The 49041-nt window shown below is 68.4% G+C and carries 47 protein-coding genes (1 of these 47 cut by a window edge); 29 read left to right on the forward strand and 18 right to left on the reverse strand.

Translation table 11 applies throughout. The features are described 5' to 3' along the window. Together AB0I81_RS16955 and AB0I81_RS16960 are read right to left on the reverse strand one after the other, a co-directional pair. On the reverse strand, positions 1-466 hold the 5' end (the start) of the coding sequence (locus tag AB0I81_RS16955; RefSeq protein ID WP_360657039.1) for a protein kinase. Its footprint begins 644 nt before the window's first position; only the first 466 of its 1110 coding nucleotides appear in the window; the start codon lies at positions 464-466; its stop codon lies off the left edge, out of view. 70 nt (positions 467-536) lie between these two features. After that, entirely contained in the window at positions 537-1145 is a 609-nt protein-coding gene (locus AB0I81_RS16960) for a superoxide dismutase (RefSeq protein WP_360657041.1), read from the reverse strand. A 627-nt stretch (positions 1146-1772) separates the two neighbouring features. Here AB0I81_RS16960 and AB0I81_RS16965 point away from each other — a divergent pair. From AB0I81_RS16965 to AB0I81_RS16995, 7 genes are all read left to right on the forward strand, one after another. Continuing rightward, positions 1773-1961 carry a DUF5999 family protein gene (locus AB0I81_RS16965; protein ID WP_360657044.1) on the forward strand — a complete coding sequence of 63 codons (189 nt, stop codon included), beginning with the start codon at positions 1773-1775 and terminating at the stop codon, positions 1959-1961. 223 nt (positions 1962-2184) lie between these two features. Continuing rightward, positions 2185-3828 (forward strand): recombinase family protein, encoded by a 1644-nt coding sequence (locus AB0I81_RS16970; RefSeq protein WP_360657047.1) that lies wholly within the window; start codon positions 2185-2187, stop codon positions 3826-3828. A 116-nt stretch (positions 3829-3944) separates the two neighbouring features. Then, entirely contained in the window at positions 3945-5039 is a 1095-nt protein-coding gene (locus AB0I81_RS16975; protein ID WP_360657050.1) for a hypothetical protein, read from the forward strand. A 655-nt stretch (positions 5040-5694) separates the two neighbouring features. Further along, positions 5695-5853, forward strand: coding sequence for a hypothetical protein (locus AB0I81_RS16980; protein ID WP_360657053.1), 159 nt, complete (start codon positions 5695-5697; stop codon positions 5851-5853). A 49-nt stretch (positions 5854-5902) separates the two neighbouring features. Next, positions 5903-6388, forward strand: a complete 486-nt coding sequence (locus AB0I81_RS16985; protein ID WP_360657056.1) for a hypothetical protein — start codon at positions 5903-5905, stop codon at positions 6386-6388. Between the two features lie 78 nt (positions 6389-6466). After that, a complete protein-coding gene (locus AB0I81_RS16990; protein ID WP_360657059.1) occupies positions 6467-7339 on the forward strand; it encodes a hypothetical protein in 873 nt (290 codons plus the stop codon). A gap of 476 nt (positions 7340-7815) precedes the next feature. Then, positions 7816-9552 carry a hypothetical protein gene (locus tag AB0I81_RS16995; RefSeq protein WP_360657062.1) on the forward strand — a complete coding sequence of 579 codons (1737 nt, stop codon included), beginning with the start codon at positions 7816-7818 and terminating at the stop codon, positions 9550-9552. A gap of 620 nt (positions 9553-10172) precedes the next feature. Here AB0I81_RS16995 and AB0I81_RS17000 read toward each other — a convergent pair. From AB0I81_RS17000 to AB0I81_RS17030, 7 genes are all read right to left on the reverse strand, one after another. Next, the gene (locus tag AB0I81_RS17000) at positions 10173-10538 is read right to left on the reverse strand and encodes a hypothetical protein (RefSeq protein ID WP_360657065.1); all 366 of its coding nucleotides are present in this window, start codon (positions 10536-10538) and stop codon (positions 10173-10175) included. Next, positions 10535-10939, reverse strand: a complete 405-nt coding sequence (locus tag AB0I81_RS17005) for a hypothetical protein (protein ID WP_360657067.1) — start codon at positions 10937-10939, stop codon at positions 10535-10537. Before AB0I81_RS17005 ends, AB0I81_RS17000 begins: the two co-directional genes overlap by 4 nt. A gap of 60 nt (positions 10940-10999) precedes the next feature. Then, positions 11000-11839 carry a helix-turn-helix transcriptional regulator gene (locus tag AB0I81_RS17010; protein WP_360657070.1) on the reverse strand — a complete coding sequence of 280 codons (840 nt, stop codon included), beginning with the start codon at positions 11837-11839 and terminating at the stop codon, positions 11000-11002. Then, the gene (locus tag AB0I81_RS17015) at positions 11829-12344 is read right to left on the reverse strand and encodes a DUF6879 family protein (RefSeq protein ID WP_360657073.1); all 516 of its coding nucleotides are present in this window, start codon (positions 12342-12344) and stop codon (positions 11829-11831) included. Before AB0I81_RS17015 ends, AB0I81_RS17010 begins: the two co-directional genes overlap by 11 nt. Further along, positions 12328-12528 carry a hypothetical protein gene (locus AB0I81_RS17020; RefSeq protein WP_360657076.1) on the reverse strand — a complete coding sequence of 67 codons (201 nt, stop codon included), beginning with the start codon at positions 12526-12528 and terminating at the stop codon, positions 12328-12330. Before AB0I81_RS17020 ends, AB0I81_RS17015 begins: the two co-directional genes overlap by 17 nt. A 414-nt stretch (positions 12529-12942) precedes the next feature. After that, positions 12943-14619: a fumarate hydratase gene (locus AB0I81_RS17025; RefSeq protein ID WP_360657079.1), complete on the reverse strand. Its 1677-nt coding sequence runs from the start codon at positions 14617-14619 to the stop codon at positions 12943-12945. A 59-nt stretch (positions 14620-14678) separates the two neighbouring features. Further along, positions 14679-15554, reverse strand: a complete 876-nt coding sequence (locus AB0I81_RS17030; protein WP_360657082.1) for a DMT family transporter — start codon at positions 15552-15554, stop codon at positions 14679-14681. Between the two features lie 68 nt (positions 15555-15622). Here AB0I81_RS17030 and AB0I81_RS17035 point away from each other — a divergent pair, with 68 nt between their 5' ends. Beyond that, positions 15623-17224 carry a PLP-dependent aminotransferase family protein gene (locus AB0I81_RS17035; RefSeq protein ID WP_360657085.1) on the forward strand — a complete coding sequence of 534 codons (1602 nt, stop codon included), beginning with the start codon at positions 15623-15625 and terminating at the stop codon, positions 17222-17224. Between the two features lie 31 nt (positions 17225-17255). Then, a complete protein-coding gene (locus tag AB0I81_RS17040) occupies positions 17256-18197 on the forward strand; it encodes a Gfo/Idh/MocA family oxidoreductase (protein WP_360657088.1) in 942 nt (313 codons plus the stop codon). A gap of 53 nt (positions 18198-18250) precedes the next feature. Here the strand turns inward: AB0I81_RS17040 and AB0I81_RS17045 are convergent, their stop codons facing one another. After that, the gene (locus AB0I81_RS17045) at positions 18251-19402 is read right to left on the reverse strand and encodes an MFS transporter (RefSeq protein ID WP_360657090.1); all 1152 of its coding nucleotides are present in this window, start codon (positions 19400-19402) and stop codon (positions 18251-18253) included. Positions 19403-19484: 82 nt separating this feature from the next. On the opposite strand from AB0I81_RS17045, the gene AB0I81_RS17050 reads away from it, so the two are divergent. Then, entirely contained in the window at positions 19485-20075 is a 591-nt protein-coding gene (locus AB0I81_RS17050; protein ID WP_360657093.1) for a TetR/AcrR family transcriptional regulator, read from the forward strand. Here AB0I81_RS17050 and AB0I81_RS17055 read toward each other — a convergent pair. Continuing rightward, the gene (locus tag AB0I81_RS17055; protein ID WP_360657096.1) at positions 20039-20713 is read right to left on the reverse strand and encodes a DUF998 domain-containing protein; all 675 of its coding nucleotides are present in this window, start codon (positions 20711-20713) and stop codon (positions 20039-20041) included. The two genes, AB0I81_RS17050 and AB0I81_RS17055, sit on opposite strands and share 37 nt — an antisense overlap. A gap of 204 nt (positions 20714-20917) precedes the next feature. Here AB0I81_RS17055 and AB0I81_RS17060 point away from each other — a divergent pair, with 204 nt between their 5' ends. Further along, positions 20918-21571 carry a DUF1707 domain-containing protein gene (locus tag AB0I81_RS17060; protein ID WP_360657099.1) on the forward strand — a complete coding sequence of 218 codons (654 nt, stop codon included), beginning with the start codon at positions 20918-20920 and terminating at the stop codon, positions 21569-21571. 100 nt (positions 21572-21671) lie between these two features. On the opposite strand, the gene glpX is transcribed toward AB0I81_RS17060, so the two are convergent. Then, positions 21672-22706: a class II fructose-bisphosphatase gene (gene glpX / locus AB0I81_RS17065; RefSeq protein WP_360657211.1), complete on the reverse strand. Its 1035-nt coding sequence runs from the start codon at positions 22704-22706 to the stop codon at positions 21672-21674. A gap of 171 nt (positions 22707-22877) precedes the next feature. Between glpX and AB0I81_RS17070 the strand changes: the two genes are divergently transcribed. From AB0I81_RS17070 to AB0I81_RS17080, 3 genes are all read left to right on the forward strand, one after another. Further along, positions 22878-23486 carry a TetR/AcrR family transcriptional regulator gene (locus AB0I81_RS17070; protein ID WP_360657101.1) on the forward strand — a complete coding sequence of 203 codons (609 nt, stop codon included), beginning with the start codon at positions 22878-22880 and terminating at the stop codon, positions 23484-23486. Between the two features lie 11 nt (positions 23487-23497). After that, positions 23498-24025, forward strand: coding sequence for a DUF4245 domain-containing protein (locus tag AB0I81_RS17075; protein ID WP_360657104.1), 528 nt, complete (start codon positions 23498-23500; stop codon positions 24023-24025). 151 nt (positions 24026-24176) lie between these two features. Then, positions 24177-24431, forward strand: a complete 255-nt coding sequence (locus AB0I81_RS17080; RefSeq protein WP_360657106.1) for an exodeoxyribonuclease VII small subunit — start codon at positions 24177-24179, stop codon at positions 24429-24431. 61 nt (positions 24432-24492) lie between these two features. Here the strand turns inward: AB0I81_RS17080 and AB0I81_RS17085 are convergent, their stop codons facing one another. Continuing rightward, positions 24493-24906 carry a nitroreductase family deazaflavin-dependent oxidoreductase gene (locus tag AB0I81_RS17085; RefSeq protein ID WP_360657109.1) on the reverse strand — a complete coding sequence of 138 codons (414 nt, stop codon included), beginning with the start codon at positions 24904-24906 and terminating at the stop codon, positions 24493-24495. 82 nt (positions 24907-24988) lie between these two features. On the opposite strand from AB0I81_RS17085, the gene AB0I81_RS17090 reads away from it, so the two are divergent. After that, complete coding sequence (locus AB0I81_RS17090) at positions 24989-25594, forward strand: helix-turn-helix domain-containing protein (RefSeq protein WP_360657112.1); 606 nt, start codon at positions 24989-24991, stop codon at positions 25592-25594. Positions 25595-25840: 246 nt separating this feature from the next. Here the strand turns inward: AB0I81_RS17090 and xseA are convergent, their stop codons facing one another. After that, on the reverse strand, positions 25841-27160 hold the full coding sequence (xseA, locus tag AB0I81_RS17095) for an exodeoxyribonuclease VII large subunit (RefSeq protein WP_360657115.1): 1320 nt from the start codon (positions 27158-27160) through the stop codon (positions 25841-25843). A 27-nt stretch (positions 27161-27187) separates the two neighbouring features. Beyond that, positions 27188-28192, reverse strand: a complete 1005-nt coding sequence (locus AB0I81_RS17100) for a hypothetical protein (protein ID WP_360657118.1) — start codon at positions 28190-28192, stop codon at positions 27188-27190. Between the two features lie 101 nt (positions 28193-28293). Here AB0I81_RS17100 and AB0I81_RS17105 point away from each other — a divergent pair, with 101 nt between their 5' ends. Further along, the gene (locus AB0I81_RS17105; RefSeq protein WP_360657121.1) at positions 28294-29259 is read left to right on the forward strand and encodes a 4-hydroxy-3-methylbut-2-enyl diphosphate reductase; all 966 of its coding nucleotides are present in this window, start codon (positions 28294-28296) and stop codon (positions 29257-29259) included. Positions 29260-29313: 54 nt separating this feature from the next. On the opposite strand, the gene AB0I81_RS17110 is transcribed toward AB0I81_RS17105, so the two are convergent. Together AB0I81_RS17110 and rmuC are read right to left on the reverse strand one after the other, a co-directional pair. After that, the gene (locus tag AB0I81_RS17110; RefSeq protein ID WP_360657124.1) at positions 29314-29826 is read right to left on the reverse strand and encodes a DUF6542 domain-containing protein; all 513 of its coding nucleotides are present in this window, start codon (positions 29824-29826) and stop codon (positions 29314-29316) included. A 14-nt stretch (positions 29827-29840) separates the two neighbouring features. Next, positions 29841-31109: a DNA recombination protein RmuC gene (rmuC, locus tag AB0I81_RS17115; RefSeq protein WP_360657127.1), complete on the reverse strand. Its 1269-nt coding sequence runs from the start codon at positions 31107-31109 to the stop codon at positions 29841-29843. 83 nt (positions 31110-31192) lie between these two features. Here rmuC and AB0I81_RS17120 point away from each other — a divergent pair, with 83 nt between their 5' ends. The 12 genes from AB0I81_RS17120 (at position 31193) to AB0I81_RS17175 (ending at position 45602) form a co-directional block, all read left to right on the forward strand. After that, positions 31193-31909 carry a hypothetical protein gene (locus tag AB0I81_RS17120; RefSeq protein WP_360657130.1) on the forward strand — a complete coding sequence of 239 codons (717 nt, stop codon included), beginning with the start codon at positions 31193-31195 and terminating at the stop codon, positions 31907-31909. 11 nt (positions 31910-31920) lie between these two features. After that, positions 31921-32997 (forward strand): redox-regulated ATPase YchF, encoded by a 1077-nt coding sequence (gene ychF, locus AB0I81_RS17125; RefSeq protein ID WP_360657133.1) that lies wholly within the window; start codon positions 31921-31923, stop codon positions 32995-32997. Positions 32998-33072: 75 nt separating this feature from the next. After that, entirely contained in the window at positions 33073-33276 is a 204-nt protein-coding gene (locus AB0I81_RS17130) for a hypothetical protein (RefSeq protein WP_360657136.1), read from the forward strand. Between the two features lie 246 nt (positions 33277-33522). Further along, positions 33523-33834 carry a hypothetical protein gene (locus AB0I81_RS17135; RefSeq protein WP_360657139.1) on the forward strand — a complete coding sequence of 104 codons (312 nt, stop codon included), beginning with the start codon at positions 33523-33525 and terminating at the stop codon, positions 33832-33834. Positions 33835-34495: 661 nt separating this feature from the next. Next, entirely contained in the window at positions 34496-35215 is a 720-nt protein-coding gene (locus AB0I81_RS17140) for a conjugal transfer protein (protein WP_360657142.1), read from the forward strand. An 81-nt stretch (positions 35216-35296) separates the two neighbouring features. Next, entirely contained in the window at positions 35297-35542 is a 246-nt protein-coding gene (locus AB0I81_RS17145; protein ID WP_360657214.1) for a hypothetical protein, read from the forward strand. A 54-nt stretch (positions 35543-35596) separates the two neighbouring features. Beyond that, positions 35597-38563, forward strand: a complete 2967-nt coding sequence (locus AB0I81_RS17150; RefSeq protein WP_360657145.1) for a TcpE family conjugal transfer membrane protein — start codon at positions 35597-35599, stop codon at positions 38561-38563. 47 nt (positions 38564-38610) lie between these two features. Next, a complete protein-coding gene (locus AB0I81_RS17155) occupies positions 38611-41088 on the forward strand; it encodes an ATP-binding protein (protein ID WP_360657148.1) in 2478 nt (825 codons plus the stop codon). Beyond that, positions 41085-43469: a type IV secretion system protein gene (locus AB0I81_RS17160; RefSeq protein ID WP_360657151.1), complete on the forward strand. Its 2385-nt coding sequence runs from the start codon at positions 41085-41087 to the stop codon at positions 43467-43469. The genes AB0I81_RS17155 and AB0I81_RS17160 overlap by 4 nt, the downstream gene beginning before the upstream one ends. A 3-nt stretch (positions 43470-43472) precedes the next feature. Next, positions 43473-44102, forward strand: coding sequence for a hypothetical protein (locus AB0I81_RS17165; protein ID WP_360657153.1), 630 nt, complete (start codon positions 43473-43475; stop codon positions 44100-44102). Beyond that, positions 44099-45193, forward strand: a complete 1095-nt coding sequence (locus tag AB0I81_RS17170; RefSeq protein WP_360657156.1) for an NlpC/P60 family protein — start codon at positions 44099-44101, stop codon at positions 45191-45193. The genes AB0I81_RS17165 and AB0I81_RS17170 overlap by 4 nt, the downstream gene beginning before the upstream one ends. A 13-nt stretch (positions 45194-45206) precedes the next feature. Further along, positions 45207-45602 (forward strand): (deoxy)nucleoside triphosphate pyrophosphohydrolase, encoded by a 396-nt coding sequence (locus AB0I81_RS17175; RefSeq protein WP_360657158.1) that lies wholly within the window; start codon positions 45207-45209, stop codon positions 45600-45602. Here AB0I81_RS17175 and AB0I81_RS17180 read toward each other — a convergent pair. Next, positions 45599-46444 carry a hypothetical protein gene (locus AB0I81_RS17180; protein WP_360657161.1) on the reverse strand — a complete coding sequence of 282 codons (846 nt, stop codon included), beginning with the start codon at positions 46442-46444 and terminating at the stop codon, positions 45599-45601. The genes AB0I81_RS17175 and AB0I81_RS17180 overlap by 4 nt on opposite strands. 1092 nt (positions 46445-47536) lie before the next feature. Here AB0I81_RS17180 and AB0I81_RS17185 point away from each other — a divergent pair. Further along, positions 47537-48901 (forward strand): hypothetical protein, encoded by a 1365-nt coding sequence (locus tag AB0I81_RS17185; protein WP_360657164.1) that lies wholly within the window; start codon positions 47537-47539, stop codon positions 48899-48901. Positions 48902-49041 lie beyond the last annotated feature (140 nt).

The raw sequence follows: 49041 nt of genomic DNA on the forward strand, positions 1-49041 counted from the left end.
TCAGCACCGCCCGGTCCTCGGTCACCAGCACGTTGCTCGGCTTGACGTCGCGGTGCAGGATCCCCTTGGCGTGCACGGCGCGCAGCGCGCCCAGGATCTGCCGGCCGATCTCGGCGGCCCTGCGGGGGTGGAGCGGTCCCTGGTCCTGGATGAGCTGCTCCAGGGATCTGGCCCGGAGCAGCTCCATCACGATCCACGGCCGGTCGTCCTCGGTGACCACGTCGAAGACGGTGATGACCGAGGGGTGCGTGACCATCGCGGTGGCCCGGCCCTCGCGCTCGGTGCGCGCGCACAGCTCGGCACGCAGGTCCTCGTCCAGGACCGTGGGCAGCCGCACTTCCTTGACCGCCACGTCCCGGTCGAGCAGTTCGTCATGTGCCCGCCAAACGGTGCCCATGCCGCCACGACCAACCGGCTCCATGAGCCGGTAGCGCGCGGCGAGTAGGTAACCGGAGGGCGCACGCATGCCAGGCAGCTTACCTATTTGTGTAAACCGACCAGTAGAGGCGGGGCCGATAATTTGTTGCGAACTTAAGTCAACCCGCCTGACTCGTCACGTCAGCAAACCTCCGGCCCACATCGTCCCAGTTGATGAGGCCCCACAGTTTCTCGACGTAGTCCGGACGGACGTTGCGATACTGAAGATAGTACGCATGCTCCCACGCGTCGAACACGAGCAGCGGGGTGGTGTTCAGCCCCACGTTGCCGTGGTGGTCGTAGATCTGCTCGACGACGAGCCTGCGGCTGAGCGGCTCCCAGGCCAGCACACCCCAGCCGGAGCCCTGCACGCCCGCGGTGGCGGTGGTGAGCTGCTTCTGGAAGGCCTCGAACGTGCCGAAGTGCTCGTCGATCGCGTCCCTGAGTGCCCCGTCCGGACGGTCGCCGCCGTCCGGTGACAGGTTCTCCCAGAAGATCGAGTGCAGTACGTGCCCGGACAGGTTGAAGGCGAACGTCTTCTCCAGGCCCACCAGGCCCGAGAACTCGCCCTTGTCGCGGGCCTCGGCGAGGCGTTCGAGCGTGTCGTTGGCGCCCTTGACGTAGGCCGCGTGGTGCTTGGCGTGGTGCAGCTCCAGGATCTCGCCGGTGATGGCGGGTTCGAGCGCGGCGTAGTCGTAGGGCATGTCGGGAAGGGTGTAGTCCCCCATGTGTCCTCCTGTTCGATCTCTGGAAGGACACTATTGCAAGTAATTTGCAGGTGCATCGGACTTGCGACCTAGGTCCTCCTCTTGGCAGGCTGTCCAGGGTCAGGTTGGTCCAGCCGCGCGGGCGGGGTAGCCCCCGCCCGCGTGAGCCATTTCTCCCGGCTTTCTTGGAGCGTTTCCGCAGCTCGCCGGGCTGATGTGACAGCGGACGTGACGACATGCCGGACAGGTGTAACGGCCAGCACAACGATTCGCCGGAAATTTGTGCATGATGCCTGTAGGGGAACTTTCAGGCGGTCGTACGGCCGGCTGACAGAAACCACGGGCCCGGCGTTAGCGAGCTGTAAGGGTGCCGTAAGGGTGCGGGGGCATGGTTGAGCCATGAAAGAAGGCAAGCCCTCAGAAGACGGCGGGAAACTGTCGTACCCGAACGTCACACTGAAGGTGCACGCCGAGGTCCGACCACTGAAGACAGACCATTGAAGGACGTGATGGGGATGCGTCAGACACAGGTTCGCCGCCGGTCGAAGAAGCCGGCCAGAGCTGCTGCTCTTGACCTTCGCACTCCGTCAGGGCGCACGCTGCCCTTTTGAAGCCCCGTTATTCACAGCGCAGTCTGAGAGGTGCGCGATGTGCAGTCACTACCCCGCTTGCCCAAGTGCCGACTCCCTCGACCGTGAGAGGTCGCACGTCATCTCGGCCCACCCCGACCAGGGCTGGAGCCTTCTCTGCAACGGCGTCGTGCTGTTCGACGACACCGGCCTGCTGCTGCCCGACGGCTCCGTCGTGGCGCCGCACCGGGCCGCGGTGGCCGCGTGAGCATCTCTTGACCGCGCTGGTCCCGTGACCGGCGCGGGGCGGGTGCCGAGCAGCCCTGGCGACTGCCCGGCCCCATCCGGGGGCGCCTGACCTGCCGGTCAGGCGGATGAAAAAGCAGCAGGAGCCTCAGCGGCGACGGCCGATCGTGAGTGCCGGGCCCGTCTTGTCGGTGAAGAAGTCGTCTCACTTGTTTGTCTAACGGCAACTCTCTACGATCACATGCATGATCGAGACCCCCCGCGTGCTTGGCGTGATCCGACTCAGTGTCACCACCGATGCCAGCACAGCCCCCGAACGCCAGCGAGACGCGATCCAGCACTGGGCCAGCGCTCCACATGTCAGCGGAACAGTGATCGGGTGGGCTGAGGACCTGGACGTGTCCGGCGGCCTCGACCCGTTCAAGCGACCGAAGCTCGGCCCCTGGCTCACGGAGCGGGAGAACGAGTTCGACGTCATCGCCGTTCTCAAGATCGACAGGCTTACCCGGCGCTCGAAGCACTTCGCGGAACTTGTGGAGTGGTGCGAGCAGCGCGGCAAGACCATCGTCTCTGTAACTGAGGGCATCGACATGTCCACCCCCATGGGGAAGATGTTCGCTCAGATCATCGCGGCGTTCGCGGAGGGGGAGCTGAACACGATCCGCGCCCGCATCCAAGCAAGCGCACAGACTCGCCTGGAGATGGGCGTTTGGACCGGGGGCGTGCTCCCGTTCGGGTATCAGTTCACGGACAGCACGGCGGGCAAGGGCAAGAAGCTGGCCCAAGATCCGGAGTACGCGGCTCTCCTGAGGGAGATCGTGGAGAGGGTCAAGACCGATTGGTCGGCCTACCGGATCGCCGTGGACCTCAACAAGCGCAAGGTGCCGACATGGCGGGACTACCTACGCATCAAGTCGGGAAAGTCGTCGCGGGGAATCCAGTGGACTTCAGCCACAATCGTCGCCATCGTCACCAACCCCACCGCTGCAGGCTTCTTCACCTACAAGGGTGAGCAAGTGGAGGACGATGAGGGCAACCCGGTCATGATCTCGTCCGACCCCATCATGACGCCGGAGGAGTGGAACCGGATGGTCGTTCGCTTCACCACCGACGAGCGGAAGGCGGTCAGGTCTACCCCCTCACGGTCGATGCTCGGGGGAGTAGCCACCTGCGGGGTCTGCGGTGCCAACATGTCGTCCGCCAAGAAGTCGAAGAACAACGCCAGGGGAGCGGTGTACTTCTACTACACCTGCAACAACCTCCAGACGGGTACGTGCCAGTTCCCTGCCCGAAGCACGCGGGAACGCCTTGACGAGTACGTGAACGATGCCGTTGGCAGGGCTCTCGGCCAGGCACCCGTGTTCGAGAAGTCCTCCGTGGACTCCGGCCCCATCCGTACCGAGCTTGAAGCCGTGAAGAAGCGACTTGATCGACTCGAAACGGACTACATGGCCGGTAGGTACGACGAAGAAGGACAGCAAGAGTCGTACTGGAAGATGCACAAGAGCCTCTCGGCGAAGATCTCTCGGCTTCGCTCGGAAGTGGAAGTGCTGGACAGCGCTCCGAAGTACGTGAACATCGGCAGGACCTACGCGGAGGTATGGGCAGAGAAAGACGACGAGCAGAAGCGAGCCTTTCTCAAGAAGCACAACATACGCGTTGTAGTCTTCCGGGACCTCGTTGAATGGTCCAAAGAGAGTGTGGTGGTCGAGTTCTTGGACCTAAAGGAAGTCATTCAGGACAATAATCTTCAACTGGATGATCTGGACTACTATAGGACCGACTTCAATACCCCGTCTGCAGATGATGGGAGCGTCATCCCGTTGGAGCGGCTTACCGAGATGGCGAAGACTCGGATCATCTTAAGGAAGGAAACTCTGGCCCTGTAGTCCTCGGTCGAAATCGCCCCGCTACGGCGGGGCGTGTTTATTTGTATGTTAAGGGATTGCCAGGCTTGACCATACGGCAAGCCCGGCATCCTTTTTGAAAATTTCACGAGGAACTCATGATTGCTACTAGTTATGACATCAACACCCTGACGGCCAATACTAGAAATCTTCTCCTCAACGGTTCTGTGGATGAGTCGTGGGACGTGGCCAGAGACGTCGCGAACGGTTGCGTTCGCGCGGGCTGGACGTTCGAGCAATACAGGGCTGCAATGCGTGACCCGAACAATCTGGGCGGCGAGTTCGCTTGGGGTTCAACAAAGCAGATGCAGGTGGACCGCCGATTAGGAAAGCTTTGGGAGAATGCCGAAGACTTCGCTGCCGACTGGGCCGACACGGGACCTGAGGCAATCCGGCAGCGACTCGCGGTTGTTTGGTCCGCTGTGGAGCGGACCACGTGGACCGGCCGAGCCGGGGGCACCGACCGAAAAGTGATGCTCGGCATATTGTCGATATGCGACGAACATGGAATCTATACCCCAACCGTTTCCCTTCGGCGGTTGGCCGAGTACACCAGCGTCCCACATCGAACCGTTTCCAGGAGCCTGGCTCGACTGGTCGAAGCGGGTTGGCTCGCTCCGATCGACAAGACCAACGCTCATGGAACACGGACCTATGAAGTGGTCCGCCAACGCAACGACACATATGACTACTCCCCCCTGTATATAAATAAGAACAGTTATATGTGTCATTGTGTCGGTGGCCACCAAGCCACACTGCTAGGGCCGGTGCCGGTGTGCCCTACTCACGGGATCGTCCCCAACCTTGGCCAGCACCCGATGTTCGTGGCCCCCGGCGGATTGGGCGACTCGGCTGAGCGTGTGTGGGCGTGTATGAAGTTCGGGGAGTTGGTCACGGCAAAGGACCTGGCCGACAGGACGGGCCGCAACGTGGAGACGGTGCGCAGGGCGCTGAAGCGGCTCTGTGGGGCGGGACTCGCGGGCAAGGTCCCGGGACACAAAGGCGAGTACCTGAAGGTCGGTTTGGCCTTCAACGGACATGCCGGTTTGCTTGCACGGCAATTTGGAGTAGACACCTACCTTGCTTCGATGAAGCAGAAGCATAAGGACCAGCGTTTGTGGTGGGACAGCTACAAGACCACCATGGCACGTATGCGCAAGGCAGAAGCCAAACAAGAGCTGTTGATTCGTTAGTTTGTTAGTGGCCACAGGAAGTGCAGTAGGTTGCGATCTCAGCTCATCCAGCAGAACGGAGTATCTCCGTTCACCTCTCTGCTGTGGCAGAGGCTCAGGTGAGTTTGAAATCCCAACTCACCACAGCGAACTACAAGGTGTTCATAGGTTGAACATCCTCTACCGAAGAGGGAAATAGACATGTCGTGGCATTCTCAAGGTGGCTACCTCACACAGGTCTTCAGGTGCGGCCATTGCGACAAGCTATGCAGGGAGACCCGGAAGCCGGGCTCAGGCCGCCGTGGTGCCTGGCGTGCTTACTGCTTCGTCGAGTGTCGCCAGGCCGCCAAGCGGCTGAGGGACCGTGAGCATGCTCAGCGCAGCTACCGCCGCCGCAAGGGCCTGTGTGTGGAGTGCGGAGCCAGAGTTGACGACGAGCGGCACATGCCGAACTGCGCAGGTGGGCGTGACGGTTTAGAGCTATACAGAATCGTTACAGGGGAATCTCGCAACATTAACTTTCCGACCCCTCTAACTACTTATGCCTGAGGGACTCTTCCCGTCTCTCGCGTTCGTGAAGGCCCTCGGTGACCTCGTGCCGGGGGCCTTCTTCATACTCACGCTCACAGCACTTTGGAGAACAAGACCGATGATTGCCTTTGCCCAGCTTGAAGACATGACCGCTCAGGAGATCCTGGGCGCCTGGCGTGACGGCGACTTGGACCCAGCCGTTCGTATCGTGTCCGTGGACGGCGACCTGGACAACCCGAGGTCGCTTACCTACGCCTGGCAGGCGACGCCCGATCGCGACGAGTTCCGTATGCGCACTCGGTAGGTAAGCCCTCGACACGCAACCCGTATCCACACCCCAAGGGAGCACCGAAATGGATGACTCGCTGAACACTCCGGCCACCCTCGAAATGAATCAGGTGACCGAAACAGCCACAGAAAGCCCTCAGATCGATTCTGAGGCGGATAAGTGGAAGAGCCTGAGCCGGACCAACGAAGCTCGATGGAAGGCGGCCAGCGCCGAACTGGAGGCCGCAACGGCCAAGAATGCGGAACTGGAACAGGCCATCGCCGACATGCAGGCCGAGCACGTGCATCAACTTGCCGCCATCCAGCTCGACCATGCGGCCAAGGACCACGGCCTGGAGCTTGGACCCGACGCCATCGGCCGACTCAACGTGTCGTCGTTCATCGACGCGGCCGGGCAGGTTGATCCGGCCGCCATCGCTGACTTTGTTAGTTCCTTCACACCGGCCCAGAAGCAGCCCAAGTTTCCTCAGAACGTGGGTGTCGGCCCGCAGGGTGGCGGGCCGCCCGCAAGCCCCGAGCCGCTGCCCTTGGACGCACGGGCACGCCGGTAGACCCTCTACGAAAGGTTTGTTAGTTACTTGGCTATTACTCCCATCCCTCCGTACGCGCATGCGGGGACTCATACTTTTGTGCCCACGGAGTGGAGTGACCATCTGCTCCTGCAGTTCGATCCGCTCCTGGTCTGGGCGTCGCCCCTCGTGGTGAACCACGACTATGAGGGCGACATCGCCGCTCAGGGCGACCGCATGGTCATCAATGGCCTCATCCGGCCCAACGTCGGCAAGTACAACGACGTGGCCGGGATGACGATCGAGGACCTGGAGACCGTTGAGCAGTACCTCGACATCTCCGAGGCCGATTACGTGGCCTTCTACGTGCGCGACATCGAGCGCGTCCAAGTGGCCGGCGCCTTGGCGGCCCCCGCCTCCCTGGAGTCCATCCGCGCCCTTGCCGCCTCCACTGACACCTTCGTCGGTACGACCATTGCGGCCTCGGCCACGGCACTGCCTCAGGTGGACGTGAGCGGCCTGTCCGACAACGTCGCCAAGGGTGAGGCACTGCTGGAAGCCATCTTCGACATGATGGAGAAGCTGGACACGGGCAAGGTGCCCGCAGACCGGTACGTAGTCGTCTCGCCCAAGGCCAAGCGCTACCTGTTGCGCGCCCCGGACGTGGCCAACGCCGCCGCCCTGGGCGAGCCTGGCGCGACGGCCAACGGCGTGGTCGCCCGCCTGGCCGGGTTCACGGTGGTGTCCACTACGGCCATGCCGACCGGTGTGGACATCGTGGCTGGGCACAGGGTGTACACCACATTTGCCAGTCAGTTCACGAGCTTCCGGTCTCAGCCGGTCGAGAAGTACCGGCGCGATCAGATTGACGCCCTGCACCTGTACGGCGCTCGGGTGCTTTCTTTCCCCGGCGGCAAGCAACCCACCGCACCAAACGTTGCCGTCCAGAATTCCGAGGGCCTTGTGAAGGCCACCGTGAAGTGGGCTGCGTAAGTTAGTTTCCAGATATCCCCGAGTCCCTTGTTGGGTTTGGGGATTTTCTTTGGTTGTAAAGCTGTGGACTAGTAAGTTCCTTCGTCATTGCCGGTGAGTGATGCTGCAGGTCAGGGTATGCGTGATGCCTTATCCGAAAAGTTCCAGACTCGTACTTGGTCGGAGGAAGGTACCCCCTGTCGGGGTCCATGGCCTCACGAAAAATGCATACCCCCAGAGTGCTGCTCTAACTAACTTTCCCCAGCGCCCACTAGCCATTGAGCTGCCCTAACTAATATTCTTGGAGTTAATTCGAGCGGAAGTATTGACATGAGATTCGCGTCCATGGCACTTTGCTGATCGCTGGACTTGATCAACCGAATAACGAACGAACTTACTCGGGATCGAGAAACCAGCGTCAGACATAAGACAGCCCCAGAGCGACAGAGATTGGTCGTCGTTTGCGCTCTGGGGCCACCAGCCAAGGAGCGTAGCTCATGCAGTCCAACACCATCGCTGCCCGTCCGCAGGTCTCTCCCGTGGTCTACTCGGGTCTGCTGGGCAGGATCGTGCAGACCATCACCCCACACAGTGAGGCCGACCCCGTGGGCATCCTGGGCGCTCTGCTGAGCGCCTTCAGCTCAGCGGCCACCAACCTGCCTCAGGTGGTCTACGGCACGCAGTCACAGACCCTGAGCACGTGGATCGTGCTGATCGGCAACACCGGCATGGGCCGAAAGGGCACGGCCACCCGTGCCGCTCTTCAGGTGGTCAAGGGCGCGCTGCCCGACTGGGCCAAGGCCGCGATCCTGGAAGGGTGCCCGCAGTCCGGGCCTGCCTACGTCTCGACCCTGGCGGACATGAACGGCACCGCCTTCATGATCGAGGAGGAGTTCGCCGACCTGCTCAAGGTGTCCGCGCGCTACAAGTCCTTCGGCAAGGCCATCCGGCGTAGCTGGGAAGGGGCATCGATCAGCAACCGCACCAAGGAAGCCGTGATCCACGTGGACGCCCCGCACGTCTCGATCATCGGCAACGTGACCCCGGCTGAATTCTCGGCCAGCATCGGCAAGGCCGACCGCGCCGGGGGCACCCTCAACCGCTTCCTGTGCCTGTACGTCGAGCGCTCCAAGAAGATCAAGCTCTCGGAACAGATCAGCGTCAACGCCTGGTCCGAACTGATGCGCCCCCTGGTCCGGGAATTCCGCAACGCCGTCGCCTACGCCAGGGACGTGGAGGAGGTCACCGTCACGGCAAGCGCCATGGCGCTGTGGGATGACAAGCTCTCCGAAATGATCGACGCCCTCACCCTGGGGCGTGAGGCCATGGAACAGTTCGCCGCACGAGCGGCTGACCACGTGTGGCGAGTCAGCGCCCTGTACGCACTCGCCGACCGCAGAGACGAGATCACCACACGCGACCTGGAGGCCGCCGTGGGCCTGATCTCCTACATGTGTGACTCCGTGACCTACCTCTCACCCGAGGTGGCCAACGCCGGAGCATCGGCAGAGGACACGATCGCCACGCGCGTGGAGCAGTTCGTTAAGGCCGCCGGTCCCGAGGGCGTCAACAGCACAGCCCTGTTCCGCAAGTTCGGCCGCAAGGCCGCCGAAATGAACGCCATCATCTCCGAACTCCCCTACGTCACCATGACCAAGGTCCAACCGCAGGGCGGCGGCAGGCCCGCCCTGGTCTACCGCTACGACACCCCGGAAGAGATCACAGACCGCTCGAACGAACTTAATGAACTGGACCAGGAGGAGGAGCTTCCCGAGATCCTCATGGAGGAGAACCACAAGCTTGAGCCAACCGTTGCGCAGAGCCCAACGGTTGAGACTGTTGAGAAGGCCAACGTGGAGGAGACCACTCCAAAGGAGGAGAGCGCACCCGTGCAAGAAGCTCCCGCCGTCTCGACGTTCTACCTGTCAGAAGACGAGTGGGACGAGATCGACGCCGCCCAGAGCGTCACGCCCGAGCCCGAGACCGCTCCCGAACCCGAGCCGGTAGAGCAGGCCACCGAAGAGCCCGCCGTCTCGCCGGAAGCGGTCAAGGCGTTCCTGTCCTCCGAGGCCGGGGCCGAGATGCTTCAGGAGATCCTCATGTCGATGATGGCCAAGCAGGCTGCCGCCAGCCTCCCTCAGGCGGGTACCGCAACCAAGGCCAAGACTCCCCGCAGGAGCCGGGCCAAGAGCACCCCCGATGCGCTGTTCCAGGCTCCTGAGGTAGCTGCCTGATCATCACCTTGCATACCGTAGGGAGACGGACAACTTGTCCGTCTCCCCACGAGGCCGGTACGTGTACGTGACCCTCGTCAGCCTTGTACGCAAAACCGGAGACGTACGCCGCCCCCGGCCGGGCTCGTTTCTCGGTGCTCGGGAGTCCTGGCCGCTCAAGCGCGGGCGGCGAAAGGACGGCCAGGACCCCAACCCCGGACAGAAATCCGTCCGGGGAGCCTGCACCCCGGACTGGGAAGGACCATCAACCTCATCCGGGGCTGTCTTCAGGGACGCTCTTCGCTCTTCCACGGACGCCAGCCGTCCCGCCACTACACCTTCCGTTACGGCCGGCTGAACCCTGCGTGATCAGCGACCGGGAGCCTCTCTGTGCCTGAGGGGGCTGTTGAGCCCCCGCCGTCAGCCTCTTCCAGACCGGCGGCGGGGGCTTCCGCCATGCCGGGGATGCATCCATGTCGCTTCCCCTGAACGCCGTCCCTCCGAGGCGACGACATAGCGGCCTGGTGACCCCCGGCCAGAACGGAAATCGCGTTCCGGACGATGGCCGCGATCCTTCAGGCAGGAAACCCGACGGGTATGGGTGCGTCTACCTGTCTGGCCGGGGATCGTCGGCACCCCGGCTAAGAGGCGGCAGCGTCTTCAGCCGGGGGCGTCTCTGCTGCTTCCTCAGTGGCCTTCTTCCCGTTCACCAGACTGGCGAGGAACCGCTTGAGATTCTCGTCGGCGTACCGCTTGGCCTGGGCTCGTTCAGGAAACTGCTCCTCTCCAACGGGCTTGCCGTCTCCCGTGGGCAGGTAGGAACGAACGGCGGTCTTGCGACCCTTGGTGATGAGGGCAAACGCTCTGATCCCGCCGACATAGCCGTAAGAGATCTCGCTGAGGGGCATGCCCGTCTGCGCGAACGGCGAGCCCTTCCAGTCGATCCTGATCGCGTCAATGTTGACGGTGCGACCCTGGGGCGCGGTCGCTGTGGCCCTGGCGCTCATGCGGCTACCCTCGCGTGCTCGGCCACGAGCAGGGCAACGCGGCTCGGCAGGGTTGACGGCACCAGTTCGGTCCGGGTGCCGATCGGCTCGTTGTCGGGGCCGACGCGGGGCAGCTCGACGAGGAAACTGCCGGAGCGCTCCCCAACCGTCACGGTGGCGACCAGCCACCCGCCATCCGCCTGGATGGTCATCTCCGGCTGATGCCAGAGATCCTCACGGGTGCCATAGACCGAGATCGCGCACGGCTGAGGGTCCGACCTCATGATCAGGAGTTCGTGAACGCCCTTGGCCTTCAGGTGCGGCACAACTTGGTCAAGAGCGTCCGCTTGCTGACGCGCAGTGGCCAGCGTAACCGGATCGCAGAGCAGAACACCGCTCGCGCATGTGGGGTGCGTCTCCATAGTTCGACCGTAGAATAAGCGGAACCGCCCTTGAAGGGCTTTCTTGTTGCGGAATAAATTTTACTCGCGCTCGCGAAACTCCGTTGCAATCGAAGATATAAAACTGCGGCCGGGCTCATCGAACAGCGCGAACCGGCCGAAGAAGTCAAATAGCCTTAGATGCTCGTTCACATCCTTGGGGTCGCGCATGATGATAGCTCCGCCGAAGGTCTCCGCCGTTGCCAGCCGATCATCGTACAACGTGAAGGTGTTCAGCGGTCCCGCTCCCACGTATGCGGCAAGGGGAATGACTCCGATATGCACATTGCCAAGCATCGAAAGAGAGACGAGCCTGTCGAGCTGCACGGCCATAGCGGGTGGCGGAACCAGCGCCCATCTCAGTGCGGCTTCCGAAAGCAGGAAGGTGAACGTCTTGCTCTGCTCGTAGAGTACGCTCTGTCGCTCAAGTTTTCTGGTCAACATTCTGGAGTGGTCGCCGGGTACGAGGCTCATGGTTGCCTTGGCGTATTCCGGCGTGTTCAGTAGGCCGGTTATCATCAAGGGTAGGAAAAAGCGGATGTGGCTGGCTGTCTTCTCCAATGCGGCAAGTTCACGTTGCTTCTTCTCAAGCCCTTTCCGTAGCGCCGCCCTTAGCTCCTGAAACTCGGTGTTCGCCATTCGGGCAAGAGCTACAACCTCATTGGCGATATCTCGCGGCGTGCCGAGAGCGGCGAGAAGGCGTTCCACGTCCAGCGTGGACGGCTGGACGCGGCCCGTCTCTATCTTCGAGAGCTTCGCCTGGCTCATCCCGGCACGTGTGGCGACACTCTCACCAGTGAGGCCGGTGTTCTTCCTCAGAGTACGCAGCGTTTCTGCAAGGTTCGGACGATCCTCGCCTTGCCGCTCGGGTTCAATCTGCAACGTACTCCACAAACGGAACAGATGAACTTACAGCGATGTCGCGATAGCGGATGTAGTCGCCGGGATCGACATTCTCCAGCAGTTCACGGCCAATCTGAGTGCCGTCTGGCCGGTACATCATTCGGACTATGTGCAAGTCGTCGAACAACCAGAAATCATAGTCCGGCACGCCGGGGTTGGCCTTATCGGTGAGATCCAGTATTCGGATGTCTTCACCCGCTGCTGCGTTGAACCTGTACCACCACTCGAATTCGTAACGCAGGTACTCTGACAGCGGACACGTGACGACATGAACGCGTCCGATCGTACGGCCCGTTTCCCTGTAGTGGCGGACTTTCTCTACCCATTGTGCAGCGTGGTCTCCCGTCGGCTCCTCTCCGCTCAGGTAGCGTTGATATGTGTCCCGTTCGCCAGGCATCGTGTAGACGGGATGCGTTTCCAGCCGAAAAGCTGAGCGCTTGAAGCTGTCGAAGTATCCTTGCCAGGCATCACCTTCCAAGAGCACGCGCGGCCTCCAGAATCAATTGTTCGGGTACCTCGACAACCCATTCGCCCTCGGGTGTGCGTACTGCCCTCATCGCGTACCCCTGTACGGCGACGGTGCCGGGCTTGTTCGTACGGAACACGGTGGGGCAGTCGTTGGAGCCGCAATTGCCGCCCGCGATGACCTCGTTCACCTGTACGTCCATGTTGCCTCCTGCTGATCGGAAGGACCTACCAGGAAAGCTAAACAGGCCATCTCGCTGGGTCAACGCTATGTCCGTTATTCCTGAACATGAATAACGGCAGGGGCTGGGGGAGGCGACTGCCGAGCAACCTCGCAGGCTCCAACGCCAGGCGCGACGTTGCCCCACGCGGCGGGCGCTGTACGGCTCTCTGTGTGGCCCTGGAGTGCGCCGAAGGGGTCTCGTGCCCCCGCGGGCTTCGTAAGCCCTCAGTACGTGACCAGCCGTGCGCGTGGGGACCCTATCGGTCCGGGGGGAAGCCTCTGGGGCAGCACAAGATCAACGCTGTGCTGACAACAACTATGTGCAACGCGAGACCCCAGAACCCAAGCTCTATGGCTGTGATCTGGGGCCCTTCGGGTTTGTCGCGGAAGAGTGCTACAACCTGGGCGAACGTGTCGGGATGCCTACGAAGGTAGCTCCGCCGTCAAGTTGCCGTTGATCAAAGAAGTCGTCACCCTTGTCGTCCACGACGATGAACGCGGGGAAGTCCACGACCTCGATCTTCCAGACCGCCTCCATCCCCAGCTCCGGATACTCCAGCACCTCCACCTTCTTGATGCAGTCCTGGGCCAGGCGCGCCGCCGGGCCGCCGATGGAGCCGAGGTAGAAGCCGCCGTACTGCTCGCACGCCTGCGTGACCTGCTTGGAGCGGTTGCCCTTGGCCAGCATCACCATCGAGCCGCCCGCCGCCTGGAACCGTTCGACGTAGGAGTCCATGCGACCGGCGGTCGTCGGGCCGAACGAGCCAGACGCGTATCCCGTCGGGGTCTTGGCCGGGCCGGCGTAGTAGACGGCGTGGTCCTTCAGGTACTGCGGCATCTCGCCGCCGTCGTCCAGCAGCTCGGCTATCTTGGCGTGCGCGATGTCCCGGGCGACCACCAGCGGACCCGTGAGGGACAGCCGGGTCTTGACGGGGTACTTGGTGAGCTCGGCGAGGATCTCCGGCATGGGGCGGTTGAGGTCTACCTGGATGACGTCGTCCGAGAGGTGCTCGTCGGTGGTCTCCGGCAGGAAGCGGGCCGGGTCGGTCTCCAGCTTCTCCAGGAAGACGCCCTCCGGCGTGATCTTGGCCAGCGCCTGGCGGTCGGCCGAGCAGGAGACGGCGATGGCCACCGGGCAGGAGGCGCCGTGGCGGGGCAGGCGGATGACGCGTACGTCATGGCAGAAGTACTTGCCGCCGAACTGCGCGCCGATGCCCAGCTTCTGCGTCAGCTCGAAGACCTTGGCCTCCATCTCCAGGTCCCTGAACCCGTGCCCGGACGGCGAGCCCTCGGTGGGGATCGAGTCGAGGTAGCGGGCGCTGGCGTACTTGGCGGTCTTGAGCGCGTACTCGGCGGAGGTGCCGCCGACGACCACGGCCAGATGGTACGGCGGGCAGGCCGCGGTGCCCAGCGAGCGGATCTTCTCCTCCAGGAAGGCCATCATGCGCTTCTCGTTGAGCACGGCCTTGGTCTCCTGGTACAGGAACGACTTGTTCGCCGAGCCGCCGCCCTTGGCCATGAACAGCAGCTTGTACTCGTCGGGATGCCCGTGCGGGTCCTCGGCGTACAGCTCGACCTGGGCCGGGAGGTTGTCGCCCGTGTTCTTCTCCTCCCACATGGTGAGCGGAGCCATCTGCGAGTAACGCAGGTTGAGCTTGGTGTAGGCGTCGTAGACGCCGCGCGAGATGGCCTCGGCGTCGCGCCCGTCGGTCAGCACGTGCCGGCCGCGCTTGCCCATGACGATGGCGGTGCCGGTGTCCTGGCACATGGGCAGCACGCCGCCGGCCGAGATGGAGGCGTTCTTGAGCAGGTCGAGTGCGACGAAGCGGTCGTTGCCGCTGGACTCGGGGTCATCGACGATCTTCCTGAGCTGGGCGAGGTGCGAGGCGCGCAGGTAGTGGGAGATGTCGTGCACGGCCGTCTCGGTCAGCAGGCGCAGCGCCTCGGGCTCGACTTCGAGGAACGTACGCCCGGCGGCCTCGACCTTCCGCACCCCCTCCGAGGTGATCAGCCGGTACTCCGTCTCGTCGGCTCCCAGCGGCAGCAGGTCGGTGTAGTCGAACTCGCCCATGTCCATCCTTTCGGTCGCTCCAAGAGATTACGCGCCCTTGGAGCGGCCGGTGGACCGGATCAGGCCTCGGACGGCCGAACGACGGCGGGCGCGCCCGGCCGTTCTGCGGTCAGGCCCACCAGGATGCCCGCGATGACGAGTGCCGCGCCCAGCAGGTCGTACGCCGACGGCAAGGCCACCCCGAGCACCGCCCCCGTGACGATGGCCGCCACCGGGATGAGCCCGGCGAACAGTCCCGCCCGGCCGGGGCCCAGCTTGGGCAGCGAGGTGTACCAGAGGAAGAACGCGACCACCGTCACCACGATCGCCAGATAGGCGAACCCCAGCGCCTCGGGCAACGTCGGCACCCTGAGCATGCCCGTCCCGGTGTCGGCCAGGCCCACCACGACCAGCATGGGCACGGCCAGCGTGGTCGAGTACGCCGACGTCCTGATCGCGCCCAGCCTCGGCAGCAGGGGGATGGCCAGCAGGGAGAAGCAGATCTCGCCCACGAGCGCGCCCAGCGCCCACAACAGGCCGGTCAGGTTGCCGCTGCCGAGCCCCGTGGCCAGCGTCGCGCCGGCCACCACCACGACGGCCCCGATCAGCAGCCGGGGCGCCGGCCGGCCGCCGGCCAGGGCCAGCGCGAGCGGCACGGTGCCCAGCACGGTGCCGACCAGCGCGGGCCCCGACGCGAGGGTGGACTGGACCACGCAGACGTTGAAGAGCACCAGGCCGAACAGCGTCAGCCCGGCCAGGCAGAGCATCTCGCGCCGCGTCATGCGGACGAACCGCAGGCCGATCACCCGCGTGATCACGAGCAGAATGACCGCGGCCACGAGATACCGAATGGCCTGTCCGCCGTATATGGGATACGAGCCGACCAGGCCCGAGACGCCGGCCAGCGTGCCGACCAGGAACATGGCCGCGGCGGCCCCCAAGATGCCGTTTCTCATGCGAGGGATGTTAGGAAGACAATGGTTCGCGTAAACAGTCCAATGTCCCGCCGAAAGACAGGACCAATATGGCTGACCTCCACATCCAGATAGATCGCGGGAAGGGGGGAATCGCCGGACAGATCGCGTCTGAGCTGCGCGAATCCATCCGGGGCGGGCGGCTCACCCCGGGCACCCGCCTGCCCGCCACCCGGGATCTCGCGGTCGATCTGCAGGTGTCCAGGGGTGTGGTCGTCGAGGCGTACGAGCAACTGGTCGCCGAGGGCTTCCTGGTCTCCAGGGTGGGCGTCGGCACCCAGGTCACGCCCAAGAACGGCAACCGGCCGGGCCCCGGACAGCGCGCCCTGCCGCCACAGAGCCCCGGACAGCGCGCCCTGCCGCCGCAGGGCTCCGGACAGCGCGCCCCGTCCGCGCGGAACGGCGGGCGGCCGGGCTCCGGGCAGCGTGGCCCGTTTCCGCACAACAGCGGGCGGCCGGCCCCCGGGCAACGCGACCCGGCCACGCCGGCGCGGCCCTCGCCGGTCGGTCAGGCCCGGCAGAAGCCCGCTTCTCGCCGGGCTTCGGGCACCGCCGTGGGTCCTCCGTACTACGGTCATCGCCCCACCTCTCCGGACCTGGGCCACTTCCCCCGCGAGCGCTGGCTGGCCGCCGTCAGGCACGTCCTGACCACCGTACCTTCGGGCGCCTTCGATTACGGGGACCCTGGCGGCGTGCCTGAGCTGCGAGAAGAGCTGGCCGCCTACCTCAGGCGGGTCAGGGCGGCCGACGTGCGCCCGGAGAACCTGATCATCGTGGGCGGCGTGGCGCAGGGGCTGAGCCTGGTCCTGCACGTGCTGGGCCGGCAGCGGGGGTTGCGGCTGGCCGTGGAGGACCCGACCAGCCACCGCCAGGTGCCGCTGTTGCGGCGGGCGGGCGCGCACCTGGTGCCGGTGCCGGTGGACGGGCAGGGGCTCGACGTGCGTCAGTTGAAGGGGGACGCCGGGGACGCGGTTCTGGTGACGCCCGCGCATCAGTATCCGACGGGGGTGGTGTTGTCCCCGGCGCGCCGGGCGGCGCTGATGGAGTGGGCGTACGCGGGCAACCGGATGATCCTGGAGGACGACTACGACGCCGAGTTCCGCTTCGACCGCGACCCCGTCGGCTGCCTGCAGGGACTGGCGCCCGACCGGGTGGTCCTGTCGGGCAGCGTGAGCAAGGCGCTGGCCCCCGGGCTGCGGCTGGGCTGGGTGGCCGCGCCGGCCGCCCTGGCCGAGGCGATCCGCAGGGTGCGGGGCGAGCAGGACCTGGGCTCGCCGGTCATCGAGCAGTACGCGCTGGCGCACTTCCTGCGTACCGGGGGCTATGACAAGCACCTGCGCCGCATGCGCAGGGAGTACCGGCGCCGCCGGGATGCCCTGGTCGCGGCGCTGGCGGCGGAGTTGCCCGGGATGCGGGTGCGGGGGATCGAGGCGGGGCTGCACGTGTACCTGGAGCTGCCGGGCGGCTGGGACGAGGCGCGTACGGTGCGGGCCGCGCGCGAGCTGGGCCTGTACGTCGAGGCGGTGGGGCAGATGCGCGAGTCGCCGGGGCCGCCGGCCGTGGTGGTGGGGTTCGCGCGGCTGCCCGCGCACAAGGCGGCCGAAGCGGTCGCGGGATTGAAAGTCCGAATGTCCGGACAAATCATGAACTGAAGGGTTTTGCTGGGATCAATCGGGAGGCGTCATGCGTGTGGGACTGCTGGGTCTGGGCCGGATCGGAGCCTTCCACGCCGCGACCCTGGCCGCGCATCCCCTGGTGACCGAGCTGATCGTGGCCGATCCCGTACGCACGTCGCCGTACGGCGGGCAGGGGGACCCGTTCGAGGCGGACGTCGTGGTCATCGCGACCCCGACCGGCACCCACGCCGAGCTGATCATCAAGGCGTGTGAGCGGGGCATCCCGGTCTTCTGCGAGAAACCGGTGGCGAGCACGGTGGCCGACACCGTCAAGGTGCTGGAGGCCGCTGCGGGCAACCGGGTGCAGATCGGCTTCCAGCGCAGGTTCGACCCCGGATACGTAGCCGCGGCGCACGCGCTGCGCGCGGGTGAGCTGGGCGAACTGCACCGCGTGCACCTGGTCACGGCCGACGCCGCGCCGCCGCCCGCCGCGTACATCCCGCTGTCCGGCGGCATCTACCGCGACTGCCACATCCACGACTTCGACGCCCTGCGCTGGGTGACCGGCCTGGAGGTGGTGTCCGTCTACGCGAAGGGGGCCAACCGGGGCGCCGCGTTCTTCGCCGAGGCGGGCGACGTGGACAACAGCGCGGCGCTGCTCACCCTGAGCGACGGCACGCTGGCCACCCTGCAGGGCTCGCGTTACAACGGCGGCGGGTACGACGTGCGCATGGAACTGGCGGGCACCAGGCGCACGCATGCCGTCGGCCTCAGTCCACGGGCCCCGCTGCGCACCACGGAGGGCCTGCCGGGCCTGGGGCAGGAGTCCTGGCCGGACTTCGTCGCCCGCTTCGAGGCCGCCTACCGTGCCGAGATCGACGCGTTCCTGCGCAGCGACCGCAGCCCCTGCTCGATCGAGGACGCGCTGGAGGCGCTCTACGTCGCCGAGGCCGCCGACCTGTCGCTGCGCGAGGGCCGTCCTGTGGAGGTTGCGGAGGTGCGGCGATGAGTACTCGCGCGAGGTCACGGGCGGTGGCGGCTCTCTCGGCGCGGGCGTAGGCGTCAGGTCGTGGCGGGGGTGGCTCGTTTCGGTTCAAAGCCCGGCGCCAGGGCGATGATGACGGCGGACAGGAACAGCGGCGCGATGAACGCCATGCGCATGCCCGCGCTGTCCGCGATGCCGCCCACCAGGGCCGCCCCCACGATGTAGCCGACGTAGTTGAAGAGGTTCACCCGGGCGATGGCCACGCCCGTCCCCGCCGGGTCGAGCTTGCCGGCCGCCGAGAACGACTGCGGCGCCACCACCGCCAGGCCCACCCCGATCAGGCCGAACGCGACCAGGGCCGACCACTGGCCAGTGGCCAGCAGGACACCCAGGAAGCCCAGCGTGGCGATCACGCCGCCGATCCTGACGATGGCGGCGGGGCCGTACCGTCTGGCCGCGAAGTCGCCGCCGAGCCGGACGATCAGCGTGGTGGCCTGGTACGCGGCGTAGGCCAGCGGGATCACCCACGGCTCGGCCGTCAGCTCGGTCATGTAGACGGTGTTGAAGTTGGAGACGGCGGCGTCGCCGACGTACAGGAAGGCCATGGCCAGGCAGAGGGGGATGATCGGCCGCCACGGGGAGCCGCCCAGGGACGCGCTCTCGGGCTTCTCCTCCGCCGGGGCGTAGAGGTGGCGGCCGGCGTAGAGGGAGCCGGCCACGGCCAGGAGCATCGGGAGCGCCATGATGAGCTCCAGCGGAAGGCCGGCCGCCGCCGACGCCCACAGGGCCCCGGCCATGCTGAGCGCGCTCCACACGCAGTGGAACCCGTTCAGCACCTGCAGGCCGTACCTGCGCTCGACCGTCACGCCCTGCATGTTCATGCCCGCGTCCACCGCGCCCACGGCCAGCCCGTACAGCAGCAGCGCCGGCACCAGCAGGACCAGGTCGGGTGCGAGGCCGGTGAGCACCACGGCGGCGGCCACCGCCGGCTGGGCGATCCGCAGCAGCAGCCTGCTCCCGCGCCGGTTGGCGAACGCCCCGGCCACCATGCTGCCGACCCCGGCGAACACGGGCACGATGAGCAGCAGCAGCGTGAGCGTGCCCTCGTCGAGTTCGTGCTTGGCCTGCAGGTTCGCGATCTGGACGAGCAACGAGGCGAGGGACAGGCCCTGTACGGCGAACACGACGTACGTGGCGACGCGGGCCTGGCGATCACGCGAGGACGGCACAGGGCCTCCAGATTGGGGGGAAATCTAACGTGAGGCGCGGTCAGGTTAGCGGCTGTTGAGGCCCTCCGGATAGGCTCCCGGAGTGAAACGGGGCTACGCGTCCGGCACGGCGCGCAGGGAGCGCATCCTGGCCACCGCGCTGCTGGAGTTCGCCGAGCACGGCTACCGCGGCACGTCGCTGGCCCGCATCGCGGAGCGCGCCGAGTTGTCCCAGGCCGGGCTGCTGCACCACTTCAAGAACAAGGAGCTGCTGCTGCTCGCGGTCCTGGACTATCGGGACGAACTGGACACGCGCAGGTTCGACCTCGGCCCGACCGGCGGGATCGCCGCGCTGCGCGCCCTGGCCGGGGTGGTCGAGCACAACTCCCGGGTGCCGGGCCTGGTGCAGCTCTTCTCCGTGATCGGCGGCGAGGCCGTGACCCCCGGGCATCCGGGCCACGACTGGGCCAGGCGACGCTACCGGCGGCTGCGCGCGAACGTCGCGGCCGCGCTGCGCAGGGGCGCCGAGCTGGGTGAGTTCAGGGCGGGCCTCGACGCGGAGGCGCACGCCGACCGGCTGATCGCGATGATGGACGGCCTGCAGACGCAGTGGCTGATCGACCCCGAGCGCATCGACATGGTGACCGTCTTCAACGGCTACGTGGACGACCTCATCGCCACGCTCCGCCCCTGATCCTCCTCCGCCTCCTCCACGGTGAGGCTCTTGGCCGCGGCCCACACGCCCAGCGCCATCAGCGCCGCGACCTCGGTGACGGCCATGCCGCGCTCCACCAGCCCCAGTGGCATGACCCGCCACCACGGCAGCCCGTTGCTGGTCGCGAAGAGCATCATCGCGCCGATGCCCGCCACCCACAACACCGAGCAGATCCCGAGCGCGAACGCCACCAGCGTGGCTTTGGAACGGGTCCTGTGCCGCCAGGGCCGGGCGATGACGACGGCCGCCAGCGGCAGGCAGAGGAAGGCCACGAAGCTGCCCACCCGGTGGATGCTGCCGCTCGTGCTCGGCCCGACCGACCAGTCGTGCTTCTCGAACCAGGCCGTCATGAACAGCCCGACGCTCCAGCCCATGAGCGCGATGGTGCCGAAGATTCCGGCCAGCCTCTTGCGGGCCAGTGACACGCCGATGGCCACCGAGCCCGCCGCCAGCAGGCCCACGCCGAGCCCGAAGATCCAGCCGTCGGGGCCCAGGCCGTGCTCGCTGATGGTCCGTCTGAGGGGGTTCATCTCGTCGAAGCTGGTCAGCTCCAGAGCCAGGATCACCGTTACGCCCGCGCCTGCCGCGCCGAGGCCCCACCGCGCCGGTTGATGCACGACACCCTCCCTTTGTCGGGGACAACGGCCGTACACTCCGGGAGATTCCTAAGAAATTCCTGAGAAACAGGGACTTGCGGGGGCGGCGCGCCGGAGGGAACGGGAACTTCGCGAAGGGGGATTGCCGGACCACCGGCCGGAATCCGCTGACACCCGTTCAATTGGGGCGAGCGAACGAGGCGAGCGCCAGTTATCGTCAGAAGTGTGAACGAACGTGCGGGATCGTGGTTGCCCAAGCTGCAGGAAGTCGGCGAGCGGCTGGCCGAGGAATGGGCGTCCGCTCGCCGTCCGCAAGGGTCGGGCGACGACGTGCCGCAGCCACACGAGCTGCGCGCGTCCGACGCCGACCGCGAACGCATCGCCCAGGTGCTCCAGGACGCGCACGCCGACGGGCGGCTCACGCTGGATGAGCTGGAGGAACGGCTCGGCGTGCTCTACGCCGCGCGCACGCTCGGCGAACTGGCGGCGCTCACCACCGACCTGCTGCCCGCCGACGAACAGCCGCTCAACCTGGACGGCCGGCCGGTCGCGGCCATCTTCAAGAAGGAGCAGCGCGGCGGGCGCTGGGTGGTGCCGGCCGAGCTGGGCGTGACTACCATGTTCGGCACGACGAAGCTCGACTTCCGTGACGCGATCCTGCAGAACCGGCTGATCGTCATCAACGCCACCCTCGTCTTCGGCGGGCTGGAGATCCACGTGCCGGAAGGGCTGGAGGTGATCAGGGTGGCCAAGGACAAGACGGTCCGCCTGACCAAGCAGCCCACCGAGCCCGGCGCGCCCGTGGTTGAGGTGCGCACGACGAACTTCGCGGGCGAGGTCAAGGTCAAGGAACCACCCCGCCGCAAGCGCCGCCGCTGACCCTCCTCCGTTCGGTTCAGTCCGCGGTGTCGAAGTTTCGGTCCGCGGTGTCGAAGTCTCAGCCCGTGGTGCCGAAGTTTCGGCCCGCGGTGTCGAAGTCTCAGCCCGCGGTGTCGAAGTTGATCGAGCTGTACGCGCGCAACTTCCAGAGCTGGTGCTCGCTGTCGATCTTGCGGATGGTGCCCGACCGGCCGCGCATCACCAGCGACTGCGTGTGCGCGGAGCCGGCGCGGAACCGTACGCCCTCCATGAGCTCGCCGTGCGTGATGCCGGTGGCCGCGAAGAACACGTCGTCGGACCTGACCAGGTCGTTCGTGGTGAGAACCTGGCTGAGGTCGTGCCCGGCGTCGACGGCCTTGGCGCGCTCGGCGTCGTCGCGCGGCCACAGCCTGCCCTGGATCACGCCACCCAGGCACTTGAGCGCGCACGCGGCCACGATGCCCTCGGGCGTGCCGCCGATGCCCAGCATCAGGTCGATGCCGGTGCCCGCGCGGGCCGCCATGATCGCGCCGGCCACGTCGCCGTCCACGATGAACTTGATCCGCGCGCCCGTCTCCCTGATCTCCTTGACCAGCCGCTCGTGCCTGGGCCGGTCGAGCACGACCACGGTCACGTCGGACGGCGAGCAGTGCTTGGCCCTGGCCACCGCCTGGATGTTGGCGGCCACGGGCGCCTCGATGTCCACCACGTCGGCCGCCTCGGGGCCGGTGACCAGCTTCTCCATGTAGAACACGGCCGACGGGTCGTACATCGAGCCGCGCTCGCTGACCGCGATCACCGACACCGCGTCCGGCATGCCGAGAGCCGTCAGCCTGGTGCCGTCGATCGGGTCGACCGCCACGTCGCAGTCGGGGCCGCCGCCGTCGCCGACCTGCTCGCCGTTGAACAACATCGGGGCCTGGTCCTTCTCGCCCTCGCCGATGACGACCACGCCGTTCATCGACACCGTGCTGATGAGCTGGCGCATGGCGTTCACGGCCGCGCCGTCCGCGCCGTTCTTGTCGCCTCTGCCGACCCACCGGGCCGCCGCCATCGCGGCCGCCTCCGTGACGCGGACGAGCTCCAGGGCCAGGTTGCGGTCGGGGGCGTGCTCGCTGGTGGCGAGCGACGGTGGCACGGACGTCTGGTCGGACATGATGATCGGGCCCTCCTTGTGGGACATCTACCTCGATCGTAGTTGCCGGTCTATTCCCGGCCAGAGGGGGATAATCTGCTAGCGGAGAACGGATTTTGCGCCATACGCAGTGCGCACCAAGGATCTTGCCTCCAACATGGAGCGTGGCGTCCGCCGTGGAGGGGATCCGTAATGAGCGATGTGGAGAATGTGGCTGCCCAGCCGCGTACGTCCGAGCGTGGCGCTGCCACGCGCAGCTCGCTGCTGGCCGCCGCCAGGGAGGTCTTCGTCTCCAAGGGCTTCGCCGAGGCGGGCGTGACGGACGTGGTGGCCAGGGCCGACGCCAGCGTGGGCAGCCTCTACCACCACTTCTCCGGCAAGGCCGACCTGTACCTCACGTTGTGGGAGGAGTTCCAGGCCAGGCAGACGCAGCGGACCAAGCGCGCCGCCCGTGACGCCAGAGCCGCGGGGGAGAGCGACCCCATGCGGGTGTTCGTCAGCGCCGCCCGCGCCTACCTGGACGGCTGCCTGGAGGAACGCGAGCTGGCCGCGCTGTTCCTGCGTGGCGACGGCCCGCCCGGCTTCGAGGTGGTCATGCGCGACCGGCTGCGCAAGTGGGCCAAGCGCAACGCGGCCCTGTTCGAGGACGAGCACGCCCTCGTCGTGGTCGTCACGGGTGCGCTGGCGGCGGCCGTGTCGGAGGTCGTGCACTCGGGTGATCGCGGTCTGGCGGAGGAGGTCCTGGCCATCATCGGCCAGATCCGCCCGGCCACTTCGGCGACCGCCGCCTCCAGCGGGTAACCTCGCCAACTGTGCGGTTCACCCAAGGTTTGTACGGCTACGTGGTAGCCCTGTTCATCTGCCTCGCGGGGGCCGGGCTGTTCCTGCTGATCACCCCGCAGAGCCGGGAGGAGCACATCCCGCGGCTCGACTACTCCATCACCGTGGCGAACTTCGGCCATTCGGTGCCGTACGGCGTGTGGGCCCCGCCGCGCGACCCCGCGAACTGGGTGCCCAACAGCAACAAGATCGCCAAGGGCGAGAACGGCGCCCAGGTCCTCCACCTCGGGTACGCCACGGCCGCCCGGCAGCACGTGATGTTCGCGCAGAGCAACGAGCAGCCGGCCGTGGGGTTCGCCAACCGCATGGCCAACTCCAACAAGGTCCTGGGCACGCAGCAGGTCGGCGGGGTGGCCTGGGAGAAGCGTTTCCGTGAGGACAAGAACCAGCGCACGCTCGTACGGGTGCTGCCCGACGTGACCCTTGTCATCACCGGTACGGCCGACTGGGCCGAACTGGGCGAACTCGCCGCGATCCTCCAACAACGCCCCAAGGGCTGACCGGCTCCCCAAGGGCTAACCGGCTCCAAGGGCTGACCGGCTCTCCGGAGGATGCCCGCGCGTGCCCGTGCAGCGGCTGTCACCGCAGCTCGCGGCGGCGTTCCCGGTCCAGGAGGCCGAGGTTGTCGGCCGGTCCCTCTAGGGTGGTGACGTGGCAGACGAGAAGGCGCCCTCAGGCGAGCAGACACCCTCCTACGAGCAGGCCCGCGAGGAGCTGACCGAGGTGGTGCGCCGCCTGGAGACCGGCGGGCTCACGCTTGAGCAGTCGATCGAGCTGTGGGAACGAGGGGAGAGGCTGGCGGCCGTCTGCGAGGAGTGGCTCCAGGGGGCCAGGGTCAAACTCGCCGCCGCCATGGCCCGCCGCTCCGACCCTTCCACGGCCCACTCCAGCGACGCCCCCTTCTGAACGAACCACCGATCAGGTGCCGGCGCGGCCCCCGTCGTGAGCGCGCCGGCCTGGCGAGGGGTCAGGAGGCGTTCTTGAGCAGGGCCACCACCGGGATGCGGCGGGTGGTCTTGGCCTCGTAGTCGGCGAATCCCGGCGCGATCGCCACCATGCGGGCATAGAGCCGGTCGCGCTCCGCACCCTCGACGAACTCGGCCGTGGCCCCGAACTTGTCCGTTCCGACCTCCACCGTCGCCTCCGGTGTGCCGCGCAGGTTGTGGTACCAGGCGGGGTGGTTGTCCGCGCCGGCGTTGGAGGCGATGACGACGTAACGTTCGCCGTCCTCCAGATACATCACCGGCGTGGTGACGGACCTGCCACTCTTGGCCCCCGTAGTGGTGAGCAGCACCAGTGGCGCGCCGTCGAACATGCCGCCGACCCGGCCCTCGTTGGCCCTGAACTCGTCGATGATCTGCTGGTTGAACTCGTTAGGCATTCCCGGCTCCCTCTAATCGGAGAATCCTCCGGTTGAAGATTAACCGGAGAGATCTCCGTTTACAACCCGGTATGCTGCGCCCGTGTGCGAACGCCGATCACTGCCCATCGTCGGGCAGCCCCAGCAGGAGCGGGCCGACGCCGCGCGCAATCGGCGCAAGATCATCGAGGTGGCGGCGCAGATGATCGCCGAGCAGGGGGCCGAGGAGCTCTCACTCGATGAGGTGGCGCGTGCGGCGTGCGTCGGCGTCGGCACGGTCTATCGCCGCTTCGGCGACCGCGCGGGGCTGGTGCTGGCGCTGATCGACGACCGGGAGCGGCGCTTCCAGTCGGAGTTCCTGTCCGGGCCGCCACCGCTCGGCCCGGGAGCCCCCGCGGATCGGCGGGTCGTGGCGTTCCTGCACGCGCTGGTGGATCGGGTCGTCGCCCAGCAGGGGCTGCTCCTGCTGCTGGAGAAGGAGATGACGAAGCGGACGAGCGGGCCGTACCAGGTGTATCACGTGCACCTGACCGCGCTGCTCGGGCAGGCGTGCCCGCACGCCGACGCCGCCTACCTCGCCGACGCCCTGCTCGCGCCGATCAACGCCCGCCTGATCGCCTTCCAGCGCGAGGAGCGCGGCATGACGATCGAGGAGATCAAGTCCGGCCTGGCACACCTGGCCCGCGCCGTCACGTGCGCCGGACCATAGCCGTCACCTGCGCCAGACCATAAGGGCGTCGCTGAGCCATCAGCCGGCGCTCGGCCATGTCGGCGCTCGGCCATGAGCGCACGCCCGGCCATGAGCGCACGCCCGGCCGCCACACGGCGTCAGGCGGCCACACCGCCGTCCCTGTCTCGCCTCAGGCGGTCACACCGCCGTCCTCCTCTTGCCTCAGGCAGTCCTGCCGCCGTCCGCTTCCTGCTCAGGCGGTCACACCGTCGTCGGCTTCCTGCCTCAGGTGGTCTCGCCGTCGTCCGGTTTCTTGCTTCGGGAGGTTGTGGTGCCGTCCGCCTTCTTGCTCCGGGCGGTTGAGGTCTTGGCGCGTGCGGGGCGGGCGGGTGCGGCGCCGTCCGGGTCCTCGGTGCGTACGGTCAGGCGGTCGTCACTCAGCCGGATCGTCAGCGGCGAGCCCGGCGCGACGTCCTTGGCCAGGCGCACCACCTCGCCGGACGGATGTTGCACGATGGCGTAGCCCCGTTCCAGCGTGGCCGCCGGGGACAGGGCGACGAGGCGGGCGCGCAGGTGGGTCAGATCGTCGGCGGCGCGGTCGAGCGAGCCCGACAGGGACCGCCTGGCCCGGTCGCGCAGCGCCTCGGCCTGCTCGGCGCGGCGCTCCAGCTCACGTACGGGATCGGCCAGCGAGGGCCGTGAGCGTACGGACGTCAGCCAGGACATCTCCCGGTCGAGCCAGCCGCCCATCACCCGCCGGCCCCGGTCGCGGAGCTGGCGGACCAGCGTGAGCTGCTCGCCCACGTCGGGCACGACCTTCTTGGCGGCGTCGGTGGGCGTGGAGGCGCGCACGTCGGCCACCAGGTCGAGCAGCGGGCTGTCCTGCTCGTGGCCGATCGCGCTCACCACGGGCGTGCGGCAGGCGGACACGGCGCGTACGAGCGTCTCGTCGGAGAACGGCAGCAGGTCCTCCAGCGAACCACCGCCACGCGCGACGACGATCACGTCCACCTCGGCGTCGGCGTCCAGCTTGCGCAGGGCCTCGGTGACCTCGCCCACCGCGTACGGCCCCTGGACGGCGACCTCCTCGACCTTGAACCGCACGGCGGGCCAGCGCCGGCGGGAGTTCTCCAGCACGTCGCGCTCGGCCGCCGAGTCACGCCCGCAGACGAGCCCGACCGTGCCCGGCAGGAACGGCAGCCGCCGCTTCCTGTCCGCGTTGAACAGGCCCTCGGCGGCCAGCAACTTGCGCAGCCTTTCGAGCCTGACCAGCATCTCGCCCACGCCGACCGGGCGCATCTCCAGCGCGGTGAACGCGAACGAGCCCCTGTTGACCCAGAAGTCGGGCTTGACGTGCAGCACCACCCTGGCGCCGTTGGACGGGCGCGGCTCCGTCGCCTCGTAGACGCCACGCGGGGCGGTGACCCTGGCGGACACGTTGGCGACCGGGTCGCGCAGGGTCAGGAACACCGTGCCGCCACGCGCACTCAGGTCGGTGATCTCACCTTCGACCCAGATCGTGCCAAGTCTGCCGATCCAGCCGCCCACCATCTGCAGGACCGTGCGGATCGGCAGGGGAGACTCGGGCGTGGTCTTCGAGGTCATGGCGGAAGACTACGGGTTCGGTACGACCTATTCCCCGGCCGCGAGCTTGGCGAGGCGGTTCTCGAACATCCGGATGACCTCGGGCCGCGCCGTCGTGGCCTGCTCGTAGGCGAGGTAGTCGCCGATCTGCTCCGCCGTCTTGCCGCGCATCCTGGCGCGCAGGGAGGCGACGGTGAGCTCGGAGAAGCCGGGCAGCGGCTCGGTCAGGTTCACGGCGACGGAGGTGGTCGGCTCGGGGGCGGCTGCGGGCTCCGCGGTGGCGGCGGCGGGTTCGGGCGCGGGAGCGGGCTCGGATGCGGGCGCGGGCTCCGCCACCTTGGACTTCGCAGCCTTCGGCTTGGCGGCCTTGGGCTCCGCGACCTTGCTCTCCGCGGGCTTGGATTCCGCGACCTTGGGCTCTGCGGTGTTGGGCTGGGCGGCGTTGGGCTGGGCGGAGGTGGGTTCCGCCGTCTTGGGCTCCTCGGCCTTGGGCTGGGCGGCCTTCGGCTCGGCGGCGGGCGGCTCCGTGGCGGGAACCTCCGACTCGGTGGGCTTGGGGGCCACGCCGGTCGTGGTCGCGGACGCCGTCCTGGGGGTGGCCTCGGCCTCCGGCTCGGGGGCGGTCGCCGGCTCCGGCTTGCTCGCCGGCGCGAAGATCACCGGGTCCGGCTTGGTCCTGGCGACACCGTTGGGCTCGGCCGAGCTGGGCCGTGGCGCGAAGATGACCGGCTCCCTGCGCGCCGGCTTGTCCTGCGCCGAAGCAGCCGAAGCAGCCGAAGCGGGGGAAGTGTCGGACGTCTTGGCGGACTCGGCAGGGGCGGCGGCCACCTGCTCGGCGGCGGTGGGACGGGAGTCGTACTCCTCCTCGCGCTCCTCCTTGCCGCCAAGCCCCTTGATGGAGTTCTTCACGCGGTCCACGAGCAGCAGCGCCTGTCCGGCGGCGCTCAACGTGGTCTGGACGACGAACAGCGGCAGGTCTCGGGCCTTCTCCTTGAGTTCGTCCTTGTTGGTGACGGTTCTGGTGATGTTGCGTATCACGTCGCTGAGGGACATGAACGTCTCCCTGGGAGGTCAGTATTGGACGGCTAGTCTGGCAAACCGTGGGCAACCACGCACGCGCGGGCCAGATGGCCGCTCCACGTAGCATAGAAAGTATGGAGCCCCAGACCCCCACTTCCCGCCGAGTCCTCGTAGCCAAGCCACGCGGCTACTGTGCCGGAGTCGATCGAGCCGTGGTAGCGGTCGAGAAGGCGCTGGAGCAGTACGGCGCCCCGATCTACGTCCGTAAGCAGATCGTCCACAACACTCACGTCGTCAAGACGCTCGAGGCCAGGGGCGCCATCTTCGTCGAAGAGACCGAGGAGGTGCCGGAGGGCGCCATCGTGGTGTTCTCCGCGCACGGCGTCTCGCCGGTGGTGCACGAGGAGGCCAGGCAGCGCAACCTGCGTACCATCGACGCCACCTGCCCGCTGGTGACGAAGGTGCACAACGAGGCCAAGCGGTTCGCCGCCCAGGACTACGACATCCTGCTGATCGGGCATGAGGGCCACGAGGAGGTCGAGGGCACCTCCGGTGAGGCCCCCGACCACATCCAGCTCGTGGACGGGCTCGACGCGGTGGACCAGGTGCAGGTCAAGGACCCCAGCAAGCTGGTGTGGCTGTCGCAGACCACGCTGTCGGTGGATGAGACCACCGAGGCCGTGGCCCGGCTCAAGCAGCGCTTTCCCACGCTGATCGACCCGCCGAGCGACGACATCTGCTACGCCACCCAGAACCGGCAGGTGGCGGTCAAGGAGATCGCCGCCGACTCGCAGCTCGTCATCGTGGTCGGCTCCGAGAACTCCTCCAACTCCAAGCGGCTGGTCGAGGTGGCCAAGGACTACGGGGCGCAGGCGTCGTACCTGGTGGACAACGCCGGCTTCATCCGCGACGAGTGGCTCGAAGGCGTCACCACGGTCGGCCTGACCAGCGGCGCCTCGGTGCCGGAAGAGCTGGTGGACGAGGTGCTCGCGCACCTGGCCGCGCGCGGCTTCGGCGACGTCACCGAGGTCGAGCCGGTGCAGGAGAGCATGCGCTTCGCCCTGCCCCACGAACTGCGCAAGGACCTGCGCGCATCCTGAGCTCGGCTGCCAGGCTGCGTAAGAACCTGCGCGCATCCTGAGCTCGGCTGCTTGTCAGTCCTCGCCGCGCGGGGAGCCGTACATCTTGGGCTCGAAGTAACCCTCGGGCTCGGGTGCGAACGTCGGCTGGCGCGGGCGCGGCATCTCCGCGCCCGCCTTCAGCTCTTCGCGAAGCTCGCGTACGTTGTCACGGAGCCCGCGCCGCCACGTGATGCCGAGCACCAGCGCCGAGCCCGCGAACAACCACGGCGCGCCCCTCGTCATCGAGGTGTAGAGCCCCAGCGCCAGCGACTGCACGATCGACACCGACCCGAAAGCCCGCCCGAGCTCGACGAACAGCGTGGCGCAGAAGAACACCAGCGGCGGCGTCACCACCAGCGACAGCAGCTCACGCCGGTTGACCAGCAGCGCGCCGAGCACGCTCGCGATCACGAACGCCGCGCCCACGATGTGCTGGACGTTCAGCAGGGCCGTCAGCACGTAGCCCGCCATGGTGGCCACCAGGGCGAGCGCGATGGCGCCGCGTGCCGTCAACCTGACGGCAGAACGCCTGCCCTTCTCACCCACCGGCCCACCCCCATTTACTGCGACCCGTTGGCCAACTTACCGTTCGCGTGGGAAATCAGAGATGAGGTTTCGAGCAGTTCTGGGGAGGCCAGCGGCCTGGGCAGCCCGTCGAGCATCTCCGGAGCGTCGAGATCGCCGTCAACGACGCCCAGATCATTGAGTTTGCGTGCGGTGACCAGAACGCGGCTTTCGAGCGATCCGACCGACTTGTTGTACGCCTCCACGGTCCGCGTCAGAGCCCTGCCCAGCGACTCGACGTTCCTGCCCAGTGACGACAGCCGCTCGTACAACTCCTTGCCCAGCTCGAACACCGCCCGCGCGTTCTCGCTCAGCGCGGCCTGCTGCCAGGCATAGTGCGCGGTGCGCAACATCGTGATCAGCGTCGTGGGGGTGGCGATGTGCACCCGCCGTGTCATGGCGTACTCCAGCATCCCGGGATCGCGTTCGAGCGCCGGAGCCAGGAACGCCTCCCCGGGGATGAACAGCACCACGAACTCCGGCGACGGGTTGAAGCCCTGCCAGTACGCCTTGGCCGCCAGCCGGTCGATGTGCTCGCGCACGTGCCTGGCGTGCGCGTCGAGCCGTACGGAGGCCAGCGACTCGTCCGACGCCTCAGCGGCCTCCAGATAGGCCGCCAGCGAGACCTTGGAGTCGACCACGATGTTCTTGCCCCCGGCCAGCCTGATGACCATGTCGGGCCGCATGGGGCCCTCGGTCACCTGCTCCTCGAAGTCGCAGAAACGCTGCATCCCGGCGATCTCGGCGACCCTGCGCAGTTGCAGCTCGCCCCACCGCCCCCGGGCCTCGGGCCGCTGGAGGGCTCTGACCAGGGCGGTGGTCTGGGAGCGGAGCTGCTCGTGGCTCTGGCGGACGAACTCCATCTGCTTGGCCAGCTCCGCCCGCGCCGCCCGCTGCCCCGACTCGGTGTCGCGAAGTTGCGCCTCGACCCGCGTCAGGGCGTCCTTCAGCGGCTCCACCAGGTGTTCGACGGCCTGCTTGCGCTGCTCCAGATCGCCTGTGGCCTCCGCGCGGCTGGCCGCGAGCCTGGTCTCTGCCAGCTCCAGGAAGCGGAGGTTGTTGACGTCGAGCGCGCGGGTGGACAGCGCCTGGAAACGTTCCGCGAGCTGCTCCTCGACGTAGACGAGCTTGTCCGCGGCCGACTTGGCGCGGGCGTCGGCCTCGGCCACCCGTACGGCCGCCCTGGTCCTGGCCACCAGGAACCCGATGAGCAGCCCGACGGCGAGACCGATGAGAAGCGACACGACGTCCACTCCATCGATCATTGCAGGCCCCCGGTCGTGTTTCTTCCCGACACGCTTGGGCGTTTCGCTTGTGCGCCACATCTCCCGTCACCCACAGTACTGGGATGGACACGCTACCGAAGCTGGCCGCCGCGGGCGCCGCCCTGGCGATCGCCCTGGTGGCGCTGGCCGGGGCCGTCATCGCGGGCTCCGGGGACGGTGCGCGTACCCGGCCGGTGCTGCGCTGGTCGCCCGGCGCGTGCGTCACGGGCGAGTACGCGCTGACCGAGTGCAACGGCGGCGACTCGGAAGTGGTGGCCCTGGCTCCCGACCCGCCGGGGCCGGGCGACTGCCCGGTGGACACCGACGACGTGCTGAGGGTCGGCTCGGGCCGTACGGCCTGCGTACGCAACTTCCTGGAGCCCCACCCCGGCGCCCCGGGAGGAGGCGGCGGCGTGCTGCGGCCCGGCGACTGCGTCACGCTGGAGGGCCGCGAACGGGCGTGCGCAGAATCGGGCTGGTACGGCAAGGCCCTGGCCCTCGCCCCCGAAACCACCGCGTGCCCCGGCGGTACCTTGGACACCCTGGACGCCGACACCCGGGTGATCTGCCTGGGCGCGGGCGGACAGGTCCTGGACAGGGGCGCGTGCGTGGCCGAGCCCGCCACCGACGTGATCGCCAGATCGGCCGTCTCCAGGGTGCCCTGCGACTCCCCGCACGCCTGGGCCAGGGTCCTGTCGTTCGAGACCGCCCCCGCCGCCTGCCCTCCGACCTCTCGGCGCTATCTGCGGGCCGACCAGGGATATCGTCCGGTGACCTGTCTGTCCATCATCAGCCAGTAAACTCACTGACCGTGAGTCTCTCGATTGGCATTGTCGGCCTGCCCAACGTCGGTAAGTCCACGCTCTTCAACGCGTTGACCAAGACCGGCAACGCGCTCGCGGCGAACTACCCGTTCGCCACCATCGAGCCCAACGTGGGCATCGTCGGCGTGCCCGACGACCGGCTCCCCGTGCTGGCCGAGATCTTCTCCTCGGCCCGCATCCTGCCCGCCAAGGTGGAGTTCGTCGACATCGCGGGCCTGGTCAAGGGGGCGTCCGAGGGGCAGGGCAGGGGCAACCAGTTCCTCGCCAACATCCGCGACACCGACGCGATCTGCCAGGTCATCCGGGTCTTCAACGACCCCGACGTGACGCACGTGGACGGCGAGATCTCGCCGAAGCGCGACATCGAGACGATCAACACCGAGTTGATCATGGCCGACCTGCAGACGGTCGAGAAGGCCATTCCGCGCCTGCAGAAGGAGGCGCGGATGCAAAAGGACAAGAAGGTCGCGCTGGAGGCCGCCGAGGCCGCGCTGGCGGTCCTGGAGACCGGCAAGACCGTCTTCGAGAGCGGCCTGGACCGCGACGAGCTGCGCGAGCTGCACCTGCTCACGGCCAAGCCGTTTCTGTACGTGTTCAACCTCGACGCCGACGAGCTGACCGACGCCGCGCTCAGGGAGCAGCTGTCCACGCTGGTAGCCCCGGCCGAGGCGGTGTTCCTCGACGCCAAGATCGAGTCCGAGCTGGTGGAGCTCGACGAGGAGGAGGCGCTGGAGCTGCTGCAGTCGGTGGGCCAGGAGGAGTCCGGCCTGCGTCAGCTCGCCAGGGTCGGCTTCGAGACGCTGGGGTTGCAGACGTACCTGACGGCCGGGCCGAAGGAGACCAGGGCCTGGACGATCCCCAAGGGCGCCACGGCGCCCGAGGCGGCCGGCGTCATCCACACCGACTTCCAGCGCGGCTTCATCAAGGCCGAGGTCATCTCCTTCGAGGAGCTGGTGGAGGCCGGTTCGATCGCCAGCGCCCGCTCGGCCGGCAAGGCCCGAGTCGAGGGCAAGGACTACGTCATGCGCGACGGTGACGTGGTGGAGTTCCGCTTCAACGTCTAACCGGTCCTCTTGCGGCTGCCGTCCTGCGGATTCATACTCACCACCGTAGGTAGTCGGTCAACTGCAAGGAGTGCCGTGAAGAGAATCGCCGCAGGTCTCGCCACCGCCTTCGCGACAGGAGCGCTGGCCGTCGCGGTGTCCGCCTCCCCGGCGGCCGCCCAGGGGTTCGTCACGTACGGCGAGTGCATCAGAGGGGGCGGCATACCCGTCGACTACGGCACGGCCCTCATCTGCCGGCTCGGGATCTACGACGGTTACTGGATCAGCGGCATCGGCTGATAGGTAACCATTCAGGCGGCCGGGAGGGCTTCCTCCTGGCCGCTCTTTCGTGTTCCGTGTCAAACACGCAGCGCGAACCCCGGCTACGGTAGGTTACCGGCGGCGGGTGGCGGCCAAGCTCCCTTGGACGTCTGCGTTCAGCGGTGACCGATCCGACGTTTGTTACCGGGACAACTGATGCGTCAACCACTTTGGGCCCCCGCGCGTCGAATCGTCACGGCGTTCACGCTGACTCGGGAGGCCCTCATGTTCCGTCGCATCATCCGGAAACGACGCTCGGCGCCCACGCTCGCGGGCATCAGCCTCGAGGAGGAGTTGGCTCTGATCAGGGTTGAGCTCATGTACGGCCTGCGGGTCAACCGCGAGGCGTACCTCCGCAGGAAGGTGGACGAGCGCAACGAGATGGCCAGCCGCATGCGTGAGCGCGAGCCCGCGGAGATGCTGGCCGACCTTCGCGGCTCCCTGGACCGGGCGGTGCGGCCGACGATGGTGGAGACGGTGGTGGATCTGCACAGCAGACGTCAGGCGCGTACCACGCAGGACCCTGAGCCGGCCTGAGGGCCACTCTGGCACACGACACTTGCCCGACTCGCACATGACACTTGCCCGCAACCCTCCGGCGAACCCGCAGGTCACGGCAGTCCATGCCTATTTTGGACAGGAATCCGTGGCCGCCGCGCTATGCGATTTTAGGCGTCTGGCCTGGTCAAAAGCTGTTTCCAACGGGAAGTGACAGGAATCGGCACTGTGGCCTGTCATGCGGGCCCAGTTTGCCGGTGGGGACCGTCATGCCGCAGCATGGGCGTGGCTTTCCTGGAAGAATGGCGGAGACCGGATAGGGTGACTACTTCACCGCGGATGATGGGGATCGGCAACGGACGACACCGCGCCGGCCGGGGGGATTGGCGCGAGCGGAGGCGTGATGGCTCGTAGGTCTACCGTCCAGCACGATCCTCGGATCGCTGACGGGCCCGGGCTTCCCGCGACCCTCGACTCGGCAGACTACGACGCGTCACCACCGCGCCGGCCGCGACGCGGCGGCTGGTCGGGCGGCGGCGGAAGATGGCTGGTGTGGACCGGCCGTGTCATTCTCTGGGCGCTTATTGTGGTTATCGTGGTGAATGGGATTCGCGCCCCATTTGAGCGGTTTGTCCAGGATGCGCCTGCCGCGCCCAATGGCACCGCGCAGACCGACAAGGGATTCCCCAGCGACCGTGGCATGGCATTCGCCGCCCAGTTCGCGGGGGTCTATCTGAATTTCAGCCCGGAAGACGCTGCGAGCAGGTCGAACAAGCTCGCGGCGTTCCTGGCGGAAGGCATGGACGCGCAGCTCGGCTGGGACGGTTACGGGAAGCTGGCGGCGGTCGCCGTCCAGCCGTACGACATCGAGGCGAGCGACGCCAGCAACGCCGTGGTCAGCGTGGCCTTCCAGTCGGGCCCGCGCCGGATGTTGTTGTCGGTGCCGATCTACTACTCCGGCGACGACGCGGGCAGGCGGTTCGTCGTGTCGGGCCGTCCGGCGATCCTGCCGGCCCCCGCTCCGGCGGACCTCCCCCAGGTGGCCGCCCCGGAGACCGACGACGCCGCCGCGGCCGAACTCAAACCGCAGTTGGAGGGCTTCTTCAAGAACTACGCGTCCGGCGACACCTCCGGCCTGCAGCGTTACGTCGCCGCGGGCAAGAGCCTGCCCAGCTTCGGCAGTGTGTTCGCCTTCTCGCAGCTCAAGGAAATCGTGGTGCCTGTGGGGGGTGCCACCAGGGAGATCCAGGCGGTGGTGGTGTGGGCCGTGCCCAGCGGCGACGCACCGCCTACTCCCAACGCCACCGACCCGGCTGCGGTCGGCGGCACGTTGGAGCAGGTCTATCGCCTGACCGTCGAAAAGCAGGGCGACAAGTGGTTCGTCGCCGACATCCGTGGTGGCGGCCGGTTCGTTGGATAGACGCGACGCCGCTCCGCGGATCGGTACCCCCCGGGAGGACAAGAAGTGATCTTGAAGACCGTAGTGCTCACCTTGATCGAGATGACGCCGACACCCACCCCCACCGGCATCGACACCGGAGGGCTGGCCAACTTCCTGCGTGAGTTCTTCGCCCCGTTGTTCCTCGTCGTCGTCTCCGTGGTCGCGCTGTTCTTCCTCTTCACCCGCGAGATCACGCGTTTCGTGCAGTTTCTGATACTCGCCGTGGCCATCGGAGTGATCTTCTACGTTCCCAACATCATCGAGGTGACGGCGAAGGCAATCGCGGGCGCACTGGGCATCAAGTAAGGGTTGAGACCGCTCCGCGGCGGTCATGAACGAGCGGGTGGAGAGGAGGACCGCGTGGACCTGCCCACGTATACGAACATCTGGCGAATAGAGAAGCGGCTCTACAAGCTGTACGACCTACGGCTGCCGATGCCACTCCCCATCGTCTGGATCGGCGTGTTCGTCGGGGTCTTCGTCCCGTGGTCGCTTCTGCTGATCCTGGTGGGCGTGCCGGTGAAGATGCCCTGGCACGTGCTGTTCCTCGTGCCGCCGGGCATCGTGACCTGGTTGTCCACCCGTCCCGTCATCGAGGGCAAGCGGCTCACAGAACTGCTGGAGTCCCAGCTCCGCTACCTGGGCCAGCCGAAGGCGTGGTACCGCCTGGCGCCCACCGCCGAGCCCGAGACCGTCACCTTCTCCGGCCGCGTGTGGCGCACGGCGCCGGTCCGGGCCAAGTCGAAGAAGGCGCCGCGCAAGGCCCGCCAGCCGCTGCGCGGGCGCGAGGGCCAGCGGATCACCGGCCCCCGGCAGGTCCGCCCCGCCGTCGCCGCCGCGGCTGCCGCGGCCGCACAGGCGCCCGTCGCCGAGCCACCCACCGGCCGCACCGGCTGGGGCACCCGGCGCGGCACCGCACCGGCTCTCAGATCCCGGGTGCGCCAGGCGGCCGGGGGTTCGGTGCCGGAGGGCTCGGCGGGTCCGGTACGGCGCGAGGAAGGGCTTTCAGGCGGTTCTGGGCGGGTTCAGGAACTTCCGGTGGTGGCACCACCCACAGACGACACCTCCCGTACGGCCCCGGCACCGGCTGAACGCGAGCCTGCTTCCACGTCGGCCGAACGCGAGCCTGCGAGTGCCGATGAGATCGTCGCCAGGGAAGCCGTCTCCGCCCGGGGAAGCGCCGGTGCGGGCCGGAGGGGTGCCGGGCGCGAGCGGCGGGCTGCAGGCCGGGACGCCGTCGATGGGGATGCCGCCGAGCAGGGCTCGCCAGTTGTTGGCGAAACCGCAAACGAACGAGGCGCTGGTGCCGGGGGCGCGACGGCCGCCGTTGAATCGCGGCGCGCGCCGGATCCTGAGTACGCCGTCGAGCCTGGGCAGGCTCATGAATCCGGGCACGCTCACGAGCCCGTACAGACGCGTGGCGAGTCCGTACAGGCGCATGGTGAGGCCGGGGCTGAGGAGTTGGCCGCGCGTGAGGTGGGTGAGCCGATCAGGACGGCGGAGAGTCGCAAGGCCGCCGCGGGCAAGCCGATCGACACCGAGGCGTTGCGGCGGTTGCGGCGGCTCGCGGCCAGTGCGGACGCCCCAGCCGGTGCGCCGGAGGAGGCCGAGGCCGGTTCGCGTCGTGAGGCCGGGAGAGGTTCGGGTCCTGAGGCCGGGAGCGGTGCTCGCCGCGAGGGGGCAGGGCACGAGGACGAGGCCGCCAGGGATCAGCACAGGAAGGGGCAGCCGCCGAGGCTCGCTCCACGGCTGGTGCTCTCCGGTACGCAGACGCTGTGGCCACCGCTCAACCCCGACGCCAAGCCACTGCCCCGTCCGGGCACCCGCAAGACTCGGGAGCAGGAGCAGCCGCATGAGGCCGAGCAGTCGCATGAGGCCGAGCGGCAAGTACCCGCAGAGGCCGCACGAGAGGCATCTCCGGAGGCGGCACGGGAGGCAACTCCCGAGGTGACGCTGGACGCGGCCCCGGAGGCCGCGCGGGGTGCGGCCCCGGAGGTTGCGCGGGAAACGGCTCGGGAGGAGGCGGGAGATGCGTCCGCCGAGGCGGTGACGCAGGGGGCCGCCGAAGTTGAGGCGGAGGTGACCGGTGAGGCACCCGCACCTGATCTCGCGACGGACGACCGCGACGCTGTGACGGGCGACCGCGACGCTGTGACGGACGACCGCGACGCTGTGACGGGCGACCGTGGTGCTGCGCCGGGACGTGACCCGAAGGCGCCCGCGCGTGGCTCCAAGGCGCCGGCCCGTGATCGGCCGGTTCCGGTCAGCCGGTTCGAGGCGTCGGCGGGGGATGAGACGGGCGCGGCCGGCGAGCGCGAGGCCGCTGAGGAGCTTGTGGCTCCGGTGCCCGTGCCCAGGCCCGGTGAGGGCAGGGTGCGCAGGGTCGAGTCCGTGGTCGGGCGGGACTCCGGCGGCTGGCGGCGGATCGCGCAGGTCGTCGTCGGCGGGGGCGGGGTGCGTACCGACGGGTCCGAGATCGACGAGGCCAGGGCGAGGGCCGTGTTCGGCGGCGGGCGCAGGATCGTCGTGCTGGGCTGCACCGGCGGCGCGGGCCAGAGCACCACGGCGCTCATGCTGGGGCACACCTTCGCCCAATACCGGGACGACAGGATCGTGGCCGTGGACGCCAACACCGGCGGCGGCACGCTGACCAGCAAGATCGAGCCGGAGACCCCCGAGACCCTGACGTCGCTGCTGTCGGGGCTCGACCGGGTGAGCGGCTATCTCACGATGCGGGGTTACACCACGCGGACCGCCTCCGGGCTAGAGGTGATCAGCGCGGACACCGACGCGGGCGCGGAACAGCGGCTCGCGGACCGGTCCTTCTTCTCCGACCATCGGCTCGGCGAATCCATGCGCCTGCTCGACCGCCACTACAAGCTGGCCGTCATCGACCCGGCCGCCGCGCTGGCGGCCAGGTTGTTGCCGTACGCGGACCAGCTCGTCCTGGTGGTTCCGGCGAGCGAGGAGGCGTCGGAGGCGGTGGCCATGACGTACGAGTGGCTCGACGGGCACGGCTGCGCGGAGCTGCGCAGGCGGGCCGTGATGGTGGTCAACGGCGTGAGCAGGCGTTCGATGACCGACGTCGAGCAGGCGGAGTCGGTGGCCAGAGGCAGGTGCAGGGCCATCGTCAGGGTCCCCTGGGAGGACGACCTGGCGCCCGGTGGCGCGGAGGTCGTCGATCCCGGGCAACTGCGCGCGGCCGGGCGGCGGGCCTATCTCGCCCTCGCCGGTGTCGTGGTCGCGGGCTTCGCGGCGCAGAGCGTACGACCGAGCGAGGAGGAGTGGGCGAGTGACCCCCCGGGCACGAGAATCGGTGAGCGATAAGTGAACAAGCGAGCAGGTCTGGCCCGTTCATGCGCCGAGGGGGCGGCATGAGCAGGGCGTCCCGTACGCACCAGCGCCTCGCGGTCCGCTACTTCGACGATCGCATCCTGCTCACGGACACCTGCGCATGGGCGTACTTCCGGCTTCCGACGGTCAGCTACGAGTTCGTCACGCCAGAGGAGCGCGAGGCGCTGGCCACCAACATCACGATCGCGCTGGCCGCGATCAGGATGCCCGACGCCGAGGTGCACCTGAGGGTCGCGCACCGCACGTATCCGGCCGCGGAGTGGGCCATGGCGCTCAACGCCACCTCCGACGAGGGGTCGGGGTGGCGCGACTACCTGGAGGAGATGTACCGGCACGTCTGGGCCAAGGACTTCTGGACCAAGGAGGTCTACCTGGGCGTGCGGCTCGGACCGCGCGGCAAGCAACTCGGCAGCGGGGTGCTGGCCCAGCTACTCGGCTTCTACCAGAAGACGGAGAAGGCGCTGGGGATGGAGGACGGCCACGTACCCGACAGTGAGATCGGGCGGTGGACCGAGCAGGCCGAACGGCTCGGCCGGGCGCTCTCGTCGAGCGCTCTCTACGCCCGTCACGCCACCTCGGTCGAGGTGGCGTGGTTGTTCCAGCACTCGGCGGCGGGCGCGCTCGGCGACGCCCAGCAGTCGGCCAGCCCGCGCCGGCGCTGGGGCAGGGGCGAGATCGAGGCGCTGGTCGAGGGCGAGATCCACAACGGCAGGTCGCTGCTGCGGATTGTGCAGCCGCAGGGCGACTCGTACGTGGCCCACCTGTCGTTCGCGCGTTTCCCCGACCTGATGCCCTTCCCCGACGGCGAGCCGTGGCTGCACTTCGCCGACCAGTTGCCGTTCCCGGTGGAGATCTCCTCGCGGATGCGGCTGATCCCGCCGGTCAAGGCGTCCAGGGACGTGGCGCGCAAGCTCGCGCACGCCCGCGACATGGACCACCACATCCGCGAGGCGGGCGCGGAGGCGCCGCTGGCGCTGGCCGAGCAGATCGACGCGGCCCGCATCCTGGAGCACGGCATCACCAAGGAACGCCTGCCCTTCGTGTACGGCTGGCACCGGCTGATCGTCGCGGCCCCGACCGAGGAGATCTGCGTGCAGCGGGTGGAGGCGGTGGTCGAGCACTACCGCGACATGGGCATCGACGTGGTCAACTCCACCGGCGACCAGTTCTCGCTGTTCTGCGAGGCGCTGCCGGGCGAGAAGGTGCGCATCAACGCCTACGCCCAGCGTCAGCCCCTGCGTACGATCGCCGGCGGCATGGCCACGGCCACCGTGGACCTCGGCGACCGGCTGGATGAGGGCAGCGAGGGCTGGCTCGGGCCGTACATCGGCGAGACCGTCGGCAGGGCGCGCAGCATCGTGCACTTCGACCCGCTGGTGGCGGCCACCCGCAACCGGCCGACCGCCATCGCGATCACCGGCGAGCCGGGCGGCGGCAAGACCACGCTCGCGCTGCTGATGATCTACCAGATGGCGTTGCGCGGCGTCACGGTCGCGGTGATCGACCCGAAGGGCGACGCGGAGTCGCTGGTGCAACTGCTGGAGAAGCGGGACCGCAAGGCGCGCGTCATCCCGCTCGGCTCGGCCGCGCCCGGGTTGCTGGACCCGTTCTCGTTCGGCGACGACATCGCGGCGAAGAAGACCATGGCCACCGAGACACTGCGGCTGCTGCTGCCCCGCATGTCGGAGGAGCGCGAGTCGGCGATGATCCAGGCGGTGGCCGCGGTGTCCAACGGCGAGGACCCTTCGCTCGGCAAGGTCGTGGACTACCTGGAGCAGGCCGAGGACCCGGCCTCGAAGAACCTGGGCGCGGTGTTGCGCTCGATGTCGGAGATGCACCTGGCCACGCTCTGCTTCGACCCCTCCGGCGGTGACCAGATCGACACCGAGGGGTGGACGACCGTGTTCACGCTGGGCGGGCTGACACTGCCCGACGTGGCCACGAGCAGGGAGGACTACTCCTACGAGCAGCGGCTGTCGGTGGCCCTGCTCTACCTGGTCTCCCAGTTCGCGCGCAGGCTGATGAACGGCCTGGACCGGCGCGCCCCCAAGGCGATCTTCCTGGACGAGGCGTGGGCGATCACCTCCACGCCCGAGGGCGCCAAGCTGGTGCCCGAGGTGAGCCGGATGGGCCGCTCCCGCAACACCGCCCTGGTGCTGGTCTCGCAGAACGCGGGAGACCTGCTGAACGAACAGGTGACCAACTGCCTGTCGTCCGTCTTCGCGTTCAGGTCCACGGAACGGGTGGAAGTGGATCACGTCATGTCCCTGCTCGGGGTGGAGCCGTCGGAGGAGCACAAGGCCGTGCTGCGCTCGCTGGGCAATGGTGAATGCGTATTCCGGGATCTGGATGGCAGAGCGGGCCGCATCGGAGTAGACCTGATCTCCGAAGAGTTGCTCCGCTGGCTCGACACGAACCCGACACACGACAAACCCGGCGGCGCCGGGCATGATGATCATCAAGGGGGCGTGGGCAGGGCGCAGGAGGTACGGTCATGAAAGTCCGGCTATCCCGACGACTGGCGCTGACTCTCGCGCTCGTCAGCACAGTCCTCGCGGTGCCGCTCGTGCTGGGCGCCGTGACCACACCGGCCGCCGCGGCCCCCTGCGACCTGTCGGGACCGATCTGGCCCGAGCCGGTCGGCAGCGGCGTTGACGGCCTGATCCAGCCGCCGCCCCCGGCGGGTGCCCCGCAGGCGCCGACGACGAACTACGCCGAGTTCGGCATGAGCGGACAGTTCTGGCACACGCACGAGCTGGGCTGCTCCGACTACGTGGCCGTGCTCGGCAACATGTGGGCCAACGGCATCTTCACCGCGGCCAAGGCCGTGGACCGGCTGACGATCACCACGTACCAGGCGGCGGCGACGGAAGGGCCGCTGCAGTCCATCAAGGACGTGGTGGACGACATCGTCACGAACCTGTCCAACGCCATGTACTGGCCCTACCTGCGCCCGATCGTGATACTCGGCGCGATCTGGCTGGCCTGGTACGGCCTGATCCGCAAGCGGGCCACCACGACCGCCGAGGGCGTGATCTGGATGGTCCTGGCGGTCACCGTGGCCACCTGGTTCTTCAGCCGCCCCGGCGACTTCACCGGCCTGGGCAAGGTCGTCACCGACAAGACCGGCGAGGTGGTCAACTCCGCCTTCTCCGGCCTGCCGGGTGCGGGCGGCGCGTCCTGTCTGCCGCCGCCGGGCGCGACCGGCGCGCAGACCAAGGCGGGCGGGTACGCCCAGTCGGGCACGCCGGGGGTGGAGCAGAACGCCGACGCCCTGTGGTCCACGCTGGTCTGCAAGCCGTGGCTGGTCGGCCAGTTCGGCACCTCCGACCCGCAGCAGCCCATCGTGCGCGACTGGGGCCGCAAGGTGCTGGAGATGCAGGCGGTCCCCGCGCTGGTGCCCGGCCAACCGGCCCCCGACGTGGGGGCCCGTCAGGCCCAGTACGCCGATTTGGCCGACAAGCTCAGGAACGACCCGCGCTACGCCACGTTCTCCGGCAGGGACTGGTCCAACCGGCTCGGCGTGGCGGTCGGAGCGTTCATCGCGGCCCTGGTGGCGGGGTTGCTCATCTTCCTGGTGGCGGTCTCGCTGCTGGTGTTGAAGGTGGGCTTCCTGCTGTTGCTCATCCTGGGGCCGATCTTCCTGCTGATCGGCGTGCATCCGGGCAGCGGGCGGATCATCGCCATGCGCTGGGTGGAGATGCTCATCGGCACGCTGCTGCGGCAGGCGGTGCTGACGATCGTGCTGAGCGTGCTGGTGTACGGGTACGCCCTGATCATCTCCACCGCCATGCCCTGGGGCATGCAGGTGTTGTTCATGGCCCTGCTGACGCTCGCGGTGTTCTTCTACCGACGACCGTTCCAGCACTTGTTCGCCTCCATGAGCGGCCACACGGTCGCCACCCGCATGCTCGGCGAGGCCGCGAGTTCGTCGGTGCTCGAACGGTCGGCGGGCGCGTTGCCGCCGGTCGCCTCGGCCCGGATCGGCCGCTGGGGCCTGCGTAAGGCCGAACCGCTCATCAGGGCGGCGAGCGTGGCCAATCCGGCGGGCGCGGCGGCGTCGGCCGCGGCCGGTCAGGTTCGCGCGCGCGGCGAGGAAGGTGAGGGCGGCGCCTCCGGCACCCGGATTCCGGCCACCGCGGCGCCGCTGGACACCGATCAGGCCGGCAAGGCGGCCGGACGGGGCACGCTCGAACCGCGCAGGGGCACCGCGCCCCCGCTCAACCTGGGAGCCCGTGGCCGCGGCGCGGCGGCGGGCGGCCCCAGGACCGGTGCTCCCGGTGCCCTCGGTGGCGCCGCGAGCGGTGTCTCAGGCGCTGCGGGCCCTGCCGGTGGTTCCGGTAGTTCCGGTGGTTCCGTGTCGTCGTCCGGCGGCTGGTTCGGCGGGGCGTCCGGTGGCGGCTGGGCCCGGCGCGGCGGCTCTGGCGGCTCGGGCGGCTCGCGTGGCTCGTCGGGGTCGCGCTTCGGTGGTTCCGGCGGCTCGGGCGGTTCCCGGTTCGGTGGGTCGGGTGGCTCACGTTCGGGCGGGACGCGTTCGCGCGGGTCCGGTGGCGGGCTGTTCGGCGGGTCCGGTGGGTCTGGTGGGTCCGGCGGCGGCCTGTTCGGCGGCTCCTCGCGCTCGAACGGCGGCTCGGGCGGGGGCTCCCGCTCGGGCGGCGGCTCGAATGGCGGCTCGGGTGGCGGCGGCTCGCGGTCCGGTGGCGGTTCCCGGTCGGGCGGTGGCTCGTCCGGCTCCCGGATCTTCGGCTCCGACGAGCCCTCCCGTTCTTCCGAAGCGCCCCCGCTCTGGCTGCGCAGCAGCCGGAACGGCAACGGCTCCGGAGACGACAGCCCCTCCGTCCCCTTCTGGCTCAAAGCGAGCAATCCCGACAAGGACTAGAACATGGCGCAGCCAGGTGACAGGCGGGGGGTGGCCTTCGCCGCCATCGTCGTGGTCATCGCAGCGGTCGGCATCTACCTGACGATGTGGCCGGACTCCTCCGACGAGGCCGAGCCCGAGCCGGCGGCGACGGCCCGCGTCACCAGCTCCGCCGTGGCGTCGAACACGCCGGTGGCGACCGCGAGCGCCGCCCCGTTCGACGTCTACTCCTATCTGCCGATGAGCAAGGAACAACTGTCCGCGGCGGCGGACGTGGCCGAACGGTTCACCGCCGCGTACGGCACCTTCCGGTTCGACGAGGACCCGGTGGCGTACGCCGGGCGGCTGAAGGCGTACACCACGCCTGAACTCGGCAACAACCTGACCAGGACGATGACCTCGGCGGGCACCGTCGAGAAGAACCGCGCCGACGAGATCGTCTCCGCGGCCACGGCGGAACTGAAGGAGATCAGGCAGGTCGACAGGACCTCCATCGTCTTCGTGGTCACCGCGAACCGGCAGGTCACCAGCAAGAGCGGCAACGACCAGGTGGCCGAGGAGTTCGCGGTCACGGTCAGTCAGCTCGGCGACGACTGGCGGATCTACGACATCCTGCCCGCCAACACCGGCCAAGAAGGGGACGAACTCGGGTGAAAGTCTCGCGAGGGCGCCTCGCGCTGATCATCGGCCTGGCCGGGGTGTTGCTCCTGGTCGCGGTCCTCGTCTCACCGTTGTTGCTGATGTCGATGCCGTCGTTCCTCAGCAACGGCGGCACCACCGTCGACTGCGAGGACGAGACGCAGGTGGAGGAGGTCTCCGACTCCGCCGCCTCCGACATTCCCGCCGAGTACCTGGAGTTGTACGAGGAGCACGGCAAGAAGATCGGCGTCCAGTGGAACATCCTGGCCGCCGTGGGCAAGCGCGAGACCGACCACGGGCGCTCCGACCTGCCGGGTGTCAAGAGCGGCACCAACTCCGCCGGCGCGGCGGGGCCGATGCAGTTCCTGATCTCCACGTGGGGCGGCAAGGCCAGGATCCCGACGTCGGACCAGGTCAACGGGTACGCCTCCGACGGTGACGGCGACGGCGTGTCCGATGTGTACAACCCGGCCGACGCCATCCTGGGCGCCGCCAAGATGCTCAAGCGCAACGGCGCCCCCGAGAACGTGCGGCAGGCGCTGTTCGTCTACAACCGGGCCTGGTGGTACGTCGATCAGGTTCAGGAGATCGCCAGGAAGTACGGCAAGTCCGGCACGGTCAAGGTGCCGCCCCAGACGACGGAGGACTGCGACGACCCGCTGATCGAGGCCGCGCCGAGCGACCTGGTGGCCAAGATTCTGCGGTTCGCCCTGGACCAGCGCGGCAAGCCGTACCTGTGGGGCGGGGTCGGGCCCGACGCGTTCGACTGCTCGGGGGTGATCTACGCGGCCTACAAGGAGGCGGGGCTGTCGATCCCGCGTACGACGTTCGGGCAGTGGCCTTTCGGGGTGAAGGTGTTAGACGGCGAGGAGCAGCCGGGAGACCTGGTGTTCTTCAACGCGGGACCGGGCACCTCGGCCAACAACCCCGGCCACGTGGGACTGGTCGTCTCGAAGGGCAAGATGCTGGAGGCCAGGTGCCGGTTGTGCGGGCCCATCAAGGTCACGAGTTACCAGGCGCGCGACACCCGCATCGGCTTCACCCGCCCGCTGCAGAACCCCGATGTGCTGGAGCAGATCAAGAAGTTGCAGAATCCATTCCTATGAGGACTGTCACCATATGAGCGAAGTCGTGGTCGTGGCCGCGGTGATCGTCGCCCGGGACGGCCGCGTACTGGCCGCCCAGCGGGCCGAACCCGCCGCGCTGGCGGGCGGCTGGGAGTTCCCCGGCGGCAAGGTGGATCCGGGGGAGAGCGAGGCCGCAGCGCTGGTACGGGAGTGCCGCGAGGAACTCGGCGTCGAGATCGCGGTGGGCGAACGCGTGGGCGGTGACTGGCCGCTGGCCGAGGGGTATGTCATGCGTGTCTGGCTCTGCTCCCTGGTCTCCGGCACCCCCGAGGCCAAGGAGCATCTGGCGCTGCGCTGGTTGCGGCCGGGGGAATACTACGACGTCGAGTGGCTGGGGGCGGACCTGCCCATCATGAAGACCGTGGAGAATCTGCTGCTGGGTGATTAGGAGATCCCTCTCTGTGACACAATGATTACTGTGCGTAATTTGTCACGGGTGGGGGAGATGTAAGCGATGCGGCGTGGCTGGATCGTCGCCGGAGCGCTGATCCTGGCGGCAGTGCCCACCGTGCCGGTGGCCGCTGTCGGGGTGTCGCTGGTCCTGGAGCGGGTGAACACGGCCGGCGGGGTCGGCAAGTGGGTCAGGACCGGGGACATGCAGCGGTTCCGGGTACGGCTGAACGGCATGGCCAAGGGGGCCAGGGTGGCCGTGGCCGCCAGCCCCGTGGAGGCGCTGACGGAGGTCGCCTGCGTGACATCCCAGGGGGCGCCCGTGGCCGCTTCGGCGACCGGCGGCGCACCCGCTGGCGGTGCGCCCGTCGGCGGGGCCGTGGCGGGGTCCTGGGAGGCAGGCAAGGCATCGGCCGCCGCCGTGCCGGGGGCGTCGGACGCGAGCCAGTCTCCGGGCGCGGTCGTGGCGCGGTCTTCGGACGCGGGCCAGTCTCCGGGCGCGGTCGTGGCGGGGTCTTTGGGCGCGGGTGAGGCGTCGGTGGCGACCGGGGCGCCGGCCGAGCGGGCGCTGGTCGCGGTGCAGTCCCCGATGCGGGCCCCGAAGCGGGCTCCGGTGAGTGGCTCGGCGGGGGCATCTGCGTCGGCGGGCACGGTCGTGCTGGGGGCTCGGGTGTGCAGGCTGGGGAAGGTCTCCGGTGAGCGTGCGGTGGACGTCACGCTCAAGGCGCCGCCCGGGGCGCGGGAGGTTGTGCTCGCGGCGGTGGCCAGGATGCGGGACACCGGGGGTGGCGCGCCGACGACCATGAGCAGGACGGCCACCCTGCAGGTCAGGGAGGCCATCAGGGGCGATGAGGCGAGGTTCAGCGGCTACGCCCATCGCCTGCGCCCTGAGAAGAGAAGCGGCACCGGGGCCGAGGCCGCGTCGGGCGGGGCTGCGTCGGGCGGGGCTGCGTCGGGCGGGGCTGCGTCGGACGGGGTGGTGCGGTCGCAAGCCCTGCCTCAGCGGGCGCGCCGCGACACGCCGTCGCGGACGTCCGACGCCGCCGTGGACTCTGCCGGGAGCGCAGCGCCACGGATACCGAGGACCGCCGCCGTGCCACGAAGGTCGGGTGTTGCGCGGCGGACCTCAGGTGTCGTGCCACGGGGCTCAAGGGTCGTGCCGGAGGCGTCAGGTGCTGGGTCGCAGGCGTCCGGCGTGGTGCCGCAGAGGCCCGGTGCGCTGGTGTTGCCGCCGGTGGCCGGTGCCGCTGCCGGAGTGGCACCGCAGGCTCTGCCGACTGCGGCCGGGGCCGTGGGCGGTCAGCCGGGAGCCGTCGGCAGCCAGTCGGGGGCCGTGGGCGGTGCGGGGACTGTGGGCGGTCAGCCGGGGGCCGCAGGAAGCCAGTCGGCAACCCTGGGCGGTCAGCCAGGGGCTGCGGGAAGCCAGCCGGGGGCCCTGGGTGGGCAGCCGGGGATCCTGGGTGCCGAGCCGGGGGTCGCGGGGGGCCAGTTGGGAGTCGCGGGTGCCGAGCCGGGAGTCGTGGGTGGTCAGCCGGGGGATTTGAGCGGGCAGGCCGGGGCTGTGGGTGGTCAGTTGGGGGATGGGGCTGGGCGGGCGGGTCCTCTTGTCACGTTCCAGCCCGACGCCGCGGCGGGCGAAGCGCCGTTGCCGTGGGAGGTGGCCGTGTCCACCAAGCCGGTTGAGCGGGTCGGATGGGTCAGTCCGATCGACGGACCGAAGGCTTTGCCCTACCTCGTCGGGGGTATCGCAGCACTTATGGGAGCGCTGTGGTGCGTTGTCACGGTACAACGAGGACGTAACCGTAGAAAGGTGTTGTAATTCCGTCTTTACTGTTACTTTTACCCGACTAGTATTCCCTTGACCATGGTTCCGGGAATCCGCGGAGGGCACCGGTGGCACGCACACGAGCGACAGCCGTGTCGGCTATCGTCTTGGCACTTGGCCTGACGGCCGCCGGAGCGACCCCGTTCATCGTGCAGAGCGCGAGCGCCTCGTCGGCGTACGAGCCCATCGAGGGCTGTGACGCCAACCAGGTGTGTGACGCCGGGCCGCCCGAGACCACCGTCACGGTCACGACCACCCTGCCGACGCCCGGCGGCGAGGACGGCGGCCAGACGGACCCCGGGAACACGGAGGCGCCGGCGACGACGATCACGAAGACCATCACCGCGTCCCCGACCAAGACCACCAAGGCGCCGAAGCCGACCAAGACGAGCTCGCCTCCGCAGACGACCCCGCAGACCACGCCGACGCAGAACCCGCAGCCGCTGCCCACGCAGAACGTCGAGGTGCCGTCGGCGACGCCGACGACGACGCCCACGCCCGAGGAGTCCGTCGAGCTGCCGGCCATCGCGCCGTCCGACACGCCCACCGCCGCGCCGACGCCGACCCAGACGGAGGCCGCCTCCACCGAGGAGGAGGTGCTGGAGCTGCGCAGGGCGGCGCCGGAGTTCGACCAGAGCGATCTGACGCAGAAGCTCAGCATCCCGGCGCTGGTGCTGGTCCTGCTCGCGCTCTTCGCCGTGCTGATCTTCGAGGGACGGCTGCGCAGGATGGCCCACGCGGCGGCCGTGCGCAAGGCGGGCCCGCCGATGGGGCCCCAGATGACCTCGCCGATGGGCGGCCGGCCGGACATGCCCCCGCCCGGCGGCTATCCCGCAGGGCCGGGCTACGCCGCGGCGGGCTTCCCGGCTCCGGCGTATCCGGGCGGGACCGCGTACGCGCCCATCATCAGTTTCGTGCCGGTGCAGACCTATCCGAGCGGCCCGCCCCAGTACGGCTACCAGGACCCGAACCACCCCTACCCGCCGCAGGGTTACGTGCAGGAGCCCGACGACGACCTCCACCGGGAGCCGCCGCCGGAGCCGGTGGTGCTGCACCCGGACGAGTTCGACTCCTACAACGAGCCGCCCGCCTCCCGCGAGCGTGACCCGTTCGAGCCGCTGGTCCCGCCGACCCCGCCCCCCGGGGACATCCCGCCGGGCGGCTCCGAGCGGTACGACGGCGGCCTGGAGCAGCCGCTCGGCCCGGCCTCCGCCGCCGAGGCGGGCGACTCCGAGCCGTGGCAGAACCAGGAGCCCGGCTCGTTGTTCCGGCCGGTGGTGGCTCCGGACCCGGACGCGCCCAGGGACTACACGCCGCCGCCCTACGTGCCCGCCGATGAGGACGTGACGGCCGTTCAGCCGCTGCCTGAGCCGCCTGCGCAGGCCGTACAGGAGCAGGATGAGAGCGGCGGCCGGGAGCCGACCAAGGAGATGCCCGAGCCCAAGCGCAGGCGGTTCGGCAGGAAGAAGTAGCGCGAGCAGCGAAAAGCGGGGGCCGGGATCTCGGCCCCCGCTTTTTCATGGTGTGCCCAGCATGGGCGATTGCCTGGGGGTGGAAGTCCCCTGGAGGAAGAGGTGGTGCTAACTCCGAGCCGGAGGCAAGGGCGTCGTCG

This window comes from Nonomuraea sp. NPDC050404 (assembly GCF_040655495.1).
Taxonomy (GTDB): domain Bacteria; phylum Actinomycetota; class Actinomycetes; order Streptosporangiales; family Streptosporangiaceae; genus Nonomuraea.

Bases quoted from the DNA above. Each gene is read 5' to 3' on its own strand.
- AB0I81_RS17175 (WP_360657158.1), top strand. From the start codon at position 45,207: ATGAGCGAAGTCGTGGTCGTGGCCGCGGTGATCGTCGCCCGGGACGGC.
- AB0I81_RS16995 (WP_360657062.1), top strand. From the start codon at position 7,816: ATGCAGTCCAACACCATCGCTGCCCGTCCGCAGGTCTCTCCCGTGGTC.
- AB0I81_RS16980 (WP_360657053.1), top strand. From the start codon at position 5,695: ATGACCGCTCAGGAGATCCTGGGCGCCTGGCGTGACGGCGACTTGGAC.
- AB0I81_RS17040 (WP_360657088.1), top strand. From the start codon at position 17,256: ATGCGTGTGGGACTGCTGGGTCTGGGCCGGATCGGAGCCTTCCACGCC.
- AB0I81_RS17105 (WP_360657121.1), top strand. From the start codon at position 28,294: ATGGAGCCCCAGACCCCCACTTCCCGCCGAGTCCTCGTAGCCAAGCCA.
- AB0I81_RS16970 (WP_360657047.1), top strand. From the start codon at position 2,185: ATGATCGAGACCCCCCGCGTGCTTGGCGTGATCCGACTCAGTGTCACC.
- AB0I81_RS17135 (WP_360657139.1), top strand. From the start codon at position 33,523: ATGTTCCGTCGCATCATCCGGAAACGACGCTCGGCGCCCACGCTCGCG.
- AB0I81_RS16975 (WP_360657050.1), top strand. From the start codon at position 3,945: ATGATTGCTACTAGTTATGACATCAACACCCTGACGGCCAATACTAGA.
- AB0I81_RS17005 (WP_360657067.1), bottom strand. From the start codon at position 10,939: ATGGAGACGCACCCCACATGCGCGAGCGGTGTTCTGCTCTGCGATCCG.
- AB0I81_RS17140 (WP_360657142.1), top strand. From the start codon at position 34,496: ATGGCATTCGCCGCCCAGTTCGCGGGGGTCTATCTGAATTTCAGCCCG.
- glpX (WP_360657211.1), bottom strand. From the start codon at position 22,706: ATGTCCGACCAGACGTCCGTGCCACCGTCGCTCGCCACCAGCGAGCAC.
- AB0I81_RS17035 (WP_360657085.1), top strand. From the start codon at position 15,623: ATGGCTGACCTCCACATCCAGATAGATCGCGGGAAGGGGGGAATCGCC.
- AB0I81_RS16985 (WP_360657056.1), top strand. From the start codon at position 5,903: ATGGATGACTCGCTGAACACTCCGGCCACCCTCGAAATGAATCAGGTG.
- xseA (WP_360657115.1), bottom strand. From the start codon at position 27,160: ATGACCTCGAAGACCACGCCCGAGTCTCCCCTGCCGATCCGCACGGTC.
- AB0I81_RS17000 (WP_360657065.1), bottom strand. From the start codon at position 10,538: ATGAGCGCCAGGGCCACAGCGACCGCGCCCCAGGGTCGCACCGTCAAC.
- AB0I81_RS16965 (WP_360657044.1), top strand. From the start codon at position 1,773: ATGTGCAGTCACTACCCCGCTTGCCCAAGTGCCGACTCCCTCGACCGT.
- AB0I81_RS17030 (WP_360657082.1), bottom strand. From the start codon at position 15,554: ATGAGAAACGGCATCTTGGGGGCCGCCGCGGCCATGTTCCTGGTCGGC.
- rmuC (WP_360657127.1), bottom strand. From the start codon at position 31,109: ATGATCGATGGAGTGGACGTCGTGTCGCTTCTCATCGGTCTCGCCGTC.
- AB0I81_RS17180 (WP_360657161.1), bottom strand. From the start codon at position 46,444: ATGGCCTCCCTGACCTGCAGGGTGGCCGTCCTGCTCATGGTCGTCGGC.
- AB0I81_RS17020 (WP_360657076.1), bottom strand. From the start codon at position 12,528: ATGGACGTACAGGTGAACGAGGTCATCGCGGGCGGCAATTGCGGCTCC.
- AB0I81_RS17085 (WP_360657109.1), bottom strand. From the start codon at position 24,906: ATGCCTAACGAGTTCAACCAGCAGATCATCGACGAGTTCAGGGCCAAC.
- AB0I81_RS17165 (WP_360657153.1), top strand. From the start codon at position 43,473: ATGGCGCAGCCAGGTGACAGGCGGGGGGTGGCCTTCGCCGCCATCGTC.
- AB0I81_RS17160 (WP_360657151.1), top strand. From the start codon at position 41,085: ATGAAAGTCCGGCTATCCCGACGACTGGCGCTGACTCTCGCGCTCGTC.
- AB0I81_RS17100 (WP_360657118.1), bottom strand. From the start codon at position 28,192: ATGTCCCTCAGCGACGTGATACGCAACATCACCAGAACCGTCACCAAC.
- AB0I81_RS17120 (WP_360657130.1), top strand. From the start codon at position 31,193: ATGGACACGCTACCGAAGCTGGCCGCCGCGGGCGCCGCCCTGGCGATC.
- AB0I81_RS17070 (WP_360657101.1), top strand. From the start codon at position 22,878: ATGAGCGATGTGGAGAATGTGGCTGCCCAGCCGCGTACGTCCGAGCGT.
- AB0I81_RS17155 (WP_360657148.1), top strand. From the start codon at position 38,611: ATGAGCAGGGCGTCCCGTACGCACCAGCGCCTCGCGGTCCGCTACTTC.
- AB0I81_RS17145 (WP_360657214.1), top strand. From the start codon at position 35,297: ATGACGCCGACACCCACCCCCACCGGCATCGACACCGGAGGGCTGGCC.
- AB0I81_RS16960 (WP_360657041.1), bottom strand. From the start codon at position 1,145: ATGGGGGACTACACCCTTCCCGACATGCCCTACGACTACGCCGCGCTC.
- AB0I81_RS17025 (WP_360657079.1), bottom strand. From the start codon at position 14,619: ATGGGCGAGTTCGACTACACCGACCTGCTGCCGCTGGGAGCCGACGAG.